This window comes from Pseudomonas sp. ICMP 8385 (assembly GCF_002699915.1).
Lineage (GTDB): Bacteria > Pseudomonadota > Gammaproteobacteria > Pseudomonadales > Pseudomonadaceae > Aquipseudomonas > Aquipseudomonas gessardii.
The window spans coordinates 1-56,974 of record NZ_LKBY01000045.1; the positions used below are offsets into that span (position 1 = coordinate 1).

The following is a 56,974-nucleotide window of genomic DNA, read 5'->3' on the forward strand; positions in this document are numbered from 1 at the left end:
ACCAAGCTCAATCCAATCTCCTTTGAACGCTTTGCACAATTGATTGATCCTGCATGGATTGAACAGGCTCTCGTGTCGACCGGTACGGTCTCTATTCGCCGCAGACGCTTGCCGGCCGAGCGTATCGTATGGTTGGTGGTCGGTTTGGCCTTGTTCAAAAATGAACCGATTTGGCTCATCGTGCAGCAGTTGGGACTGGCGCTGGGCGAAGCCAAGGTGCCCGTGATCGTATGGTTGGTGGTCGGTTTGGCCTTGTTCAAAAATGAACCGATTTGGCTCATCGTGCAGCAGTTGGGACTGGCGCTGGGCGAAGCCAAGGTGCCCGTGCCCAGTGCCGCCGTTCAAGCCCGACAGCGCCTTGGAGAGGCACCATTGGCGGCGCTGTTTGAGCAATTGGCCCAAGCATGGGGTGGTGTCGAGCAGCCGCCTTCAGCCGGTTTCTTGGGGTTGCGTAGCTTCGCCGTCGACGGCGTAGTTTGGAGCTGTTTGAGCAATTGGCCCAAGCATGGGGTGGTGTCGAGCAGCCGCCTTCAGCCGGTTTCTTGGGGTTGCGTAGCTTCGCCGTCGACGGCGTAGTTTGGTCCACCCCTGACACCCCGGAAAACCGTCAGGCCTTTGGTGGAGGGCGAACCCATTCTGGAGATGGCGCCTGGCCACAAGTTCGCGGTGTCTGCCTGATGGACACCTATAGTCACTTGATTCGTGCTGCCTGTTTTGGTGAGTTTGCGGTCGGCGAACTACGTCATGCCAAAGGTCTGGAGAACGCCGTCAGTGACTACTCGGTAACCATTTTTGATCGTGCTTACTATTCAGCGGCCCTGTTGCTCGACTGGCAGCAAAGTGGAACTGAACGACACTGGCTCATGCGAGCGCGCAAACCGCTCAAATACGAGGTGATCGAAGAGTTGGGCGTGGGTGACTGGCTTGTACGGTTGACCGTTTCCCGGGATGCACTCAAGCAGCGTCCGGATCTTCCCAGCCATTGGCATGCTCGATTGATCGAGTATTCGATAGACGACAAACCCCGTCGCTACCTGACCTCGTTGGTTGACGCCGAACGTTACCCTGCCCATCAGGTGGCAGGGCATTACAACGATTGATCGAGTATTCGATAGACGACAAACCCCGTCGCTACCTGACCTCGTTGGTTGACGCCGAACGTTACCCTGCCCATCAGGTGGCAGGGCATTACAACGAACGTTGGGAAATCGAATTGGGTTACCGCGAGATCAAGCAAAACCTGCTTAAAGGCGAACAACTACGCAGTAAACAACCTGATCTGGTGCGTCAGGAACTGTGGGGAACCCTGCTTGCTTACAATCTGATTCGACAGGAAATGCGCTTGATGGCTGGCGAAATGAAAGTTGCACCGCAACGTTTAAGCTTCCTCTGGTTGGCTCAAGCGGTGACCAACGCACTCCGTTTCTGTCCGCTGGAAACGCCAGGTACGATTCCTAAGCGGCTGGCAGAGCTGCGCACTCAGGCTCAACACTTCATGTTACCTGCCAGGCGTCAACGAAGTTACCCCAGGGTGGTCAAGCCTAGGCCGGTCAAATACCCCAAAAAGAAAGCGGGAGGGCTTAACTGACTGGCATTAGGGCAAGCCCGCTCCCACATTGGGTTTTGTGGTGTCTGGTCGTTCCCAGGGGTCAGAGTTGGGGGGGCTCTTGCGGCGGCTTGGTCTTGTCCACACCCGGGACATGCAGGTTGCCTTCCACCACCTGGTTGCCTTCCAACTGCGGCTGGGTTACCCAGGTCAGGATGTCGTAGTAACGGCGGATGTTGGCCACGAAGTGCACCGGCTCGCCGCCCCGGGCGTAACCGTAGCGGGTCTTGCTGTACCACTGCTTCTGCGACAGGCGCGGCAGCATTTTCTTCACATCCAGCCATTTGTTCGGGTTCAGGCCTTCCTTTTGCGCCAGCTTGCGTGCGTCATCCAGGTGGCCCCCGCCGACGTTGTAGGCCGCCAGGGCAAACCAGGTGCGATCAGGTTCGAGAATCTTGTCGTCCAATTCGCTCTTGATCATCGCCAGGTACTTGGCGCCCCCCTTGATGCTCTGCCGCGCGTCCAGGCGATTGGACACGCCCATGGCCTGGGCGGTGTTCTGGGTCAGCATCATCAGGCCGCGCACGCCGGTCTTGGAGGTGACCGCCGGTTGCCACAGCGATTCCTGGTAACCAATGGCTGCCAAGAGCCGCCAATCGACCTTTTCTTCCTTGGCCGAGGCCTTGAAGAACTTCTCGTACTTGGGCAGGCGCTGCTGCAAGTGCTGGGCGAAGGTGTAGGCGCCGACATAGCCCAGTACATCGACATGCCCGTAATAACGATCCTTGAGGCGTTGCAGGGTGCCGTTTTTCTCGACCTTGTCGAGGTAGCTGTTGACCTCGTTGAGCAGGCTGTTGTCTTCGCCCGCGGCCACGGCCCAGCTCTGGTTGCTGGCGTCGCCCAGGTCGAAGGCCACCCGCACGTTGGGGAAGTACACCTGGTTCATCGCCACTTCATTGGAGTCGACCAGGGTCAGGTCGATCTGCCCTTCGTCGACCATGCGCAGCAGGTCGACCACTTCAACGGCGTCGGACTCTTCGTATTCAATCGCAGGATTCTGCTTTTTCAGCGCGGCCAATTGCTCGGCATGGGTGCTGCCCTTGAGCACCATGATCTTCTTGCCCACCAGATCGGCCGCGTTGGTGGGGCGGGACTGGCCGTTGCGGTAGATGATCTGCGGGGTGACTTCCAGGTACGGATGGGAAAACCGCACCTGCTGTTTGCGCTGTTCGCTGCTGACCAGGCCGGCGGCCGCCAGTACCGGGCCGTTGGGTTTGCCCAACTGGCCGAACAGGTCGTCGAGGTTGTCGGCGGTCTCGATTTCAAGCTTGACCCCCAGGTCGTCGGCAAAGCGCTTGACCAGTTCGTATTCAAAACCGGTTTCGCCGTTGCGGTCCTGGAAATAGGTGGCCGGGCTGTTTCGGGTAATCACCCGCAATACGCCATCCTCCTTGATTCGCTCGAGCGTGCTGGGCTTATCAACACAGGCGCTGAGCAGCAGGAAGAGTCCGGTGGCGATGAGCCATTTGGCGCATCGCGGGCGCAAAGCAGTTGGGGAGAACATCTGCGCAGTATACGCAAACGGCCCACGGCGCCATATCTCGACAGCATGGGCGTTGTCTGCTAGCGCTGGCGAAACTGTGCTGTAGCCCGCAGAAACGTGGCCTGGGGCGCGATTGTGCGGGCTAAAATAACTGCGCCGGATCGTCCCGCTACCGAGCAATCTGTGCCAACTGACGTTCGGCAGCGGCCAGTGGCACCGTTTCGGGTGCCGTTGGCGCAGGTTTACGCTAGAATGCACGGCCTCAAAGCACACCCCCTTCCCGAGGCTGTCCCGAAGATGTTGATCCTGCGCGGCGCTCCTGCCCTTTCTGCCTTTCGCCACAGCAAACTCCTTGAGCAACTGAGCCAGAAGGTTCCAGCTGTCACTGGCCTGTATGCTGAATTTGCTCACTTCGCCGACGTTAACGGCGTTTTGACCGCCGACGAACAGCAAGTGCTGGCACGCCTTCTGAAGTACGGCCCCAGCGTTCCCGTTCAAGAGCCGAGCGGCCGCTTGTTCCTGGTCCTGCCACGGTTCGGCACCATTTCGCCCTGGTCGAGCAAGGCCAGCGATATCGCCCGTAACTGTGGCCTGGAAAAAATCCAGCGCCTGGAACGCGGGATCGCCTTCTACGTGGCTGGCCAGTTCAGCGACGCCGAGGCCGAGCTGATCGCCAGCAGCCTGCACGACCGCATGACCCAGATCATCGTCGGCCAGCTGGAACAGGCCGCCGGTCTGTTCAGCCACGCCGAACCCAAGCCGTTGACCGCGATTGACGTGCTTGGCGGTGGCCGCGCCGCCCTCGAGAAGGCCAACACCGAACTGGGCCTGGCCCTGGCCGAAGACGAGATTGACTACCTGGTCAACGCCTTCAACGGCTTGCAGCGCAACCCCCACGACATCGAACTGATGATGTTCGCCCAGGCCAACTCCGAGCACTGCCGCCACAAGATCTTCAACGCCAGTTGGGATATCGACGGCCAGAGCCAGGAAAAAAGCCTGTTCGGCATGATCAAGAACACCTACGTGATGCACAGCGAAGGCGTTCTGTCGGCTTATAAGGACAACGCCTCGGTCATCGTCGGCAGCGTCGCTGGCCGTTTCTTCCCGGACCCGGAAACCCGCCAGTACGGCGCGGTGCAGGAGCCGGTGCATATCCTGATGAAGGTCGAGACCCACAACCACCCGACCGCGATTGCCCCGTTCCCGGGCGCCGCCACCGGCTCGGGCGGCGAGATCCGCGACGAAGGTGCAACCGGCCGTGGCGCCAAGCCCAAGGCGGGCCTGACCGGCTTCACCGTGTCCAACCTGCAGATCCCGGGCTTTGAACAGCCGTGGGAAGTGCCATACGGCAAGCCTGAGCGCATCGTGACTGCGCTGGACATCATGATCGAAGGCCCGCTGGGCGGCGCCGCGTTCAACAACGAATTCGGGCGTCCGGCGCTGACCGGCTACTTCCGTACGTTCGAGCAGTCCATCACCACCCCCCATGGCGATGAAGTGCGCGGTTACCACAAGCCGATCATGTTGGCCGGCGGCATGGGCAACATCCGTGAAGAGCATGTGCAAAAGGGCGAGATCCTGGTCGGCTCCAAGCTGATCGTGCTCGGCGGCCCGGCGATGTTGATCGGCCTGGGCGGCGGCGCAGCTTCCTCCATGGCCACCGGCACCAGCTCGGCCGACCTGGACTTTGCTTCGGTACAGCGTGAAAACCCGGAAATGGAACGCCGTTGCCAGGAAGTCATCGACCGTTGCTGGCAGTTGGGAGATAAGAACCCCATCAGCTTTATCCACGACGTCGGCGCCGGCGGCCTGTCCAACGCCTTCCCGGAACTGGTCAACGACGGCGACCGTGGTGGCCGTTTTGAACTGCGCAACATTCCAAACGACGAGCCGGGCATGGCCCCGCACGAAATCTGGAGCAACGAATCCCAGGAACGTTACGTACTGGCGGTCGGCCCTGAAGACTTCGCGCGCTTCCAGGCCATCTGCGAACGCGAGCGTTGCCCGTTTGCCGTGGTCGGCGAAGCCACGGCCGAGCCGCAACTGACCGTGACCGACAGCCACTTCGGCAACAGCCCGGTGGACATGCCCCTCGAAGTGCTGCTGGGCAAGGCCCCGCGCATGCACCGTTCGGCGGTACGTGAAGCCGAATTGGGCGATGATTTCGACCCAAGCACTCTGGATCTGGCCGACAGCATCGAGCGCGTGCTGCACCACCCGGCCGTGGCGAGCAAAAGCTTTTTGATCACCATCGGCGACCGCACCATCACTGGCCTGGTGGCCCGTGACCAGATGGTCGGCCCATGGCAGGTGCCGGTAGCTGACGTTGCCGTGACCGCCACCAGCTTTGACGTGTACACCGGTGAAGCCATGGCCATGGGCGAGCGCACCCCGCTGGCCCTGCTGGACGCCCCGGCGTCGGGCCGCATGGCCATTGGCGAAACCATCACCAACATCGCCGCGTCGCGCATTGGCAAGCTGTCGGATATCAAGCTGTCGGCCAACTGGATGTCTGCTGCCGGCCACCCCGGTGAAGATGCGCGCCTGTACGACACCGTCAAGGCGGTCGGCATGGAGCTGTGCCCGGAACTGGGGATCACCATTCCGGTGGGCAAGGACTCCATGTCCATGGCCACCCGTTGGAACGATGCAGGCACCGACAAGAGCGTCACCTCGCCGCTGTCGCTGATCGTCACCGGCTTTGCGCCGGTCACCGACATCCGCCACACCCTGACCCCGCAACTGCGCATGGACAAGGGCACCACCGACCTGATCCTGGTCGACCTGGGCCGTGGCCAGAACCGCATGGGCGCCTCGATCCTCGCCCAGACCCACGGCAAGCTCGGCAAGCAGGCCCCGGACGTCGACGACGCCGAAGACCTGAAAGCCTTCTTCGCCGTGATCCAGGGCCTGAATGCCGACGGCCACCTGCTGGCCTACCACGACCGTTCCGACGGTGGTTTGCTGACCAGCGTCGTGGAAATGGCCTTTGCCGGTCACTGCGGCCTGAGCCTGAACCTCGACGGCCTGGCGGAAACGTCTGCCGATATCGCTGCCATCCTGTTCAACGAAGAGTTGGGCGCGGTGATCCAGGTACGCCAGGACGCCACCCCGGACGTGCTTGCACAGTTCAGCGCCGCTGGCCTGGGCGACTGCGTGGCCGTGGTCGGCCAGCCGATCAACAACGGCGTGATCAACATCGTGTTCAACGGCGACACGGTGTTTGAAGGCCAGCGCCGCCTGCTGCAACGCCAGTGGGCCGAGACCAGCTACCAGATCCAGCGCCTGCGCGATAACGTCGACTGTGCCGAGCAGGAATTCGACGTGATCCTGGAAGAAGACAACCCGGGCCTGAGCACCAAGCTCAGCTTCGACGTCAACCAGGACATCGCCGCGCCGTACATCAAGAAAGGCATCCGCCCACAGGTTGCCGTGCTGCGTGAGCAGGGCGTCAACGGCCAGGTGGAAATGGCGGCGGCGTTCGACCGTGCCGGCTTCAATGCGATCGACGTGCATATGAGCGATATCCTCGCCGGCCGCGTCGACCTCAACGAGTTCAAAGGCCTGGTGGCCTGCGGTGGTTTCTCCTACGGCGACGTGCTGGGGGCCGGTGAAGGCTGGGCCAAGTCGGCCCTGTTCAACAGCCGTGCCCGCGATGCGTTCCAGGGCTTCTTCGAGCGCAACGACAGCTTCACCCTGGGTGTGTGCAACGGTTGCCAGATGATGTCCAACCTCAGCGAACTGATCCCGGGCAGCGAGTTCTGGCCGCACTTTGTGCGTAACCGTTCCGAGCAGTTTGAAGCCCGTGTGGCCATGGTGCAGGTGCAGGAGTCGAACTCGATCTTCCTGCAAGGCATGGCCGGTTCGCGCATGCCAATCGCCATCGCCCACGGTGAAGGCCATGCCGAGTTCGAGAGCGAGGAAGCCCTGCTGGAAGCCGATCTGTCCGGCACCGTGGCCCTGCGTTTTGTCGACAACCACGGCAAGGTCACCGAAAGCTACCCGGCCAACCCGAACGGCTCGCCGCGCGGGATCACCGGGCTGACCAGCCGCGACGGTCGCGTGACCATCATGATGCCGCACCCGGAGCGTGTATTCCGTGCCGTGCAGAACTCGTGGCGCCCCGAAGAGTGGAACGAAGACGGCGCGTGGATGCGCATGTTCCGTAACGCCCGCGTGTGGGTGAACTAAGGCCGTGTACAAGCTTGCCTTCTTTGTGCCCGACAGCCATGTGGAGGCGGTGAAAACCGCCGTCCTCAACGCTGGCGGCGGGCGCATCGGCAACTACGACCGCTGCGCCTGGCAAGTGCTGGGCCAGGGTCAGTTCCGCGCGCTGGACGGCAGCCAGCCGTTTATCGGGCAGGTGGGCCAGGTTGAAGTGGTCGAGGAATGGAAGGTTGAGCTGGTGGTGGCCGATGAGTTGATTGTGGCCGTTGTGGCCGCGTTGAAGCGCAGCCACCCGTATGAAACACCGGCTTATGAAGTGTGGCAGTTGGCGGATTTCTGATCCGCAGGCGGTCAAGACAAGAAACCCGCTGGGCCAGTTTGGCCAGCGGGTTTTTTGTTGGCGCTTATGGCTTCGATATCAAAGCCTCAATGGTTCAAGGGGCGGGCATCAACCCCACTTCAGCCTTCAACGCATTGATCAACATATTTTCGTAGCTGAACCGCTTGCCCTGCATCGGCTCCCAGCGCTCGACATAAAACAGGCCGTTGTTGTCGACCTTGATCGGTGTCGACACGATCTCCCCGCTGCGCGAGCGATGCAGCAAGTGGTTCTGCGAGGGCGACGGGCGTTCGATCAGGAACAGGCCGGGCCGGTTCAGGCGTGCCCTGTCCACCGCGACGAAGGGCGCCGGGGCTTGGATCCCGGCAACGCCGGCGTCCAGGATGAAGTCGCTGCGCAAGGCCCTGGTGTAAGGGCTGATCCCTTCGGAAACCGTCTCCCAGGCACCCGCTCGAATATTCTGCGCCAGCGCCGGGGCGGTGTCCCGGACATGCAGGCTGACCGCCCCCTGCAGTTGCGCGAGGCCAGGCACGCTCAGGTGGGTGTTGGTGTGCGCGCTGCCCACGAAGGCAACCCACTTGTGCGGCCCGTGTGCGGCCTGGTCGGCCTCGATTACCTTGGAGGCGAAGTAACTGAACAGCTGGTTGCGTGAGACGTCCGCGTCCCCCAACCCTTTGATGTGGTAACTGGCGGTGCAGTCCAGGGCGCGGATGCGCATGCCGTGCCGTGCCGCGATCTGGATCACTTCGGTGTAGGTATCACTGCCTTTGTAGCCCGGCATATGGCCTCGATCCAGTTGCGCGAGGTGACGTTTGAGGTTATCCGGCAGCCGTTGTGTCTGCACAAATAGATCCAGCTCTTGCTGGTGCATATCGGTCAGCAAGTGCTCCACATACAGCGTCTTGAACTCCAGCTCCTTGAGTGTCCCCATGTAGTCGCGCAGCAAGCGTTTGCTCGATTGCGCACTGTGCCCTTCACCGATCACCAGTCCTGAAAACTCACTGTGACGGATTTTCTCCAGCAGCGCCTCCGGGGTTTTTGGCAGGCCGAGGACGGCTGGCTCGGGCCTGGCCGGTGGCACGTGGCTGTCCAGGTAAGTGCTGGCATCCGCACTCAGGCGGGCCCGGGTGCTCAGAAACGCTCTGAAGGCTTCCTGATGCTCCGGGTTCTGCGGGAAGTAGCGCGTGTCCAGGCCATGCCGTGCTCCGGTCTGACGAGCGATGCTGTCCCTGAGAGGAGGGGCGATGTCGTATTCGTCGTAATGTGTCACCACCGCAGCTGCTGCGCTGGACGATGCTGGCGGCTCGGGCGCTTTGTATGGGGTCTGCATTGCCCACTGGTAATCGCCCCTGGGCAGCGCATCCCCCGCCAGGGCGCTGGGGGTGTCGACCCACACGCCCACGGGTTGGTCCGCGCCCACATCCACCACGCGCAACGCGACTGCGTCCTCTAGGTCCGCCAGGCCAGGTGTCTGCTCGAAAGTACGCAGCCGGGAATGATCCACCAGGGCAACCCAGCGTTCATCCTGCTCGCCGAGGGCATCGGCCTGAATGGCCTTGTGGGAGTAATAGTTTCTGAGGCTGTTGCCGCGTGGTGTCGTCGGTGGGGTGTCGCCCATTTGCAGGGCGTCGTCCAGCCAATAGGAGGTTGATGCATCCAGGGCCTTGATCTTAAAGCCCTTTTCCTGAGCCTTGCGTACCAGGGCGACGTAGGAGTACTCGGCGTCCTCGGCCAAGCCAAAGGCTTTGTCGACGGTCTTCAGGTGCCGCTCGATGTGCTGCCAGGATTTTCCGCTGTTGAGCTTCTCCAGTTTTGGACGAAATACATCACCGGGCAGGTACTCGATATAAAGGTGCTTGAAACCTTTGCTGATCAACGCGTCCATTTGTGTGACCAGCAGCTGTTTGCTGGCGATGGAGCCGGGTACCGCGCCAATGACCAGGTTCTTGTTACCGCTGAAGGCATCGCTGGCGAGCAGTTGTGCAAACGGCGTGCTGACGTCCAGGGCCGCAAGCTCGGCGCGGGCCGGCAACGGGTCAAGAGCCTTGAAAAAGTCCTGGGCGTCGCTGGCCAGGCGTTCGACCTGTTGCAGGTAGGCGGTGCGCAGGGATTTGAGTTCAATGGCGGCGCTTCCCAGGATCACGTCTTGCGAGCCGAAATCCCACTCCGAGCGCCGCAGTAGCCCGGTGCGCACATCCGGGTCGAGTACCAGTTCCAGTTTGTTGGCGTACTTTGCCGGCATCTCATAAGGCTTGAGCGGCTCCGGTGTGTCGGGCAATTTTTCATACTTGGGCGCGCCACCGGTGACGCCGGTGCGGCGCCACACCCCTTGCGCATCAGGTGCCGCCACGCGAGTGGTGGAGATCAGTTTGCCGGTAGGCGGATCGAGTCGGTACAGCAAATACCGTCCGATCGGGTCCGGGGAGTTTTTCGCCCAAAGCAACTCGCCATCGAACAGCACTGCCTGCATGTCTGCCGGCGCAAGTGTCTGGGGTTGCAGGGGATGCACCAGCTTCAGGATCTCGCTCGTCGCAGCGGCGCTCTTGGCGACCTCGCGCAGGGCTGGTCTTGCAAGCTGTCTAAGGGAAACCAATGCCGGACGCAGGTCGGTGAACGCCGCGCCGGCGCTGTTCAGCACATAACCGATCAGGTGTTCCACGGCGGCACTCGTATCGCCTTGTTGATAGGCGTTCAGGGCCAGCATGCCGTCCTTGAACGCCAGCAGCATGCCCAGGCTCAGGCTGAGGATGGGAAACGGCGCAGTAGCAATGGCGGTGACCCACTCCACGCAGTTCCACAGGATCCCGGTAATCATCTGAGTGCGATTGAGCGTGGTGCCTTCAACGTCATCGATCTTGCGCTGCAGCTTCATGTCATACAGTGCCCGACGCAGATCCAGCAGGGGCGGCTGTGCACGGGTTGTGTCATAGCGGGCCGGGCTGGCGTCGGTTTTGTTCAGGTCCTCGGGCAGTTGTGCCTTGGCCTCCTCAAGGAAGGCACGGACCCGGACCTGGGACGGCGCGCCGACCCGCAAGGTGAAGTAGGCCACCATGCCGGGGATTTTTTTCAGCAGGTAATTGAACAACCGGGCTTCACGGAAGTTGATGCCGTCCGGGGCGTTGGGGGTATAGAGCAAGGTGGGGAACCCGGCATGACTGAAAAGGAAATTGCCCATCACCCACTCGCCGTCCACCAGCAGGCGATGGATGGCGTAGGTGGCGCGTGTTTCTGTGGCGGTACTGTCCATGCTGGCGATACTGCGCTGCAGCCATTCCCAGTCGGGCGTGGCGATATCCCCTTGCAGCCGGCACTCCAGCGCGGCGTTCTGCATCTGGCGTTGGGTGATGCTCAGGGTCGCATTGCGTCGCAGGTCATAGTCCGCGCTGCCGGTGTTCAGCAACCGGGTCCTGACCTCGTTGATGTAGTGCTGGCCGACCCAGGTGCCGGTGACCGAGCGGGCGACCTTTTCGGCGGTGAGTGGGCTCAGATCAACGCCTGGCGGGCCTTTGAAACGGGCGGCGCGTGAGAACTTCTCGTCGATAAAACCCACGCCGTCGGCGTAGCCGTCGCGGTACAGCTGGGTGTAGGTCAGGGGCTGTGCCGCCTGGCCGATCAGTGCCGGCGGCGAGAAGGCCCACACGGTGTCGGGGTCGATATCGTTCTGGCTGCGCCCCAGCAGCTGATTCAGGCGTTTTTTGGCCTGTTCATGCAGGTAGTGGGTGAAGCTGGGGAATTGTGCATCAGACAATGGGAAGTCGTTATAGGTGTACAAGGCCCCTTCGCTGTCTTCGGTCAGTTTCATCAGGTTCTGACGGTTGTCGGCGCTGGTGGAGCGATACCAACTGGGCGTGCTGAACTCATAGTCGTCGAGACGGGTCGCCAGCACATGGGCTGACATGGCCTTGAGGCAGTCGGCGTGGCTGCCGATATTGCCAAAGCGGATTTCTTTGTATTCCTCGTCGTGAAACTTGAAGCTCAGGCCGCTCAGGACCCGCTTCATGGCCTCGCGAAACCGCAAGGCGACCCGCTTGATCAGGTAGTCGGTGAGGGTGCCCGGAGGCTGTCGGGTGCCGTTGTCCAGGCTCCAGCCAAGGATGTGGCGTTGGCAGGCGATTTCACTGTCGAACACCTGGAATTGCTGCTCCCGTGGTGCCTCGGGTGTACACAGCAGCAAGCGGATGACCGCGCCGTGGGCATTGCTTTGGCGCAGTACCCACAGGTCTTGCAACTGGGCTTCATGCAGCGACAGGGTCGCGGCGCTCAGGCGGCTGTCGGTGCCCTGGCGCAGATGCTGCACCAATTGAAAGTCATCCTCACTGAGGTGCCCTTGCAGCAGTGCGGTGTAGGCCAGCGCGTTGATCCGCTGGTCGAGCATCCGTTCAATCGCGAGGCTGACGGCGGGCTTGGCGTGCATCTGTTGTTGCGCATCGGCAAAGTCGATACGCGGTTGCAGGGTGCCGATCAACTGTGCGAGCCAGGCAGGAGTCAGCTCCTCGTAGGCCTTGGGCAGCGGCGCGCCTTGATAGGTGAGCGTGGTTTTGTTCAGGAAGTCCGAGCCCGTCAGGGCATCGCCGGCTTGCAGTTCGCGCAGGGCCAGGTCGACCAGGGTGCGGACATGCTCGTACTCGCCGATGGGATCTACGTAGCGCCGGGTGTTGACCTCCAGATGCTCCGGTGCCAGGTCGTGGATATCCAGTTCATCGCTCAAGCGTTCGAGCAGTTGATAGCGGGCCAGGGTTTGCGGGGTGGTGACCGGGCCCAGCAGGTCCAGCAGGGCTTGGCGGGCGTCGTTATAGCCCGCCAGGTGTTCGGCCAGCAGGGCGCGGCGGGTTTCGCTGGCGCTGCGGTACCAGTCCGGCGCACTGTGGCGCAGGTGGCGTTCCAGCAAGCGCTGGGCGCGCCATTGCAGGCGCGCGCTGATGTCGGGCAAGGCCGCCGCAATGGCATGGTCCAGGGCGTCGATCAACTGAGCGGCGTCCTGCCCGGGGTTGTCCACCAGGCTCAAGGCCCGCTCGATGTCCTGGGTACGTTTGTCGATCAGGGCATTGTAGGTGTGTTCAAACAGCGGTTTGTCGTGGATCGGTGCCAGTGCCAGCGGCCAGATTGCCCCAGGCGTTATGTCGCGATAACGCACAGGCAGCAGCTGCATGAAGGCACGCCGCTGTGCGACCGCGTCCATGGCTTGCAGCAAATGCGTGTTCAGTTGTGCCAGGGAGCCGAAGGATTCGATCCCCCGCGCAGGGGTGAACAACATGACTTCACCCACCGGTGGGGCTGAGGTCAGGTCGCTAGCCCGTGGGCTGGCGTGTTCGGTCAGGACAAAGGCGCCGGCCAGTTCGACAGTCCGTTCCTGATAAACGAAGCTCAGGGCGTACAGGCCGGGGCGCAGCGTGCTGCCTAGGGGGACACGCTCAAGCATGGCCTGTTGTTGCGGGTGCAGCAGGCGGTCGCGGGCGCTGAGGGCGGTTTCATTGGCTAGGGCGGTGAAACCGGCTTCAAAGATCATGAAGGATTTGCGCGGCTTGCCGTCGATCTGCTCGTTGCGATCAAGCGCCAGCAGATAAGGATTGAGGGTGCTCTTGAGGGTCGCCACCCGGGCGGGCAGATCGCCCTGGGTTATCCCTTGATAAAGGGCCCGGCTCTTGCTCAGAAACTGGTGCCGGTAACGGGTCAGGATGCCGTTGAGTTTTTCCAGGTAGGCCAGTTCGGCAGCGGGTTTGTGTGCGGGCAATAGCGCTGCTTCGACCTGGAGCAGGTGATGCCCGATTTGGTTGAGATGGCCCTTGATACCTTCAAAGGCCTGGGGTGTGGTGCTCACAGGCACGCTCTCCATGCTGGGGATTAGAACCCACAGCATGGGCAGGCGTGTCTTTGGCCGGGCGGTAGATAAGTAGCGGTACGCCGATCGTTCCCACGCTCTGCGTGGGAATGCCGCTTTGGACGTTCTGCGCCCGCTCCTGACGCGGAGCGTCAGAGGATGCGTCCCCACGCAGAGCGTGGGGACGATCAGGCGTCGATCGGGCGGCTAACCAAGCGCTCCAGTGCTTGACCCATCCCCGCCGCCTTGTCGCCCATCAACAGGTGCCAGACACCGTTATCCAGCCGGCTCATGCCTTGGCAACCGAGCGCGGTCAGCTGGGCTTCAGACACCGCCGAGTCATCCCCCAGTTGCACACGCAACCGTGTTATCGCCACCGCTTCCAGCCGGTGGACATTCCCTCGGCCGCCCAAGGCACTCAGCCATTGCTCGGCTTCTTGCACATTCACCGTCACGGGCTTATCCACCGGCGCAACCGCCGCAGGCGCAGTGGCCACAAACGACGGCATGGCCAGGCGAATCTCATCGGCAATGCTGTCGGCCATCGGCCCCACCACCACCTGCAAGCTGCCGCCATTGCCGGGGCGGACCACGGCCATCGCCCCCAGGGCCTTGAGCTCGGCGTCCACGGCCTTGTTGCGGTCCACCATGTCCAGGCGCAGGCGCGTGGTGCAGGCGCCGATGCTGAGCAGGTTGTCGGCACCGCCCAGGGCCCGGATATAGGCGGCGGCGCGCTGGTTGTCGGTCAGGGCCTCGCTCTGCACCACCTGGATATCTTCACGCCCGGGGGTCTTGAGGTTGAAGCGCCGGATGCAGTAGTTGAACACGCTGTAGTAGATCACTGCGTAAGCCAGGCCCACCGGGAACACCAGCCAGCCATTGGTGGACTTGCCCCAGCCCAGCACCATGTCGATGAATCCCCCGGAGAAGGTAAAGCCCAAGTGGATATTCAGCAGGTTGGTGACCGCCATCGACAGGCCGGTGAGCAGCGCATGCAGCAGGTACAGGAATGGCGCGAGGAACATGAAGGCGAATTCGATCGGCTCGGTGACCCCGGTCAGGAACGAGGTCAGGGCCATCGACAGGAAGATCCCGCCCATGATCTTGCGCCGTTCCGGCAGGGCGTTGCGGTACATCGCCAGGCACGCGGCAGGCAGGCCGAACAGCATCACCGGGAACATGCCGGTCATGAACTGGCCGCCTTTGGGGTCGCCGGCAAAGTAGCGGGTCAGATCGCCGGTGACCACCGCGCCGGTGGCCGGGTCGGTGAAGCTGCCGAACACAAACCAGGCCATGTTGTTGAGGATATGGTGCAGGCCGGTGACGATCAGCAAGCGGTTGAACACGCCGAACACAAAGGCGCCCAGGCTGCCGCTTTCCATCAGCAGCACGCCGAAGCTATTGATGCCGTGCTGTACCGGCGGCCAGATCAGCCCGAAGATCACCCCCAGGCCCACCGCCGAAAACCCGGTGACAATCGGCACAAAGCGTCGCCCGCCAAAGAACGCCAGGTACTCCGGCAACTTGATGTCCTTGAAGCGGTTATACAGCGCCCCGGCCATCAGCCCGCTGACGATCCCGGCGAGCATGCCCATGTTGATGGTGCTGTCCATCACCTTGAGCGTAGAGACCATCACCAGGTAGCCAATGGCCCCGGCCAGCCCGGCCGTGCCGTTGTTGTCGCGGGCAAAACCCACGGCGATGCCGATGGCGAAGATCAGCGCCAGGTTGGCGAAGATCGCTTGCCCGGCGTCGTGCATGACGGCGATGTTCAGCAGGTCGGTGTCACCCAGGCGCAGCAGCAGGCCGGCAATCGGCAGGATGGCGATGGGCAGCATCAGCGCACGGCCCAGGCGTTGCAGGCCTTCGATAAACAGTTGGTACATGGCGAGTCTCCTTTTTCTTGTTGTTGTCAGCTCAACGGCCAGTGCTGTTGACAGGCTTGGCGCACGGCCCTGGCGCTGCTCAGGTTGAGCAGGCCCTGGCTCAGTTGTCGGCATTGCGCGGCGTCCAGGTGGCGCACGCGGTCTTTGATTTCGGCAATTTGCGGCGGGCTGACGGACAGCTCCAGCACCCCCAGGCCGACCAGTACGGGAGTAGCCAGCGGGTCAGAGGCCAGGGCGCCACACACGCCGACCCAGCGCCCGTGTTTGGCCGCCCCGGCGCAGGTCTGGGCGATCAGGCGCAGCAGCGCCGGGTGCAGGGCATCGACCCGCGCGGCCAGGCCGGCGTGGTCGCGGTCCATGGCCAGGGTGTACTGGGACAGGTCATTGGTGCCGATCGACAAAAAGTCCGCATGCTCGGCCAGTTGCTCGGCCAGCAGCGCAGCGGCCGGCACTTCGATCATCACTCCCAGTTCCGGGCGCTGGGTCAGTTCCAGTTCGGCGCACAGCTCATCGAGGCGCTGGCGGATATGCAGCAACTCGTCGACTTCACTGACCATCGGCAACAGGATCCGGCAGCGTTGCAACGGGCTGACCTGCAACAGGGCGCGCAGCTGCTGGTCGAGCAGTTCCGGGCGCACCTGGGCCAGGCGAATGCCGCGCAGGCCCAGCACCGGGTTGGCCTCGGCGGGCAGGGGCAGGTAGTCGAGCTGCTTGTCGCCGCCCACATCAATGGTGCGGATGATCACGGACTTATCACCCATGGCATCCAGGACGGCTTGATAGGCCTGGCGCTGTTCCTGCTCATCGGGTGCGGTGCGGCGGTCGACAAACAGAAATTCGGTGCGCAACAGGCCCACGCCATCGGCGCCGTTTGCAAAGGCAAGCTGCGCCTCGCTGCTGGAGGCGACATTCGCCGCCACTTCAATGCTCACGCCATCGAGGGTATTGGCGGCGGCCAGGGCCAGGGCCTGTTGCTGCTGGCGGCGCAGCCGTTGCGCGTCACGGAACTGATGGACCTGGGCGTGCCGTGCCTCATCCGGCATGAGTTCCAGGCGCCCATTGCTGGCGTCCAGCACCACCCGTTGGCCTTGGGGCACATCCAGGACTTCACTGCCCAGGGCGACCACACAGGGCAAGCCTTTGCCCCGCGCCAGGATTGCCACATGGGAGGTGGCGCCGCCTTCGGCCATGCAGATGCCGGCCGCGTCTTGCGCGCTCAATTGCAGCAGGTCCGAGGGGGTCAGTTCATGGGCGACGACAATCGCGCCCGCAGGCAATTCAAGCTGCCAGGCCTCACCCAGCAGGGCGCGCAACACCCGTTGCTGTAAATCCCGCAGGTCGTTGGCGCGTTCGGCAAACAACGGCTTGCCCAAGCCCAGCAACACCGCGCATTGGGCCTGGATCGCATCGCGCCAGGCGTGGGTGGCGGCGCTGCCTTGCTCGATGGCGCCGGTGGCGGCTTCCAGCAGGGTCGGGTCTTCCAGCAGTGCCAGGTGGGCGGCGAAGATCTCTTCTTCCTCCACGGCCTTGCGCTGGCGGGCGTGGTCCAGGGTGTTGCGGATTTCGCCGCGTACCTGTTCCAACGCACTGTCCAGGCGCTGCAATTGCTCATCGCGCCCATGGTTGCCCGGGTCTTGCGGCAATTCGATGGTATTGAGGCGCAACAGCGGCCCGCAGACCAGCCCGGGAGCGGCACACACGCCCTGCAAGACGCCCGCTTCGCTATGGAGCGGGCGCGCAGCGACGATCACCGGGGCCTGCACGTGTTCGCCGGGGGTGACCGACAGGGCCGCGACCAGTGCCTGCAACGCCGCGTCGCAATCCTTGCCCTGGCAGGTGACCTGTACCTCGTCCTGCTCACCAATGCCCAGCCCCATCAGGCCGATCAGGCTGGCGCACGACGCCGATTTGCCGGCGAAATGCAGCTGCGACTGGCTGCTGAAACCCTGGGCGGTCTTGCGGATCAGGGCTGCGGGGCGCGCATGCAGGCCGCCGCGATGGGTGATACGCACGCTGGCGCTGGCATGGGCCTGGGAGTGGTCGGACACAGGCTGCACGGCGGCAGGCTGACGCGCGACGATGCGCAACAGGGCTTCACCGACCTTGACCGTATTGACGGCCATCGGGCGCAACTCGAACTGCTCGCCATTGGTGAGGATGATCAGGCTGACCAGGCTTTTGCACTGGCGGGCGATGCGGTCCAGGTCAAAGCGCACCAGGGGCTGCCCATTGCTGACCCGCGCACCTTGCTTGACCAGCAAGGCAAAGCCTTCGCCTTGCAGTTGCACAGTGTCGATGCCCACGTGCAGCAGCACCTCGGCGCCATTGTCGGCACGGATCGTCAGGGCGTGGCCGGTACGGGCGACATGGATCACCACACCGGCGCACGGCGCATGCAGGCAGTCGTTGAGGGGGTCGATGGCAATCCCGTCGCCCATGGCGCCACTGGCGAACACCTCGTCAGGCACGTTGCCCAGGGTCAGCACCGGTCCGCTGAGGGGGGCGCTGAGGGTGAGGTCATTATTATTGTCGGGCATGGGCACGGTACTCATCAGGAAACGACAGAAATCAACTCAGTGGGTGCGGGTGACTTTGCTCAGGTGGCGGGGCTGGTCCGGGTCCATGCCCCGGGCCTGGGCCAGGCCTGCAGCCATCACGTAGAAGCTCTGGATCGCCAGGATCGGGTCCAGGGCCGGGTGTTCGGCGCGGCTGAGGGTCAGGTCGCGTTCGGCAATATCGTCGGGCGCGGCCAGCAGCACCCGGGCCCCGCGTTGGCGCATCTCCGTGGCCAGGCTCAGCAGGCCCGGCTGTTCGGCGCCACGCGGGGCGAATACCAGCAACGGGTAGTTGTCATCGATCAGCGCCATCGGCCCGTGGCGCACTTCGGCGCTGCTGAAGGCTTCGGCCTGGATCGCCGAGGTCTCCTTGAGCTTGAGCGCGGCTTCCTGGGCGATGGCAAACCCGGCGCCACGGCCGATGACCATCAGGCGCTGGCAATCGCGCAGGGCGTCGATGGCCAGGCTCCAGTCCTGGGTCGCCGCTTCGCGCAGGCCGGCGGGCAGGGCGTGGCAGGCTTCGAGCAGGCCGTCTTCCTGGTTCCAGTGCCCGACCAACTGGGCGCTGGCGCTCAAGGTGGCGATAAAGCTCTTGGTCGCGGCCACGCTGCGTTCGGGGCCGGCGCACAGCGGCACATGGAATTCGCAGGCGGCTTCCAGGGGCGAATCTTCGGCATTGACCATCGACACACTCAAGGCCCCGCGCTTGCGCAGCAGGCGCAGGCTGTTGACCAGGTCCGGGCTTTGCCCCGACTGGGAGAAGCCGAAGGCCACCTGGCCGCTGACTTTCAGCGGCGCCTGCGCCAGGGTCACCACCGACATCGGCAGCGACGCCACGGGCACGCCCACGTGCTGCATGGTCAGGTAGGCGAAATAGCTGGCGGCGTGGTCCGAACTGCCACGGGCCACGGTCATCGCCACTTGCGGCGGCTGGCGGCGCAGGCGCCCGGCGACCTCGGCCAGCAGCGGGCCAAGGCATTGCAATTGGGCCGCGACGGCCTCACAGGAGGACAGGGCCTCTTCAAGCATTTTTGAAGTCAATGGTTTCTCCTTCGACCATTACGTCGGTGAGGTGCAGGGAGCGGTCCAGGCGCACGCAGTCGGCAAAGCTGCCGGGGTGCAGGCGGCCGCGTTGTTCCAGGCCCAGGTAATCCGCAGGAAATTGCGACAGGCGCTGTGAGGCTTCGCTGATGGGCAGGCCGATTTTCACCAGGTTGCGCAGCGCCTGATCCATGGTCAGGGTGCTGCCGGCCAGGGTGCCGTCGGCCAGGCGTACGCCGCCCAGGCATTTGGTCACGGTGTGGCTACCCAGCTTGTATTCGCCGTCGGGCATGCCGGCGGCGGCGGTGGAGTCGGTGACGCAGTACAGGCAGGGAATCGAACGCAAGGCCACGCGCATGGCACCGGGGTGCACGTGCAGCAGGTCCGGGATCAGTTCCGCGTAGGTCGCGTGGGCCAGCGCGGCACCGACGATGCCCGGTTCGCGGTGATGCAGCGGGCTCATGGCGTTGTACAAGTGGGTGAAGCTGGTGGCGCCGGCCGCCAGGGCGGCGACGCCTTCCTCATAGCTGCCCAGGGTGTGGCCGATCTGCATGCGCACACCGCGCTGGCTGAGGGCGCGGATCAGGCCGTCATGCCCGGCGATTTCCGGGGCAATGGTGATCACCCGGATCGGCGCCAGGCCCAGGTATTGCTCGACCTCGGCCATCAAGGCGGTGTGGGCGAAGTTGGGCTGTGCGCCGAGTTTTCCCGGATTGATATAGGGTCCTTCCAGATGCACCCCCAGTACCCGGGCGCTGCCGGCCGGGCGCTGTTCGCAGAACTGGCCGAGTTCGCCGAGTACGCGGGAGATTTCCTCGACCGGCGCAGTCATGGTGGTGGCCAGCAGCGAGGTGGTGCCGAAGCGCACATGGGTGCGGGTGATGGTCTCGAAGGCGCTGCTGCCTTCCATGATGTCCTTGCCGCCGCCGCCGTGCACATGCAGGTCGATAAAACCCGGCAGCAGGTAGGGCAGGTCATTGTCGGCCGGGTCGCAAGGCACGCCTTCGACGGCTGTCACCTTGCCTTCGTGGTGCACCAGGCGGCCGCGGATCCAGCCGTGGGGCGTGAGGATATTGTCTTCGGACATGGCAGTTCTCTAGGGCCGCAGCTCGGCGGCAAAGTCATAGCGACGCAGCTCTGCGACAAAGTCGTAGTAGTCGTTGCGGCAGTAGGTGTCGGTGATCTCGATCGGCGTGTTGTCGGCGGTGTAGCCGACCCGGGTCATCAGCAGCATGGCGGTGCCAGGGGCGATGCCCACCAGGGCGGCGAATTCGTCCGAGGCGTTGATGGCCTGGATGTGTTGCAGGGCCCGCACCACCGGTTTGCCGATGCCTTCGAGGTATTCGTAGAGCGAGCTGCCGATGGCCTGGGGGTTGGGAATGATCGAGGCGGGCAGGGTGCTCATTTCAATGGCCATCACGGTGTCATCTGCCTTGCGCAGACGCTTGAGCCGCGCCACTTTGGCGGTGGGCGACAGGCACAGGCGGATCAGCTCCTCATGGGTCGGCGGGGTGATTTCCCGCTCCAGCCATTGGGAGCTGGGCACAAAGCCTTTGAGCCGCAGCATCTCGCTGAACCCCGAAAGGCGCGACAACGGCTGCTCCAGGCGCGGCGTGATAAAGGTGCCGGAGCCCTGGTTGCGACGGATCAGGCCTTGGGCAAACAACACTTCCAGCGCTTTACGGGCCGTCACCCGGGAAATGCTCAACTGCTCGCTGAGCGCGCGCTCGGAGGGCAGGGCCTGCTCGGATTTCCACTGGCCGGCATGGATCGCCGCTTCCAGGCTGCGGGCCAATTGCAGGTACAGCGGGGTGGATTGCTTGTCGTCGGGGCGCAGGGCCTGGATAGGATTCATCTGTGGGTTTCCGATGCGGTTATTGGAGTGTTGTCGCCCGGTAATGGCCGGAAATTAATACCACTTAAATACCATGTCAATGCCGCCAAAAGCGTGCGGAGCCGGGTTTTACGGGGCTTTTTCAGGGGGTGGTATCAAGTGGTATTAGAGAGGTCTTGGTCGAGCGCAGAAATGCACAGCCCCTGCCGATGAAATGGTATTCACCGGCAGGGGCTGGAGGGGGGATAGGTTTTTTTTGAATTATTTTACGAACGGTCGCGGTTACGGGCGGATCTCGATCATCGTGCCGTCCTTGACCAGGTTCCACACTTCGCGCATGTCGACATTGCGCATGCCGATGCAGCCGTCGGTCCAGTCCAGGGTATGGAGCCACTGTTCCGGGTATTCCTCACTGTCTGGCGTGCCGTGGATCATGATCATGCTGCCGGGCTTGACCCCTTCGCGACGGGCGCGGGCAGCATCGCTGATATTGGGGTAGGAGATATGCATGGACAGGTTGAAGCGATCGCTGGTCTTGCGCCAGTCGATCCAGTAGAAGCCTTCCGGGGTGCGGCGGTCGCCTTCGATCAGTTTGTGGCCCTTGGGGTTCTTGCCCAGGGAGATGCGGTAGGTCTTCAGCGGTTTGCCATCGTTGATCAGTTGCAACTGATGGGCGGACTTGAGCACCAGGATCTTCTCGACGGTTTTACCGCCCAGGGTTTGCAGGGAGGTAGCGCACGACAGCGTGGCGAACGACAGGCAGAGCAGAGCAAGCAACCAACGCATTGCAGCGATATTCCTTTCGATTGTTATTGTGCCGGGTGAGTCAAGGGTGGCACCGATTCGCTGCGCACGGGAAACACCTGTTGCCGACGGTCGGCGAAAAAGCATTCTAAGGTACGCCTGACCGTGCGAAAAGCCAGCTCGGACCAAGGGATGTCCGCTTCATCGAATAGTCTGACTTCCAGGCTCTCGGGGCCGGCGGCAAAGTCCAGGTCGATCAGTTCGGCGCGGTAGAAGATATGCACCTGGCTGATGTGCGGGACGTCGATCAGCGTGTAGATCGTCAGGTTGCGCACCCTGGCGCAGGCTTCTTCCAGGGTTTCGCGCAAGGCGCCCTGTTCCACGGTCTCGCCGTTCTCCATAAAGCCCGCCGGCAGGGTCCAGTAGCCCAGGCGCGGCTCGATGGCACGCCGGCACAGCAGCACCTGGTTGCCCCAGACGGGCAGGGTGCCAGCAACGATATTGGGATTCTGGTAGTGAATGGTCTGACAGTGGTCACACACATAACGCAGGCGCGCGTCGCCTTCGGGAATGCGCTGGGTGACCGGTTTACCGCACTGGCTGCAGAAATTCATGCTTGGGTTCCTGGGGACTGCGCCTATCTTGGCGTGCAGGGCAGTGGCCTGCAAGTTGTCGTTTAGCGACACCGCCGGGGTTTTGGGGTTGGGCACCCGTACGCTTTGGTGCATGATGCAAGGTAGCCAACAGATCGAGATGACTCATGCTGGACGAGCTACTTCGCCGGGTAAGCAATCACACGCCACGCACGCTGGAAACTGACGGCCGTTTCCCCGAGGCCGCCGTGCTGGTGCCGATTACCCGTAGTGACGAACCCGAGCTGATCCTGACCCTGCGTGCCAGCGGCCTGTCGACCCATGGCGGCGAAGTGGCGTTCCCGGGGGGGCGCCGCGACCCCGAAGACCCGGACCTGGTGTTCACCGCGCTGCGCGAGGCCGAAGAAGAAATCGGCCTGCCACCGGGCCTGGTGGAAGTGATCGGGCCCTTGAGCCCTCTGATTTCCCTGCACGGCATCCGCGTGACCCCGTATGTGGGGGTGATCCCCGATTACGTCGAATACCTGGCCAACGATGCCGAGATTGCCGCCGTATTCAGCGTGCCCCTGGAGTTTTTCCGCCAGGACCCGCGCGAGCATACCCACCGTATCGATTACCAGGGCCGCAGTTGGTATGTGCCCAGCTATCGCTTTGGTGAATACAAGATCTGGGGCCTGACGGCGATCATGATCGTCGAGTTGATCAACCTGCTCTATGACGATGCCGACATCAGCCTGCACCGTCCGCCGAAAAGCTTTATCAATACTTAAAGCCATCGTTTGAATGGCAAGCCGTGAGGGAAGACCATGAAATACCGCCTGGGCGATGCCCGCGTCGAGACCCATCCCCACAGCTGGGTGGCCCCCAATGCCACGCTGGTGGGCAAGGTCAAGCTGGAGGAGGGCGCCAACGTCTGGTTCAACGCGGTGTTGCGTGGCGACAACGAACTGATCCTGATCGGCAAGAACAGCAACGTGCAGGACGGTAGCGTGATGCACACCGACATGGGCTACCCGCTGACCCTGGGCACGGGGGTGACGGTGGGGCATAACGCCATGCTGCATGGCTGCACCGTCGGCGACTACAGCCTGGTTGGCATTAATGCGGTGATTCTCAACGGTGCAAAAATCGGCCGGCACTGCATCATTGGCGCCAACTCGTTGATCGGCGAGGGCAAGGAAATCCCTGATGGCTCGCTGGTGATGGGCTCGCCGGGCAAGGTGGTGCGGGAATTGACCGAGCAACAGAAAAGAATGCTGGAGGCCAGTGCTGCGCACTATGTGCATAACTCGCAGCGCTATGCCCGTGACCTGGCCGAGCAGTCGGAATGAACCCGGTTGAACGCCCCGTCGCCTCGCCCTGTGTGAGCATTTGTGCGCTGGATGACGACGATATCTGCACCGGTTGCCAGCGTAATGTCGATGAAATCACCCGTTGGAGCCGCATGGACAACGCCGAGCGCCGGGTGGTGCTGGGGTTGTGTCATGAGCGGGCGAAGGCCAGTGGGGTGTTGTGGATGATTCCTGGAAAATCCGGCGCCTGAAAGGGCGCTATCGCAGGCAAGCCAGCTCCCACCTTGGAATGCATTTCAACAGGTGGGAGCTGGCTTGCCTGCGATGAGGCCCCTCCAGACGACATCCCTTTAATTGTGTACCCTGTGCGCATTACCCACAGGTCCCTCGCCCCATGCTCTTCCTGATTGCCTATATCAGCAGTGTCGTGCTGATCAACTTCGCCTTTTCCACCGCCCCGCACCTGGATGTCATCTGGTCCGCCTGGGGTGGTCTGGTGTTTATCCTGCGGGACATGGTGCAAACGCGCTTCGGCCACGGGGCGATTATCGCCATGCTCGCGGCGCTGGTGCTGTCCTATCTCACCTCCGACCCGTCCATCGCCCTGGCCAGCGCCACGGCGTTCGCGGTCTCCGAGTGCATCGACTGGTTGGTCTTCAGCATCACCAAGCGCCCGTTGCACGACCGGCTGTGGATCAGCTCGGCACTGAGCATTCCCCTGGATACCTTTATCTTTTTTGGCCTGATCGGTGCGTTGACGCCGGCTGTGGTCGGCACCGCCCTGGCCTCGAAATTTGCCGGGGTTACGGTGGTGTGGCTGGTCATGGCCTGGCGTTTGCGGCGCCAGCGTGTCGCCAACTGAGGCCAATGCGTGCCGTTCATGTAAAATGCCGGCCTTTCTCCCCCTGATCCGCTCCCCTGAGGACCTGAGATGACCCGAATCGGAACTCCATTGTCGCCAACCGCGACCCGCGTATTGATGTGTGGCTGCGGTGAGCTGGGCAAGGAAGTGGTAATCGAACTGCAACGCCTGGGCGTTGAAGTGATTGCCGTGGATCGCTACGCCAACGCGCCGGCCATGCAGGTGGCGCATCGCAGCCACGTGATCAACATGCTCGACGGCGCGGCCCTGCGTGCGGTGATCGAGGCGGAAAAACCGCACTTCATCGTCCCGGAAATCGAAGCCATCGCCACCGGCACCCTGGTGGAGCTGGAAGCTGAAGGCTTTACCGTGATCCCCACTGCCCGCGCGGCGCTGTTGACCATGAACCGTGAAGGCATCCGCCGCCTGGCCGCGGAAGAGCTGGACCTGCCGACTTCGCCGTACCACTTCGCCGACACCGTGGAAGACTATCGCAAGGCCGTCGAAGACCTGGGCTTCCCCTGCGTGGTCAAGCCGGTGATGAGTTCGTCGGGCAAGGGCCAAAGCCTGTTGCGTAGCGTCGATGACGTGCAGAAAGCCTGGGACTACGCTCAGGAAGGCGGGCGTGCCGGCAAGGGCCGGGTGATCATTGAAGGGTTTATCGACTTTGATTACGAAATCACCCTGCTGACCGTGCGTCACGTGGGTGGCACCACCTTCTGCGCGCCTGTGGGCCATCGTCAGGAGAAGGGCGACTACCAGGAATCCTGGCAGCCCCAGGCTATGAGCCCGGCGGCCCTGGCCGAATCCGAGCGCGTGGCCAAGGCTGTGACCGAGGCCCTGGGTGGCCGAGGCCTGTTTGGGGTCGAGCTGTTTATCAAGGGCGACCAGGTGTGGTTCAGCGAAGTCTCGCCGCGCCCCCACGACACCGGGCTGGTGACCTTGATTTCCCAGGACTTGTCGCAGTTTGCCCTGCACGCACGGGCGATCCTGGGCTTGCCGATCCCATTGATCCGCCAGTTCGGGCCTTCGGCTTCGGCGGTGATCCTGGTGGAAGGGCAGTCGACCCAGACCGCATTCGCCAACCTCGGCGCGGCCCTGAGCGAGCCGGACACGGCATTGCGTCTGTTCGGCAAGCCAGAAGTGAATGGCCAGCGCCGCATGGGCGTGGCGCTGGCGCGGGATGAGTCGATCGAGGCTGCCCGGGCCAAGGCGACCCGTGCTTCCCAGGCGGTGGTTGTAGAGCTGTAAAAGCATCGCGGGCAAGCCCGCTCCCACATTTGGAATGCGTTCCAATGTGGGAGCTGGCTTGCCTGCGATAGCGATCTATCAGGCGACACGATTCAAATCGTTATCCCGCGTCTCTTTCAGGCACAGCACCGCAATCAAGCTGAGCAACGCTGCCGCCGACACATACCCGCCGACATAACTGAGCCCACCCATCGCCACCAGTTTGGTCGCGAAAAACGGTGCGGCCGAAGCGCCAACGATCCCGCCCAGGTTATACGCCGCCGAAGCCCCGGTATAACGCACGCGTGTGGGGAACAATTCCGGTAACAACGCCCCCATCGGCGCAAAGGTCACGCCCATCAGGAACAGTTCCAGGCACAGGAACAGCGCCACCGCCCAGGTCGAGCCGTGGGTCAGCAACGGTTCCATGGTGAAGCCTGAAAGAATCGCCAGCACCGCACCGACGATCAGCACCGGCTTGCGCCCATAACGGTCACTGGCCAGGGCTGCCAGCGGCGTGGCCGCGCCCATGAACAGCACGGCAAAGCACAGCAGGGCGAGGAAGGTTTCGCGGCTGTAGCCCAGGGTGCTCACGCCGTAACTCAGGGAAAACGCCGTGGTGATATAGAACAGCGCATAGCACACCACCATCGCCGCCGCGCCCAGCAGCACCTGCAACCAATGCTGGCTGAACAGCTCCACCAGCGGCACTTTCACCGGTTTTTCCTTGGCCACGGCGTTGGCGAACACCGGGGGTTCATGCAGTTTGAGGCGCGCATACAGGCCCACCATCACCAGCGCGGCGCTGAGCAGGAACGGAATGCGCCAGCCCCAGCTGCGGAATTGCTCATCGTCCAGGTTCATCGCCAGGATTGATCGTTCCCACGCTCTGCGTGGGAACGCCTCTTGTGACGCTCTGCGTCATGCTTCGGACGCAAAGCGTCCTGGGCTGCATTCCCACGCGGAGCGTGGGAACGAGTGTGGTCAGGCGACTTTGTTCAAATCGTTATCCCGCGTCTCTTTCAGGCACAGCACTGCAATCAAGCTGAGCAACGCTGCCGCCGACACATATCCGCCGACATAACTGAGCCCACCCATCGCCACCAGTTTGGTCGCGAAAAACGGTGCGGCCGAAGCCCCGACAATCCTGCCCAGGTTATACGCCGCCGAAGCCCCGGTATAACGCACGCGTGTGGGGAACAATTCCGGTAACAACGCCCCCATCGGCGCAAAGGTCACGCCCATCAGGAACAGTTCCAGGCACAGGAACAGCGCCACCGCCCAGGTCGAGCCGTGGGTCAGCAACGGTTCCATGGTGAAGCCCGAAAGAATCGCCAGCACCGCACCGACGATCAGCACCGGTTTGCGCCCATACCGGTCACTGGCCAGGGCTGCCAGCGGGGTGGCCGCGCCCATGAACAGCACGGCGAAGCACAGCAGGGCGAGGAAGGTTTCGCGGCTGTAGCCCAGGGTGCTCACGCCGTAGCTCAGGGAAAACGCCGTGGTGATATAGAACAGTGCATAACACACCACCATCGCTGCCGCGCCGAGCAGTACCTGCAACCAATGCTGGCTGAACAGCTCCACCAGCGGCACTTTCACCGGTTTTTCCTTGGCCACGGCGTTGGCGAACACCGGGGTTTCATGCAGTTTGAGGCGCGCATACAGGCCCACCATCACCAGCGCGGCGCTGAGCAGGAACGGAATGCGCCAGCCCCAGCTGCGAAATTGCTCATCGTCCAGGTTCATCGCCAGGATCAGGAACAGCCCGTTGGCCGCCAAAAAGCCAATGGAAGGCCCCAACTGCGGGAACATGCCGAACCAGGCGCGCTTGCCCTTGGGCGCGTTCTCGGTGGCCAGCAGTGCGGCGCCGCCCCATTCCCCGCCCAGGCCCAGGCCCTGGCCGAAACGCAATACACACAACAGGATCGGGGCCCACGCGCCGATGCTGTCGTAACCCGGCAACAGGCCGATCAGGGTGGTGCACACGCCCATCAGCAGCAATGAAGCCACCAGTGTCGACTTGCGCCCGATGCGGTCACCAAAATGGCCGAACAGCGCCGAGCCCAAGGGCCGGGCGATAAACGCGATACCGAAGGTCAGGAACGCCGCCAGCATTTGCGCGGTGCCGGAACTCTGGGGGAAGAACACCGGGCCGATCACCAGCGCGGCGGCCGTGGCGTAGATATAGAAGTCGTAGAACTCGATGGCGGTGCCGATGATGCTCGCGGTGGCGACGCGGCTGGTCGAGTTGGTCGGGGCGGCGGGAGCGGCCTCGTTATAGGTGGTGCTCATTGAGGTATCCCTGATGGTCATTGCGCCTTTGGCGCGGATTATTATTGGTCTTGCACCCATGGATCAGGGCAGTGCGCGGCGTCGGCTCGGGATGGGAGCGTACCGGTCAGACACGGTGTTGCAGTGCCTGGACACGCTCAGTGCGGATAGCACGCGGTCGGGCGGGGGGCTTGGGTAAGCTTGATCGATTATAGGAAGGCGCACGCGCTGCAAACAAGGGCTGAAGCGCGGTCTTTGGGGCTGCAAAGATCAAATGTGGGAGCGGGCTTGCTCGCGATGACGGTGTGTCAGTCAGAGTTGCATTAACTGACCCACCGCTATCCCCACACAAGTGGGCTCTTACATTTAGGTAGCAATCGGCGCTGAGCCGACATGCCAGATCAATACCTTGCTCACCCGGTTGTCCTCAGTCTCGAGGATTTCCAGGCGATAACGGCCGATCTTCAGGCACACCGCGCAATCGGGAATGCTCTCCAGGGCTTCGGTCACCAGGCCGTTGAGGGTCTTGGGGCCGTCGCTGGGCAGGTGCCAGCCCAGGTACTTGTTCAGTTCGCGGATCGACACGGCACCGTCAATCACATAGCGCCCGTCTGGCTGGGGCTGGATCAGCGGGTTGTCCAGGCTCTGTTCGCTCTCGAATTCGCCGACGATCTCTTCCAGGATATCTTCCAGGGTGACGATACCCAGCACTTCGCCGTATTCGTCCACCACCATGCCCAGGCGGCGCTGCTGCTTGTGGAAATTCAGCAATTGCAGTTGCAGCGGCGTGCTTTCCGGGACGAAGTACGGCTCGTGGCAGGCCGCGAGCAGGGCGTCTTTGGTCAGGCTGGCGTCGGGCAGCAGGTGCTGGATCTGCCGGGTGTTGAGCACCGCCTCGACCTGGTTGATATCGCTGTGGAACACCGGCAGCCGCGTGCGCTGGGAGCTGCGCAGGTGTTCGATGATCTCCTCGATAGGGTCGTCGAGGTTGATGCCATCGACTTCGCTGCGCGGCACCAGGATGTCATTGACGGTGATGTTGTCCAGGGCGTGGATGCCCGGCATGCCCGGCATAGGGTCGTCACGCTCGTCCGTTGCCTGCTGGTCGGGGTGGTCGGGCTGTGGCTCGTCGCTTTTCTTCACGACCCCGGACTTGCGCGCGAACGGGCGCAGCAACAGCAGGCTGAGGCCGTTGAGCAACCAGGCCAGGGGATAGAGGATCTTCAGCGGCACCCCCAGCAGCGTATTGCCAAACCCCAGCACCGCTTGCGGATAGCGGGTGGCGAGGGTGCGCGGCAGGTAGTCGGCCAGTACCAGCAACAGCCCGCTGGAGACCAGCCAGCCTAGCCAGGGGCCGTTTTCGGCCCAGGCATAGATCGCCAGCAGGGTGCACAGAATCACCACCACCGCGCGGCACAGGGTGTTGCACAGGATCAGGCTGTTGCGCGGGAAGTTGAGGCGGGCGGCGGCCTTGTCGCCCTGACGTGTACCGGGGCGCAGGGCCAGCAAATGGTGCTGGGCCGCTTCGATGGCGGTAAACAGCGCCGACCACAAGACCAGCAGCGCGACGACCGCGAGCATCGGCTCAAGGGGCAAGTTGTCCATAATGGCTGCCCGTCAGATATGCAGGATGAATTCGCGAACCAGCTTGCTGCCGAAATACGCCAGCATCAGCAGGCAGAAACCGGCCAGGGTCCAGCGGATTGCCTTGTGCCCACGCCAGCCCAGGCGATTGCGGCCCCACAGCAGTACGCTGAACACCACCCAGGCCAGGCATGCCAGCAGGGTCTTGTGTACCAGGTGCTGGGCGAACAGGTTCTCGACAAACAGCCAGCCGGAGATCAGCGACAGCGACAGCAGCGTCCAGCCGGCCCAGAGAAAGCCGAACAGCAGGCTTTCCATGGTCTGCAACGGCGGGAAGTTCTTGATCAGCCCGGAAGGGTGCTTGTGCTTGAGTTGGTGGTCCTGCAACAGCAGCAGCAAAGCCTGGAACACGGCGATGGTAAACATGCCGTAGGCCAGGATCGACAACAGGATATGGGCGAGGATGCCCGGCTCCTCGTCGATCACCTGCACCGTGCCGGTGGGGGCAAATTGCGCCAGCAGCACCGTGAGCATCCCCAGGGGGAAGAGCAGCAACAGCAGGTTCTCCACCGGGATCCGTGCGCAGGCGAGCAGCGTCAAGGCGATGACCGCGGCGGCAATCAGGCTGGCGGCGCTGAAAAAGTCCAGGCCCAGGCCCACCGGCGTCATCAGATGGGTGAACAGGCTGGCGGCGTGGGCCAGCAAGGCGAGCACGCCAAGCCCAGCCAGCAGGCGTTTGTCCGCCCTGGCGCGCTGGGCCAGGCGGGTGCCCTGATAGAGGGTCGCAGCGGCATACAAGAGTGCGGCGGCGAGACTGGGTAGCAAACTGGGTGACAAAGGGAGCATAAATCCTGTTAGGCAAGCCCGAAAGCCGATGAGTTTGGCACACACCTGCGTTCCACGAAAGACCACCGGGCCAGACAGCGGGTGTGCACGGCGGCAGTCTTCGCTATAATCCGCGACCTGCCCACGCCGCAGGCTCGCCGAGCGCTGTTTTTAATAGCGATTTATCACAGCCTGGGCCGCCATTACCTCGGTCTACCGATGCACTTCGATGAATAGGGCCTGAAAGGATCGCGCATGTTTGAAAACTTGACTGACCGTCTCTCGCAGACGCTGCGCCATGTCACCGGCAAGGCCAAGCTGACCGAGGACAATATTAAAGACACCCTGCGCGAAGTGCGCATGGCGTTGCTCGAAGCCGACGTTGCCTTGCCTGTGGTCAAGGATTTCGTCAACTCGGTCAAAGAGCGTGCGGTCGGCACGGAAGTGTCCCGCAGCCTGACGCCGGGCCAGGCCTTTGTGAAGGTCGTGCAGGCCGAACTCGAAAGCCTGATGGGCGCGGCCAACGAAGACCTGAACCTCAGTGCCGTACCACCGGCCGTGGTGCTGATGGCCGGTCTGCAAGGTGCGGGCAAGACCACCACCGCTGCCAAGCTGGCGCGCTTCCTTAAAGAGCGCAAGAAAAAATCCGTGATGGTGGTGTCGGCCGACGTGTACCGTCCGGCCGCGATCAAGCAGCTGGAAATGCTCGCCGGTGAAGTGGGCGTGACCTTCTTTCCGTCCGACCTGAGCCAGAAGCCGGTCGACATCGCCAACGCAGCCATTAAAGAAGCCAAGCTCAAGTTTATCGACGTGGTGATCGTCGATACCGCCGGTCGCCTGCACATCGATGAAGAGATGATGGGCGAGATCAAGGCGTTGCATGCCGCGATCAACCCGGTAGAAACCCTGTTCGTGGTCGACGCCATGACCGGCCAGGATGCGGCGAACACCGCCAAGGCCTTTGGTGATGCCCTGCCGTTGACCGGCGTGATCCTGACCAAGGTCGACGGTGATGCCCGTGGCGGTGCCGCATTGTCGGTGCGTGCCATTACCGGCAAGCCGATCAAGTTCATCGGTATGGGCGAGAAGACCGAAGCGCTCGAGCCGTTCCATCCTGAGCGGATTGCCTCGCGGATCCTCGGCATGGGCGACGTGCTCAGCCTGATCGAGCAGGCCGAGCAGACCCTCGACAAGGACAAGGCCGACAAACTGGCCAAGAAGCTGAAGAAGGGCAAGGGCTTCGACCTCGAAGACTTCCGTGACCAGCTGCAACAGATGAAGAATATGGGCGGCCTCGGCGGCCTGATGGACAAGTTGCCGAACATCGGCGGTGTGAACCTGGCGCAAATGGGCAATGCCCAGGGCGCGGCAGAGAAGCAGTTCAAGCAGATGGAAGCCATCATCAACTCCATGACCCCGGCCGAGCGCCGCGACCCTGAACTGATCAGCGGTTCGCGCAAACGTCGGATCGCCATGGGTTCCGGCACCCAGGTGCAGGACATCGGGCGCTTGATCAAGCAGCACAAGCAGATGCAAAAGATGATGAAGAAATTCTCGGCCAAAGGCGGCATGGCCAAAATGATGCGCGGCATGGGTGGCATGATGCCCGGTCGTGGCATGCCGAAGATGTAAAGAATTCGCGCAGGGGCTTGCTCTTGCGCAGACCCACAGGGATGTGGGATCTCCAGCAAACCCGCCGTTGGCGGGAGCTGACTCGCCGTTTTAACCGACGGCTCTCTAGCAGATCTGAATGGCACGCGGTCAGGCGCCGGAAAAAGACATTTGCAAAAGTCGGGATATTCCTTAGAATATGCGGCCTTTCGGGCACCCATGCCCGCTGTGCATTTAGATTTGCAGCACCGACTACAGGAACGATGTTCACATGCTAACAATCCGTCTTGCCCTTGGCGGCTCCAAAAAGCGCCCGTTTTACCACTTGACCGTAACCGACAGCCGCAACCCGCGTGACGGTTCGCACAAGGAACAGGTTGGTTTCTTCAACCCTGTTGCTCGTGGTCAAGAAGTTCGTCTGTCCGTGAACCAAGAGCGCGTAGCCTACTGGCTGAGCGTGGGTGCACAGCCATCCGAGCGTGTTGCCAAGTTGTTGAAGGACTCGGCTAAGGCCGCAGCCTGAGCAATATGAACGCGACGCCAACTGTTGCTGATGATTTGATCGTTATCGGCAAGATTTACTCTGTTCATGGCGTTCGCGGCGAAGTGAAGGTGTATTCCTTTACTGATCCGACTGAAAACCTGTTGCAGTACAAGACCTGGACGCTCAAGCGCGAAGGGAGTGTGAAACAGGTCGAGCTGGTCAGTGGACGCGGGAACGACAAGTTCCTGGTCGCAAAGCTCAAGGGTCTCGATGATCGTGAAGAAGCGCGTCTTCTGGCCGGTTATGAGATCTGCGTGCCGCGCAACCTGTTCCCTGAATTGACCGACGGCGAGTACTACTGGTACCAGCTGGAAGGTCTGAAGGTCATTGATCAACTCGGGCAATTGCTCGGGAAAATCGATCATCTTCTGGAAACCGGCGCCAATGATGTAATGGTGGTCAAGCCTTGCGCTGGCAGCCTGGATGATCGCGAACGCCTGTTGCCCTATACCGAGCAATGCGTGTTGGCCGTCGACCTGGCCGCGGGCGAGATGAAGGTGGAATGGGATGCGGACTTCTAAGCGTGGCTAATTTGCGCGTTGAAGTGATCAGTTTGTTTCCCGAGATGTTTTCCGCCATCAGCGAGTACGGCATCACCAGTCGGGCGGTGAAACAGGGGCTCTTGCAGCTCACTTGTTGGAACCCGCGAGACTACACGACGGATCGACATCACACTGTGGACGATCGCCCATTTGGCGGTGGCCCGGGCATGGTGATGAAGATCAAGCCCCTGGAAGACGCCCTGGTTCAGGCCAAGGCAGCAGCCGGGGAGAAGGCGAAGGTCATTTACCTGTCCCCTCAAGGCCGCCAGCTTAATCAGTCGGCGGTACGCGGGTTGGCGAGTCAGGAAGCATTAATCCTGATTGCCGGTCGCTATGAAGGCATTGACGAGCGTTTTATTGAAGCTCATGTCGATGAAGAGTGGTCGATTGGGGACTATGTCCTGTCTGGCGGTGAACTGCCGGCGATGGTCCTGATAGATGCGGTTACACGACTGCTGCCTGGAGCTTTAGGGCATGCGGACTCCGCGGAGGAAGATTCCTTCACGGATGGTTTGCTGGATTGCCCGCACTACACCCGACCGGAGGTGTATGCGGATCAGCGTGTTCCCGACGTATTGCTAAGTGGCAATCACGCACACATCCGGCGTTGGCGTTTACAGCAGTCCCTTGGTCGGACCTATGAACGACGCGCCGATCTTCTGGAAAGCCGCTCGCTTTCTGGAGAAGAGAAGAAGCTGCTCGAGGAATACATCCTCGCGCGGGACGATAGTTAACAACGTATCGATGGTAGATCCGACGATTTACCTTAGGAGCACAGCATGACTAACAAAATCATCCTTGCACTCGAAGCAGAGCAGATGACCAAAGAGATCCCTACCTTTGCCCCGGGCGACACCATTGTCGTTCAGGTGAAAGTGAAGGAAGGCGACCGTTCGCGTCTGCAAGCGTTCGAGGGCGTCGTAATCGCCAAGCGTAACCGTGGTGTGAACAGTGCTTTCACTGTTCGTAAAATCTCCAACGGTGTTGGCGTAGAGCGTACTTTCCAGACCTACAGCCCGCAAATCGACAGCATGGCCGTTAAGCGTCGCGGTGACGTACGTAAAGCCAAGCTGTACTACCTGCGTGACCTGTCCGGTAAAGCAGCTCGCATCAAGGAAAAACTGGCTTAAGTCCAGCTTCCCGATGCAGAAAAAAGCAGCCTACGGGCTGCTTTTTTGTGCCTGAAATTTGCCCCTTGCCCGGAACCTGTTCATGACCACCCGCCTCCCACAGTAGGCATGCATTTCCCTGTGGCAGCCGGCTTGCCTGCGATAGGATCTACCCGATACTACAGCCATCAGCCTGAGCCCCCATGCCCGCCATTGACCACCCCCTGATCGACCGCTTCCTCGACGCACTCTGGCTGGAAAAGGGCCTGTCGGACAACACTCGCCAGTCCTACCGTAGCGACCTGGCCCTGTTCAATGGCTGGCTGCTGGAGAAAAACCTCGAACTGAGCCACGCCGGGCGCGAGTTGATCCTCGATCACCTGGCCTGGCGCCTTGAACAGAACTACAAGCCGCGCTCCACTGCGCGATTCCTCTCGGGGGTGCGTGGGTTTTATCGCTATTTGTTGCGGGAAAAGCTGATTGCTGTCGATCCGACCCTGCAAGTCGATATGCCACAACTCGGTAGGCCCTTGCCCAAATCCCTGTCAGAAGCCGACGTCGAAGCCCTGCTGGCCGCGCCCGACCTGAGCGAAGCCATCGGCCAGCGCGACCGGGCCATGCTGGAGGTGTTGTATGCCTGCGGCCTGCGCGTAACCGAGCTGATCAGCCTGACCCTGGAACAGGTCAACCTGCGCCAGGGCGTGTTGCGGGTGATGGGCAAGGGCAGCAAGGAGCGCCTGGTGCCCATGGGCGAAGAGGCGATTGTGTGGGTCGAGCGCTATATGCGCGATGCCCGCGGCGAGCTGCTCGGCGGGCGTCCCAGTGACGTGCTGTTCCCCAGCCTGCGCGGTGAGCAGATGACCCGCCAGACTTTCTGGCATCGCATCAAGCACCACGCCAGGGTGGCCGGGATCGGCAAGTCGCTGTCCCCCCACACCTTGCGCCATGCATTTGCCACCCACTTGCTCAACCATGGTGCGGATTTACGCGTGGTGCAGATGTTGCTGGGCCACAGCGACCTGTCCACCACGCAGATTTATACCCATGTGGCGCGCGCCAGGTTGCAGGACCTGCATGCCAAACATCACCCAAGGGGCTGACAGGCCCCAATTTGGCTGCCAGCGTCTGCCCTGGCGCCCAATTGTGGTAGGCTTTGCCGGTTTGCAAAGGGGACGATCCCACGCCGTGTTTCCAGACCGGCGCCCTGGCCTTCGTCCCTGCATCTGCCTTCAGGAGTTCCCATGCGCTTGACCCAGATTTTTGCCGCCGCAGCCATTGCGTTGGTCTCAACCTTTGCCGTCGCCGATGACGCCGCCGAGAAGACAATCCGTAAGAGCCTGGAAAGCCTCCAGCTCGAAACCCCGGTCGAAAGCATCAGCGCCAGCCCCATGGCCGGCCTGTATGAAGTCAAGCTCAAGGGCAGCCGCGTGCTGTACGCCAGCGCCGACGGCCAGTACATCGTCCAGGGCTACCTGTTCCAATTGAAAGACGGCAAGCCGGTCAACCTCACCGAGAAGGCCGAACGCCTGGGTGTGTCCAAGCTGATCAATGCCATTCCGGTTGCCGAAACCGTGGTGTACCCGGCCATTGGCGAGACCAAGACCCACATCACCGTGTTCACCGACACCACCTGCCCGTACTGCCACAAGCTGCACGCCGAAGTGCCCGAGCTGAACAAGATGGGCGTCGAAGTGCGCTACGTTGCGTTCCCGCGCCAGGGCCTGGGTTCGGCGGGCGACAAGCAGTTGCAAGCGGTGTGGTGCTCGGCTGACAAAAAGGGCGCCATGGACAAGATGGTCGACGGCAAGGACATCAAGGCTGCGGCCTGTGCCAACCCGGTATCCAAGCAGTTTGCCCTGGGCCAGTCGATTGGCGTGAACGGTACGCCGGCCATCGTTTTGGCTGACGGCCAGGTCATTCCGGGCTACCAGCCGGCTCCACAAATCGCCAAACTGGCGCTGGGTGCCAAATAAACAGTACCGTCGAGCCTTTGACGGTCAGACCCGCCGACCCGTCGGCGGGTCATTCATCGCGAGCCGCAGTTGTGCGGCTGTTTTTCACGGCCGACCTTGAGTCGGCCGTTTCATGGGGAGTTCTTCAGTGAAACCGGTCAAAGTAGGCATCTGTGGGTTAGGGACCGTCGGTGGCGGCACCTTGAACGTACTTCAGCGTAACGCTGAGGAAATTTCCCGCCGTGCAGGGCGTGGGATTGAAGTGGCACAAATTGCCATGCGTACGCCAAAGCCTCAGTACCAAACGACCGGTATTGCGATTACCAACGATGTCTTCGATGTGGCCACCAACCCTGAAATCGATATCGTCATCGAACTGGTCGGCGGCTACACCGTCGCCCGTGAGTTGGTGCTCAAGGCCATCGAAAACGGCAAGCACGTGGTCACCGCCAACAAGGCGCTGATTGCCGTGCACGGCAACGAGATCTTCGCCAAGGCCCGCGAGAAGGGCGTGATCGTGGCGTTCGAGGCGGCGGTGGCCGGCGGTATCCCGGTGATCAAGGCGATCCGCGAAGGCCTGTCGGCCAACCGCATCAATTGGGTGGCGGGCATCATCAACGGCACCGGTAACTTCATCCTCACCGAAATGCGCGAGAAGGGCCGTACCTTTGAAGACGTGCTGGCCGAAGCCCAGGCCCTGGGTTACGCCGAAGCCGACCCGACCTTTGACGTGGAAGGCATCGACGCGGCGCACAAGCTGACCATCCTGGCGTCCATCGCCTTTGGTATCCCGCTGCAGTTCGACAAGGCCTACACCGAAGGCATCACCCAGCTGACCACCGCCGACGTGAACTACGCCGAAGCCCTGGGCTACCGCATCAAGCACCTGGGCGTGGCGCGCAGCACCGCTGCCGGTATCGAATTGCGCGTACACCCGACCCTGATTCCGGCCGACCGCCTGATCGCCAACGTCAATGGCGTGATGAACGCGGTGATGGTCAATGGTGATGCGGCCGGTTCGACTCTGTTCTACGGCGCCGGTGCCGGCATGGAACCGACCGCTTCGTCGGTGATCGCCGACCTGGTGGACGTGGTCCGTGCCATGACCAGCGACCCGGAAAACCGCGTGCCGCACCTGGCCTTCCAGCCGGATTCGCTGTCGGCGCACCCGATCCTGCCGATCGAAGCCTGCGAAAGCTCCTACTACCTGCGGATCCAGGCCAAGGATCACCCGGGCGTGTTGGCCCAGGTGGCCAGCATCCTCTCGGAGCGCGGCATCAACATTGAGTCGATCATGCAGAAGGAAGTCGAAGAACACGACGGCCTGGTGCCCATGATCCTGCTGACCCACCGTGTGCTGGAACAGCATATGAACGATGCCATTGCCGCGCTGGAAGCCTTGCAGGGCGTGGTTGGGCCGGTGGTGCGGATTCGCGTCGAACACCTGAACTAACGATAGGTTGCAGAGGCCGCCGAGGTTCGGCGGCCGCTGTTCAAGAATGTTGTAGAGGAGCCAGTCATGCGCTACATCAGCACCCGCGGCCAGGCACCGGCCCTGAATTTTGAAGACGTCCTGCTGGCAGGCCTCGCCACTGACGGCGGCCTGTACGTGCCGGAAAACCTGCCACGCTTTACCCAGGAAGAAATCGCCTCGTGGGCCGGCCTGCCGTACCACGAGCTGGCGTTCCGGGTCATGCGCCCGTTCGTCACCGGCAGCATCCCCGATGCCGATTTCAAGAAGATCCTCGAAGAAACCTACGGCGTGTTTTCCCACAACGCCATTGCCCCGCTGCGTCAGCTCAATGGCAATGAATGGGTGTTGGAGCTGTTCCACGGCCCGACCCTGGCATTCAAGGATTTCGCCCTGCAACTGCTCGGCCGCCTGTTGGACTACGTGTTGGCCAAGCGTGGCGAGCGCGTGGTGATCATCGGCGCCACCTCCGGTGATACCGGCTCGGCGGCCATCGAAGGCTGCAAGCACTGCGAAAACGTCGACATCTTCATCCTGCACCCGCACAACCGTGTATCGGACGTGCAGCGCCGGCAGATGACCACCCTCTTTGGCGAGAACATCCACAACATCGCCGTCGAAGGCAACTTCGATGACTGCCAGGAGATGGTCAAGGCCAGCTTTGCCGACCAGAGTTTCCTCAAGGGCACGCGCCTGGTCGCGGTGAACTCGATCAACTGGGCGCGGATCATGGCCCAGATCGTCTACTACTTCCACGCTTCGCTGCAGTTGGGCGGGCCGGCGCGTTCGGTGTCGTTCTCGGTGCCGACCGGCAACTTCGGCGATATCTTCGCCGGCTACCTGGCCCGCAACATGGGGCTGCCGATCAACCAGTTGATCGTCGCCACCAACCGCAACGACATCCTGCACCGCTTTATGAGCGGCAACCAGTACGTCAAGGAAACCCTGCACGCCACTCTGTCGCCGTCGATGGACATCATGGTGTCGTCGAACTTCGAGCGTTTGCTGTTCGATATGCACGGTCGCAACGGTGCAGCCCTGGCCGGCCTGATGGACAGCTTCAAGCAGGGTGGTGGTTTCAGCGTCGATCAGGAGCGCTGGACCGAGACCCGCAAGCTGTTCGACTCCCTGGCCGTGGACGATGCCCAGACGTGCGAGACCATCGCCGAAGTCTATGCCCAGACCGGCGAACTGCTGGACCCGCACACCGCCATTGGCGTCAAGGCCGCGCGCGAATGCCGCCGCAGCCTGGATATCCCGATGGTCATCCTCGGCACGGCGCACCCGGTGAAATTCCCCGAAGCGGTGCAGAAGGCCGGTGTCGGCGAGGCCCTGGCGTTGCCGCCGCACCTGGCTGACCTGTTCGAGCGGGAAGAGCGTTGCACGGTGCTGCCTAATGACCTGAAGGCTATCCAGGCGTTTGTCAGCCAGCATGGCAATCGTGGGAAACCGCTCTGAGTCTTGGCTGACTCAAGGCTGTTCGCTTGAAAAAACGGCGTTTACCCAGGAATGGGAAACGTCGTTTTTATTTGGGGTACAGCGCTCACCGCATCACCAATGTGGGAGCGGGCTTGCTCGCGATAGCCGTGTGCCAGGCGCAGTATGTGCTGGCTGACCCACCGCAATCGCGAGCAAGCCCGCTCCCACAGGGGGGTGTCGCTTGGCGTAAGGCTATGCTGTGTGCGCAATAACCAACAAGGAAACCCACACGGTGCGGTTCACGATTCGATGGCTCCAGTGCCTACTGAGCCTGCTACTGCTCGGCCACCTGCCTGCAAGCCTGGCCGCTGTCAGCCTGCCGTTCAATCTGGTGCCGGCGTTTATCAGCCTGGCGCCCATGCCCCTGGCACCCGCCGAGCAGCAATGGCTGGGGCAGCACCGCACCTTGAAAGTGGGGATCTCCATCGATGATTACCAACCCATCGACATCACCCGCGACCGCAATCGCTACCAGGGCATCAGCGCCGACTACCTGAGCCTGGTGGGCGCGCGGCTCGGCGTGCCGATGCAAGTGATGGGCTTCGCCGAGCGGGCCCAGGCCGTGGAAGCGTTGCGCGCCGGCAGCATCGATATCCTCACCAGCGCCAATGGCTATGAACGTGACGTGCCCGGCCTGGCCTTTACCGCCGACTATATGCCCGACCGTTCGGTCGTGGTGGTGCGCGGTGACGACGCCACGCAAAACGACGCGCTCGCGGACAAGAAGCTGGTGTTGCTCGATGGTTATGCCAACGTCAAGAACGTGCATGCGGCCTACCCGCATAGCCACATCATGTTGGCCCCCAACCTCTACAGCGGCCTGGAAGCCCTGGAGCATGGCGATGTGGATGCCTTTATCGGCAATGAAGTGATCGTGCGCGCCTACCAGTCCCTGCGCCCTTACCTGAATATGCAGATCAAGGAGCAAAGCCGCCTGGCACCGATTGGCTTTGCCTTTGCCACACGCCAGGCCGACCCCTTGCTGGGCAAGATGCTGGACCGCGCGCTGCTGAGCATCGATGACTCGGTGCGCCGGGAGATCCTGGCCCGCTGGACCACGGGCCTGGGGGTGGACGTGGTCGGTGAACGTATCCCGTTGTCGGCCGCCGAGCAGGCCTGGGTACTGCAACATCCCCATGTGGTGGTGGTGGCCCAGCAGTACTCGCCTTATGTGTTCAAGGACAAGGATGGGCGCTGGGTCGGGTTGAATGTGGACCTGCTCAACCGCCTCTCGCGCATGACCGGTTTGCAGTTCGTCATGGAGGAAGTGTTTTCTACCGCCCAGACCCTGGCCGCCCTGGAAAAGGGCAGCGCGGATATGAGCAGCACCCTGGTGGAAAATACCGAGCGCCGGCGGTTCCTGGACTTCAGTCACGGCTTTGGTGGCGCCGGCTGGGTATTTGTCGAACGTCTTGATCGCCCGCCGCTGACCCGTCTCGGCCAGCTCTCGGGCGAGGTGTTGGCGCTGCCGGCGCGGCATGTGCTGGAAGGTTACATCCGTCGCGAATACCCGGCGATCCGCCTGCGCTCGGTCGCCAACTACAGCGAGGCCCGCGCCCTGGTGGCCCGGGGGGACGCGGCCGCGACCATCCAGAGTGAAGTGGAGGTGCAGAGTTACCCGGCCGATGAGTTGCGGGCCGGTCGCAGCGTCGATGGCAAGTGGTCCAGTGACAGCCTGGCGGTGCGCAAGGATCATCCCGAGTTGCTGAGTATTTTGAACAAGGCCCTGGAAGCGTTGCCGGTGGCCGAGTTGAGCGCCCTGCGCCTGCGCTGGATGGGGACGGTGGCGGTGCCGGTGCCCGCCTGGCAGCGCGTGCCGCCGTGGGCCTATTGGACAGTCGCCACGGCCCTGCTGTTTGTGCTGGTGTCACTGCTGTGGAACAGCCGGCTCAAGCGCCAGATCCGCCAGCGCGTCGAGGCGCAGCGGCGGCTCAATGACCAGTTGGCCTTCAAGCGCGCCCTGTTCGACGGCATGCCCAACCCGGTGTTTGCGCGCGACCTCGAAGGCCGCCTGCTCACCTGCAACAAAAGCTATGAGCAACAGTTGGCCACCCGGCTTGAGCAGATCCAGGGCCTGACCCTGCCAGAAAGTGGAATATTGCCTGGCGCTACCGCCTGGCGCCTGCACAGGGGGCATATGGAGCAACTGGCCACGCAGCAGTCGCTGTTTATCGACCGGCAATTGGAGTTCAACGGCGGCATCGCCCATGTCTACCAATGGACTGTGCCGTTTTACGATGCCGGGGGCCAGTTGCAGGGGCTGCTGGGCGGTTGGGTCGATATCAACGAGCGCAAGGTTTTGGAAACCCAGCTGATGGATGCACGTTGCGCCGCCGATGAGGCGAACTATGCCAAGAGCGCCTTTGTGTCGAACCTCAGCCATGAAATCCGCACACCGATGACGGCGATTATCGGCCTGCTGGAACTGGAGCAAGAACGCGCCCTGGCCGCAGGCATGCCGGTCTCCGAGGGGCTGCGGGTGGCCCATCGTTCGGCCCGCGAGCTGATCGACTTGATGGGCGATAGCCTGGACCTGGCAAAGATCGAAGCCGGCCATCTGCAACTGGCGCCCCAGACCACTGACCTGAAAGGCTTCTTCGAGGGGATCCAGCAGCTGTTTGAAGCCACCGCGCAGAAAAAGGGTTTGCACCTGACCCTGGCCTTCGCCCCCCAGGCGCAAGGCTTTTACTGGTTCGACCCACTGCGCCTGCGCCAGGTCATGCACAACCTGCTGGGCAATGCGCTCAAGTTCACGCAGCAGGGCGAAGTGCGCGTGCGGGTAGCGTGCCAGGTGGATGGGGAGGGGCACGAATACCTGCACCTGTGCGTCGAAGACACCGGCCCCGGTATCAGCTCCGAACAGCAGGCGCGGGTGTTCCGGCCGTTTATCCAGGGCAGTCCGCTGACGGCCGCCGAACATGGCGGCACCGGGTTGGGCTTGAGCATCTGCCAGCAACTGGTGGACTTGATGGGCGGGCAAATCACCCTGCACAGTGCCTTGGGCGAAGGCACCACGGTGTGCATCGACCTGCGCCTGGACCGGGTCGGCAGTGACGATCTGCCCGCGCCGGCGGCCACCGTGCCTTTGCTGCCAGCAGGCCGGGCCTTGTCGGTGCTGATTGTCGACGACCTGCCGGCCAACCGCCTGGTGCTGGCTCAGCAGTTGCAATTCCTCGGCCATCAGGTGGTGGGCCTCGATAGCGCCGAGGCCGCGTTGCAGCGCTGGCGTAGCGAGACGTTCGACGTGCTGGTGACCGATTGTCATATGCCGGGCATGTCCGGTTATGCCCTGGCCGAGGCCATTCGCCAGATAGAGGCCCAGGAACAGCGCCCGCGCTGCGCGTTGCTTGGCTGCACCGCTGATGCCCAGGACGACGAAGACCCGCGTGGCCAGCGGGCGGGGATGGATGCGCTGCTGGTCAAGCCGGTGACCCTGGAACAGTGGCGCCAGGTGCTGGCCCGGGTCACGGCCGTGCCGGCCTTCGACCTGCAGGCCCTGCGCAAGATGACCCAGGCCGACGGGCCGATCCTGCAAAGCATGCTGCAGGAACTGGCGAACAACCTTGAGCACGAGCACCGCCTGCTGGGCAACGCCATGGCCGAGCACGACCTGGCGCAGTTGCGGGCCAGCCTGCATCGCCTCAAGGGTATTTGTTGCCTGGTGGATGCGCTGCCATTGGCCAAGGCCTGCGTTGCCCTGGACACCTGTGCGCGGGAGCACCGTGCCGATGAACTGGCGCAGCATTGGCCAATCTTGTCTGCGACCTTGCTGACGCTGCGACAGGAAATCGAGCCGTATCTGAAGCAAGAATAGGACTCGTCCTATGGGGGCTTGCCCAGGTTTTGGCTAATGTGGGCGATCTTGCACGTAGCCCCAGAGTTTTCCATGCGCTCACTTAAAGTCCTGATTCTCGAAGATCACCCGTTCCAACTGATGGCCCTGCACCAGATGCTCAATGCCAACGGCGTGTTCAACGTACTCACGGCCGAAAGCGTCGAGGTCGCCCGCCAGTCGCTGGCGAGCAAGGGCCCGGTGGATATCGCCATCTGCGATCTGTACCTGGAGCACGGCGACTCATTGGGGCTGATCCGCGAAATGGCCGAGCAGGGCCTGGCCCAGGTCCTGGTGCTGTTGAGCGACGCTGATCGCGATGTACTGGACGGCGTGGCAAGCATGGCGCGCCAGGCGGGGCTCAATGTGCTGGGGTGCATGCCCAAGCCGGCTTCCGCCACCGCCATCGGGCAAATGCTCGATGCGTGCCAGCAACGCTTGCGGCCAACCCCACAGGCCTTGTCCTGGGAGCGCGCGTGCCAGATGCTGGGGGTGAGCGAATTGGCGACGCAGCCACTGTGCACCGAGGTCGGCGAAGCCGCCATTGAGCGTTATGCCAGCCTCTGCTACCAGCCCATTGTCAATCAGGACGGTGATCTGCAAGGCGTGGAGGCGCTGGCGCGCTGGCAAGACCCGGAGCATGGCCAGTTGATGCCCAGCGAGTTTCTGCCGCTGCTGGAACTGGCGGGGCTGGAGCCGGCCTTTACCTGGTTCGTGCTGCAACAGGTGTTGCGCCTTTGCGCCCAGGTGGCCCGGGACACGGGCCGGGAACTGCCGGTGTCGGTCAATATTCCCGGGCGGCTGTTGGAGCAGGAGCACTTTGCGCTCACCCTGCAAGGGCTGTTGCAGCGCTTCGCTGTGCCCGCCCGCAACCTGACCCTGGAACTGGTGGAAACTTCGCGCCTGAAGACCGACAGCGCCCATGTCACCGGTTTGCTGCGCCTGCGGATGATCGGTTGCAAGCTGTCCATTGGCGATTTCGGCATCGGCGGGACCAGCCTGCAACGCTTGTTGGAGTTGCCGTTCACCGAACTGAAGATTCCCCCGGCGTTTGCCAGCGGGATGGCGGGGGACGAGCGCAAGTGTGCGGTGGTCGCTGGGGCCATGAGCATGGCCGGGCACCTGGGCGTCAGCGTGGTAGTGACCGGGATTGAAACCCCCGCCGACCGTGACGCGGTGCGCGCCCTGGGGCCGGCGTGGCTGCAGGGTTGCCTGATCGCCCACCCGATGAGTGCTCAGGTGCTGCAACACTGGCTGGCGCAATCTGCCGCAATTGCCTTGTAGGCAAACCTAGGCCAGCCCGTGTTCCTGCACATAGATGAACAACGCGGCATCGCTGATCAGCCCCAGCTTGCGCATGGCACTGACTTTCTGTGCGCTGACGGTCTGCTTGCTGCGGTTGAGGTGCGTGGCAATCTCGCCCACCGTCTTGCCACCCGCCAGCAGGCGGATCACTTCCAGTTCCCGGGGTGACAACTGGTGCTGCGAGTGCAGGCGGTCAGCCCCCACTGCGCCGGCCAGGGCCAGCGCCTGTTGAATGGTCCGGGCGACATAGGGCCGCTGCTGGCGCACCTGGTCGATGGCCTCGGGCAATTCGTCGGCCAGGCTGGCCTTGCTCAACAGGCCCATGACCCCCAGTTCCAGGATCGAGTGAAACAGGCCGGCGTTATTGAGCATGGTCACCACCACGATGGGCAGGTCCGGGTAATGTCGGCGCAGGTGTTCGATCAGGCGCAGGCCGTCGGCCTGGGGTTCGGCAGGCATCATGAAATCGGTGACCAGCACATCGCAGGGGCAGTGTTGCAGCAGGGCGGCCAGGGCCTGGGGCGAGTTGGCCTCACCGACGATGCGCACCTGCTCGTCGCGCTCCAGCACTGCCCGCAGACCGATAAGGAAAATCGGATGATCGTCGGCAATGACAATGCGCAAGGGCTGTTCAGACGCGTCTCTCACGGTGGACTCCGGCAATAATCAGGAGATTCTAGCCTGTTGGCGGCTGTTTTCTCTCTGTCATCTTTGCCATGCATGCTCGATAGGTTCGGCACAAAGGCGAACTTTGTGCTTTGCGCGATGCTCCTACAGATGGCGGGTTTTTTGTTTTCCCATATTGAGTGGTGATCGAGATGGAAAGTATCAGCCTATTGCTCGGCGAAGCGCTGAGCCCTTATCAGGTCACGCTGACTGCCTCGGGTGTACACGGCGAGTGCCTGGTGACGGTAAAGAGCCCGACGGGCGCTATCGTGGTCGAACGCGAAGTGGATCGTGCACAGTTGAGCGACAAGCGCGCCCTGGTGGACGTGGTGGACTGCCTGCACCGCGACCTGAAAATCGCCGAAGGGCGCCTGGAACCCTCGGTGATCGCGGCCTTGCGCAACGCTGCCCAGACGCGCGCCACCGCCCAGGCATGAAGAAGTTTTTATCTTTGGAACCTTCCTACAGGAGGGTGAGTCAGACCCTGTAACAGCAAGATCAAGCATTGTGCTCCGGTGCTTGTAGCTTGTTGTACTGGTCTTTGTAGGCCACGTTTAACCCCGAGTTGTCTCCCCACTGCTCGGGGTTTCTTTTTGCCTGGGATTTATCACGGCAGCGGTGTTTCGCTGAAAAAACTCGGGTTGTCCTTGAGGTATTGCGCGCGCTTGAGCGGGTCCAGCCCGTTGGCGTAGGACTCAAGCAGCGCCTCCTGTGGAATATTCTGCAACTCGCGGTTGATATAGCTGATGGCCTGGCGCCCCAGCGCGGTGTTCGAGCAACCGATATGGATGCGCTGATAGCGCGGCATGCCCTTGATCGGATAGAACAGCAGGTCCTGGGGATCCATGCCTTGTTGCGCGGCCTGGTAGCGGATTTCCGTCCAGTACCCCAGCACCGCCTCCAACCTTCCCAGGCGCTGCATCTGCAACAGGCTGCCCAGGGCATCGTTGCCGTAATGCGGCGCCAGCCAGCGCGGGTCGGCGTGGCTCAACTGTTCATCGACACCGGGGCCGTAGCTGCGTTCGGCAACGACCCCAAGACGCAACTGCTGCGCCTGGAGCAACTTCGCCAGATCGAACGTGCCATCGGCCACATAGGGCGCCAGGGCGTCCTGCTGATTGCGGCGGATCGCAATGCCATTGCTTAACATCGCAAACGCCGGCCCTGAAAAGACGATGGTTTTTGCCCGCGCCGGCGTCCACACCAACGACGGGTCGCAGGTGAAGGAGGGCGCCAGCAGCATTTGCATGCCGCGGGCGCGGTTGACGTGCAGGATCTGATGGCGGTACTGCGGCAGGTGCTCAATCAACAACGGCAGCAGCTTATCCACACTGCCCTGGCCCTTTTGCGGCCCCTCCAAAATAGTCATCGGCGGCAGGTCGCGCACCAGCCAGGTCAAGGTCTCTTGCGCCTGGGTCGATAGCGGCAGCGCCCCAAGCAGCGGGGTAATAAGCCATAAGCGCCGCAGCGCCCTGATGCAACGGCCGGCCATTATCTTGAGCATGCTCCACACGGCATCAGATCGCGCCATCCTTGCGCAAACGGGCCACGGCGCTGCTGTCGTAGCCCAGAGCTTGCAGGATCACGGCATTGTGCTCGCCCAGCTGCGGCCCGACCCACTCGCAACTGCCTGGGGTGTCGGAAAGCTTTGGCACGATGCCGGGCATTTTGAAATCCTTGCCGTCGGGCAACTGGGCCTTGAGGAACATTTCCCGGGCCAGGTATTGCGGGTCGCCGAGCATATCTTCGGCGCTGTAGATCCGGCTGGCAGGCACCTGGGCCAGGTTCAACTGCTCCACCACCTGGGCCAGTGGCAAGCTGTTGACCCAGCGGTCGATCACGCCGTACAACTCGTCGCGCCGGCTATCGCGGCCATCGTTGCTGGCCAGTTGCGGGTCATTGGCCAGGTCCTCACGGCCAATGGCCAGCATGAAGCGCTGGAAGATCGCATCGCCATTGGCGCCAATCTGCACATGCTTGCCGTCGCAGGTGGTATGGATCGATGACGGGGTAATGCCCGGCATGATGTTGCCGGTGCGCTCGCGGATAAACCCGAACACATCGAACTCGGGGATCATGCTTTCCATCATCGCGAAGATCGCTTCGTACAGCGCCACATCCACCACCTGGCCGAGGCCACCGTTGACCTCGCGATGGCGCAAGGCCATGAGCGCGCCAATCACCGCCCACAGCGCGGCGATGGAGTCGCCGATGGAAATCCCGGTGCGCACCGGCGGGCGGTCCTCGAACCCGGTGATATAGCGCAGGCCGCCCATGGACTCACCGACCGCGCCGAAGCCCGGTTGATCCTTCATCGGCCCGGTCTGGCCAAAGCCTGAGAGCCGCACCATCACCAGCTTGGGGTTGAGGGCGTGCAGGGTGTCCCAGTCCAGGCCGAGTTTTTCCAGGACGCCGGGGCGGAAATTCTCGATCAGGATATCGGCGTCTGCCAGCAGTTGCTTGAGGATCGCCAGGCCGTCCGGGTGCTTGAGGTTCAGGGTCAGGGACTGTTTATTGCGTGCCTGGACAAACCACCACAGCGAGGTGCCTTCATACAGCTTGCGCCATTTGCGCAGCGGGTCGCCGCCGTCGGGGGATTCGACCTTGATCACCTGGGCCCCGAACTCGGCGCAAATGCGCGAGGCGAACGGGCCGGCGATCAGGGTGCCCAGTTCGATGACTTTCAGGCCGGCAAGCGGTTTGGCGGTAAACGACATGAGGCTCCTTAACAAGCGCGGGAAGGTGTGTATTGCCTTTTAACATAGGCGAGCGGTGCAGGGATAAGGATGATGGCGCGCAGGATTCGTTGAATGGCCCCGCCATCGGTTAGACTGGCCGCCTTTCCCAGTCTCTAGAAGTCCGTTCATGGCCCAGCCGTCCACGACCTACAAGTTTGAACTCAACCTGACCGACCTCGATCGTTCGGTGTACGAGAGCGTCAAGCAAACCATCGCCCGTCACCCCTCGGAAACCGAAGAGCGCATGACCGTGCGTTTGCTGGCCTACGCCCTTTGGTACAACGAGCAGTTGTCGTTTGGTCGTGGACTGTCAGATGTAGACGAGCCAGCCCTGTGGGAAAAAAGCCTGGATGATCGGGTTTTGCACTGGATCGAAGTCGGCCAGCCCGATGCCGACCGCCTGACCTGGTGTTCGCGCCGTACCGAGCGCACCAGCCTGCTGGCCTACGGTAGCCTGCGGGTGTGGGAAGGCAAGGTGGTGCCGGTGGCCAACAACCTGAAAAACGTGCACATCGCCGCCGTGCCCCAGGAGGTCCTGGAGACCCTGGCCAAGGACATGCCCCGGGTGATCAAGTGGGACGTGATGATCAGCGAAGGCACGATCTTCGTCACCGACGACCGCGGCCAGCACGAAGTGCAGCTGCAATGGCTGGTCGGCGAACGCGGCTGATGATGTCAGGACGGGTTTGTGTGGGAGCGGGCTTGTGTGGGAGCGGGCTTGCCCGCGATAGCGATGTGTCAGTCGGCTTATCTTTAACTGATCCACCGCAATCGCGGGCAAGCCCGCTCCCACCCAAGCCCCCCACACACCGTTGATGTTCGTCGTTACTCGTAGTGTTTTTTAACCGTTGTATTGCACAGAAGCCCTCATCACCCCATGCGCATCGATCCCCGCCCATTGCCCGCTGTCCTGCCGTTCCTCGGTGAATTGCCACCGTTGCTGACCCGTCTCTACGCCGCCCGTGGCGTGACCTCGCAGGATGAGCTGGATAAGAGCCTGGCGCGGCTGATTCCCTATCAGCAGCTCAAAGGGATCGAGGCTGCCGTGGACTTGCTGGTGACGGCCCTGGAGCAGCGCCAGCGCATCCTGATCGTCGGTGACTTCGACGCCGATGGCGCCACCGCCAGCACCGTGGGCACCCTCGGCCTGCGCTTGCTTGGGGCGGCCCATGTGGATTACCTGGTGCCCAACCGCTTTGAATACGGCTACGGCCTGACCCCGGAAATCGTTGCCGTGGCCTTGCAGCGTGAGCCGCAGTTGCTGATCACCGTGGACAACGGCATCTCCAGTGTCGAAGGTGTGGCGGCGGCGAAGGCGGCGGGGCTCAAGGTGCTGGTCACCGACCACCACTTACCCGGCGATGAACTGCCGGCGGCCGATGCCATCGTCAACCCGAACCAGCCCGGCTGCGGTTTCCCCAGTAAGGCCCTGGCCGGTGTGGGGGTGATTTTCTACGTGCTGATGGCCTTGCGCGCGCGCCTGCGCAGCCTGGGCTGGTACGACAAGCAGCCGCAGCCCAATATCGGCGAATTGCTCGACCTAGTGGCCCTGGGCAGCGTGGCCGACGTGGTGCCGCTGGATGCCAATAACCGCATCCTGGTCCATCAAGGTCTGGAGCGGATCCGCGCCGGGCGTGCGCGGCCGGGGATCAAGGCGATCCTGGAAGTGGCCAAGCGCGACCACGCACGCATCACCTCCACCGACCTGGGCTTTATCCTCGGCCCACGACTCAACGCGGCCGGGCGCCTGGATGACATGAGCCTGGGCATCGAATGCCTGCTCACCAGCGACTTCGCCCAGGCCCGGGAAATGGCCGCGCAACTGGACGGCATGAACCAAGACCGCAAGGCCATCGAGCAGGGCATGCAGCGCGAAGCCCTGGCTCAGCTCAAGGACTTGCCGCTGGAGTCGATGCCATTTGGCCTGTGCCTGTTCGACCCGGAGTGGCACCAGGGTGTGATCGGGATCCTCGCTTCGCGGATGAAAGAGCGCTATTTTCGCCCGACCATCGCCTTTGCCGATGCCGGTGATGGCCTGCTCAAGGGCTCTGGGCGTTCGGTGCCGGGCTTTCATATCCGTGATGCCCTGGCCGTGGTGGCCAGCCAGCACCCGAACCTGATCGCCAAATACGGCGGCCACGCCATGGCGGCGGGCCTGACCTTGCCTGAAGCCAACTTCCCGTTGTTCGCCCAAGCCTTCGACGCCGAAGTGCGCCGGCAACTGCGCGAAGAAGACCTCACCGGGCGCCTGCTGTCCGATGGCACCTTGGCCGTGGAAGAATTCCACCTGGAACTGGCCCGCGCCCTGCGCAACGCCGGGCCTTGGGGCCAACACTTTCCCGAGCCGCTGTTTCACGGGGTGTTTCAACTGGTGGAGCAACGGGTGGTGGGCGAGCGTCACCTCAAGGTGGTGCTCAAGAGTGAGTGCGGTGCGGTGAAGCTCGATGGCATTGCCTTTGGCATCGACCGCGAAGTGTGGCCGAACCCGACCATTCGCTGGGTGGAGCTGGCCTACAAGCTGGACGTCAATGAATTCCGTGGCCAGGAAACCGTGCAATTGATGATTGCCCACATCGAGCCGCGCTGAACCCTGTGCAATCCCCGGTTGTCGACTAGTCTCTAAGCACTGTGTGATTGGTCTTGTGACCTTGTCTGTTTTTTAGCCCGGAGGGGACGGGCTTTTCATCTTCTCGTCACGCGCACCGGTCAGACAGCACCCTGGAGCCAATGCCCACCGGATACGAGAAGAGGTGCCCCATGAGTCTGTTGCTTGAACCCTATACCCTGCGCCAATTGACCCTGCTCAACCGCATTGCCGTGTCGCCAATGTGCCAGTACTCGGCCGTCGATGGCCTGGCCAACGACTGGCACCTGGTGCACCTGGGCAGCCGCGCCGTCGGCGGCGCCGGGCTGGTTTTCAGCGAAGCCACCGCAGTGACCGCCGATGGCCGCATCACCGCCCAGGACCTGGGCCTGTGGAACGATGCCCAGATTGAACCGCTGCAGCGCATCACCCGCTTTATCAGCGCCCAGGGCGCGGTGGCGGGCATTCAACTGGCCCACGCCGGGCGCAAGGCCAGTACCCATCGGCCGTGGATCGGCAAACACGGCAGCGTCAAGCCCGCAGACGGTGGCTGGGTGCCGGTTGGCCCTTCGCCGATCGCCTTTGACCCGCAGCACACCGCGCCCCGGCAGTTGGACGCAGGGCAAATCCAGCAGGTGATCGGCGACTTCGTGGCCGCCGCCAAGCGTGCCCTGACCGCCGGTTTCAAAGTGGTGGAAATCCATGCCGCCCATGGTTATCTATTGCATCAATTTCTCTCGCCCCTGAGCAATCAGCGCCAGGATCAATACGGCGGATCCTTTGAAAACCGCATCCGCCTGGTGTTGCAAGTCACCCAGGCGGTGCGTGACGTGTGGCCGCAAGAGTTGCCGCTGTTTGTGCGCGTCTCGGCCACCGACTGGGTGGAAGACGGCTGGAACCCCGACGAAACCGTGGAACTGGCACGCCGCCTCAAAGACCTGGGTGTGGACCTGATCGACGTGTCTTCCGGTGGCACCGCCGCCAATGCCGAAATCCCCATCGGGCCCGGTTATCAGACGCGTTTTGCCGAGCGCGTGCGCAAGGAGTCCGGCATGGCCACGGGCACGGTGGGCATGATTACCGAGCCGGCCCAGGCCGAGCATATTCTGCGTACCTGCCAGGCCGACATCATCTTCCTTGCCCGGGAACTGCTGCGTGACCCGTATTGGCCGCTGCACGCCGATGACGACCTGGGCGGGCGCAAGGCGATCTGGCCGGCGCAATATCAGCGGGCCACCCATCGCGACCAGCCGATCCATGAGTCGGATGTGCGCAACGAGTAACCCACCCAGCCGCCGCTGGCCCGGTGGGTCAGCGGGCCTCGCGTCGCCACTGTGGCCAGGCGAGCAACGTCGCGGCGCGCAACAACCACTCGAACGGCCCATATGGATGACGGCGTAGCCAGTGCGTGCTCAGCCACATTTGCAGGATAAAAATCGCGGCCGCCATCGGTAGCAACAACCACGGCTCGACCTGATTGATCCCGCCGGCACCGTAGCCGGTGAACAACAGCCCGAGCACGATCGATTGCATAAGGTAATTGCTCAAGGCCATCTTGCCCAGCGGCGCCAGGCGCGCGCACAGCCTTGCGCCGCGGGGGGTGTTGAACAGCGCCAGCATCCCTAGGCCATAGGCGGCGGTGAGCAGCGGCGCCGTCAGTTGGCCGAGGCCGAAGGCAAAGGTTTCCAGGCCGCCACCCGGTCTATAAGCGGCGGCCAGGGCGTAGACCAGCGCACCGAGCAGGCCCAGTGGGGCGGTCATTAGCAGCAGGCGCCCGGCACGGGGTTCCCAGGCCTGTGGCGAGGCCAGCCACTGCTGTCGCCCGGCCGCATAGCCAAACAGGAACATCGCCAGGGCACTGGGCCCTTGCAGTAGCCATAAGGCGGGCACGGTGTTCCACACCTCTCGGCTATGAAATTGCAGGGTCTGCAGGGCCCCAGCGGAAAATGCCGCGAGTTTTGCCTGGGCCTCGTCGTGGCCAGCGCCGACCCATTCACCTTCCAGCCCCTGCAAGATACCCAACACCATCCACAGTGAGCAGGCGACCACTACCAGGCCGATAGCCCAGCGCCGGGCGCGGGTCGCTGCCAGGTTGCGGGCCGCCAGCAGCACCAGGCCCAGCAGGGCATAAGTCGAGAGAATCTCCCCGTAATACAGTAGGGCGCCATGGGCCAGGCCCAATGCCAGCAGGGCCAGTTGCCGGCGCAGCATACGTGGGACGAACGCGGCCTCGGCCCGCTCGGCGGCGGCCATTTGCAGGGTGAAGCTGTAGCCAAACAAAAAGGAAAACAGCAGGTAGAACTTGGTCTCGAACAGCAAGGCCACCAGCAGCCGCACCCCGTGATCGAGCAGGCTGGCGTAGGCTGGATTGCTGGCGGTCGAGGCGTAATAGGGGTCGGCAAAGGCCCAGATATTGACGCTGAGAATGCCGAGCAAGGCAAACCCGCGCAGTGCGTCGACCTGGACCAAACGGGCATTGGCCGTGGCTGGCATATTCAGCGCCCTTGCAGCAGGTGAACCACCAGGCCTTGCAGGACCGGGGTCTGCTGCGCGGGGTGAAAGTCCGGGTCGGCCGCCACGCGGGCGAACATGCCATCGATCAAGGCGGCCAGCCAGTTGGCCGCCTCGGGTGCGCTCAACGAGGTGTGCAACTGCCCGGCCTTGTCCGCCGCCCGCACCAGTGCTTCCAGGCCGTCGCGCAGGGCGCGGTCATTGGCTTTTACCAGGCGTGCGACGGCTTCGTCGCGATGGCCCAGGGCCGAAATTTCCAGCGCCAGGCCGGCGTAGTGGCGGTCGCAGGCCAACTGGCAGACATGATCGAGGAAGGCCAGCAACTGCGCCAGCGGATCAGCCGCCTTGGCCAAGGGCGCCATGGCCTGTTGGATCTCTTCACCTTCGCGGGCCACCAGCGCCAGCAACACCTCATGCTTGCTGGCGAAATAGTGGAACAGATTGCCCGCACTCATACCGGCCAGGGCACAGATATCGGCGGTGCGCGTGGCAACAAAACCGGCTTCGGCAAAACACTGGGACGCCGCATCCAGCAGGGCCATGCGTTTGCTTTCACGTTGTTGGGGATCGGGGGTGCGCATGCCTGTCTCATTAATTAATTGAGTGGTCACTCAATTTATGAGGTGTAAGAATTTTCCGCAAGCTTTTTGCTTCAAGGTAATTATTTAAGTGAATACTCTAAAAAAATCTCACACGCGCCTGGATAGTTTCTACGCTTGGAGTAAGACGACTTCTGGCCCAGGAAGTCAGTCTGTTTGCTCGCTGAGGCATTGCACTTCGCGGACAGGGTTATGGGCATCAGGAGTTGTTGTTTATTACACGGAGAAACATTCCATGGCCAAGTCCATTGGTGTCGCAGGGGTTCTGATGCTTTTTTTCAGCCGCAAGCTGTCGTTGCATGGCCGCCGGTTGAGTTCGGATGAGGCACAACTGCTGGAGCAGTACCGTGCCTTGACCGAAAACGATCAGGTTGCAATGCGCTATCTGATTGGCGCGATGAAGAGTATTTCGCGCTTTTGAGCCGGCAAGGGCGTTCCCACGCCGCCATGCGCGTGGGAACGCTTGGCATCAGCTGTACTTGCGCTTGTCCGGTGCCGGCGGGAAGTACTGGTACAACCAGGTTTCACTCAGGGTGCGGTCATTGGTGCGAATGAACAGGCGCATCTCCACCGGCGCCACGCTGTCGCTGGTCGGGTACCAGTCGAAGAGGATGCGGTAGCCCTTGATGTCATCGAGCACCAGCACGCTGAAGTCTTTCACTTGGCCATGGGAGCAGGTGACCACCGGCTCGATCCCGGTGCCTGCGGGCAGGCGGTCGAGGCCGCCGCCCTTGAAGTCCACGGCAAAGCGGCGGGCCCAGACCGGCGGGTAATGCTCGCCCGGCGCCCAGCCTTCGGTGAAACCGCCCATGCCGGAACGGGTCGCATTGACTTGCGCCAGCGGCGTGCTGACCGGGGGCAGGGCGCTCCAGTAGAGCTTGTAGCCAAAGTTCAGGGAATCACCGGCGGCCACCGGTTTTTTGGGCGACCAGAAGGCGACGATGTTGTCCATGGTCTCGCCGGTGGTAGGAATTTCCAACAGGTCGATAGAGCCTTCGCCCCATGCAGTGGTCGGCTCCACCCACAGGCTCGGGCGCTTGCTGTACCAATCGACGGTGTCCTGGTAGCTGGCGAACTCATGGTCGGTCTGCACCAGGCCGAAACCTTTCGGGTCTTTATCGGCGAAGGCATTGAACTGCAGGGTGGCCGGGTTGTTCAGCGGCCGGCAGATCCACTCGCCGTTGCCGCGCCACATTGCCAGGCGGTCGGAATCGTGGATTTGCGGGTGAATGGTGTCGCACATGCGCCGCTCATGGGTGCCGCAGCTGAACATACTGGTCATCGGCGCGATGCCCATCTGCTGGATCGCGGTGCGCGCATTGATATGGGCATCGATGGCCATCACCACCTGGGTCGCCTGGCAATCGATGTCAAAGCGATAGGCACCGGTGGCGCTCGGTGAGTCGAGCAGGGCGTAGACCACGAAACGGGTGCTGTCCTTGTCTGGCGTCTCGAACCAGAACTGGGTGAAATCGGGGAACTCTTCGCGTTTGTCGGCGTAGGTGTCGATGGCCAGGCCGCGCGCCGAAAGGCCGTACTGGCCGGTGTTATCCACCGCGCGGAAATAGCTGGCGCCGAGGAAAGACACCACGTCGTGGCGGTCCAGTTCCGGGGCTTTGAACAGCTTGAAGCCGGAAAACCCCAGGTCGCCCTTGAGCTGCTGGGTATCGACCGTGGTTTTTTCATAGTTGAACAGCGACGGGCGGAAATGCACCTCCCGCGCCTGGCGGGTCTTGGGGTCGACACTGTGCATGCGCACCGGGGTCTTGAAACCCATGCCGACGTGGAAAAACTGCACGTCCAGCTGGCCTTTGAGGTCTTTCCACAGCGAATGGTTGCCGTCGTAGCCAATGGCATTGAAATTCTGCGGGGTCATGGTCGCCAGGGTCGGCGGCAGCACCTGGCGGGTGTCCTGGTACTGTTTGCCGGCCAGTTGCTTGGCCTGCCGCTTGAGCCAGTCGAAGTCGAACGCCTTGGCATCGCCATCGGCGGCACGATTCCCGGCCCAGGCCTGGGCGGCCAGCAGGCCACTAGCCGACAGCCCGGTGTAGGCCGCGATGGCCATGGATGCTTTGAGCAAATTCCTGCGGTGCATAAATACAACCTGTGGTGAGCAATCCCGTGCCGTTCCTGGCGCGTGCTGGATCAGAAATTACGGTTCGGACATGCCTTCGGCCAAACGCAACGGACATTAAACAGATGCCCGATAGCTTAAGGGGTTCGCTGGGGAAGGAAAATTGATTGATGGCGGGATGATAGCGTTGGATATGAAACAAGACGTGTCTGTGGGGGCGTCACTGATCAGGTCGGCTGTCAGCCCCTGCCAATTGAGTTACATCTGGAAGCACTCTATATCCAGGAATATTGGCACTTAGTTTTACGCTGAGAGCCTATTGATCCTATGAACCCAAGTTTCTGGAGGCTATGAATGAATACCCGTGGATTGCTTGATCAGTTGCTCAAGTCCGGCCAGGACATGTTGCAAAACAAGGCTGGCGGTCAACGTAAAGGCGATGACAAAGGCGCACTGGGAGGCCTGCTCGGCGGTGGCGGGCTCGGCAGCCTGCTCGGCGGCGCAGGTGGCGGGGCGTTGGCCGCCGGGGCCATGGGCCTGCTGCTGGGCAACAAAAAAGCCCGGAATTTTGGCGGCAAAGCCCTGACTTATGGTGGTCTTGCCGCATTGGGCGTGATTGCCTACAAGGCTTATGGCAACTGGCAGGCACAACAGGCCGGCGCCCCCAAGGGCGAGCCGCAGACCCTCGACCGCCTGCCACCGGCCCAGGTCGAGCTGCATAGCCAGGCCATCCTCAAGGCCCTGGTGGCCGCCGCCAAGGCCGATGGCCATGTGGACGAGCGCGAGCGTGCCTTGATCGAAGGCGAATTCGTCAAGCTGGACAACGACCAGGAACTGCAACACTGGCTGCATGCCGAACTGAACAAGCCCCTGGACCCCACCGATGTGGCGCGTGCCGCCAGCACCCCGGAAATGGCTGCCGAAATGTACATCGCCAGCGTGATGCTGGTGGACGAGGAAAACTTTATGGAGAAGTCCTACCTCGACGAACTGGCCCGCCAGCTCAAGCTGGAACCGGGCCTCAAGGCCGAGCTGGAAAAACAGGTACGCCAGGCCACCGCATGAGTTGCAACTGATCATTCCCACGCTCCCGCGTGGGAATGCGGCCAGGGACGCTCCGCGTCCCGCCATCCGCCGCCGGTCTTGAACTTCGCGCAGGCGACGCGGAGCGTCACGGACGGCATTCCCACGCAGAGCGTGGGAACGATCGATCTGCCAGGCCCCATGATCATTCCCACGCTCCCGCGTGGGAATGCCGCCAGGGACGCTCCGCGCCCCGCCATCCGCCACCGGTCTTGAACTTCGCGCAGGCGACGCGGAGCGTCACGGACGGCATTCCCACGCAGAGCGTGGGAACGATCGATCTGCCAGGCCCCATGATCATTCCCACGCTCCCGCGTGGGAATGCGGCCAGGGACGCTCCGCGTCCCGCCATCCGCCGCCGGTCTTGAACTTTGCGCAGGCGACGCGGAGCGTCACGGACGGCATTCCCACGCAGAGCGTGGGAACGATCGACATGCCAGGCCCCATGATCATTCCCACGCTCCCGCGTGGGAATGCGGCCAGGGACGCTCCGCGCCCCGCCATCCGCCACCGGTCTTGAACTTCGCGCAGGCGACGCGGAGCGTCACGGACGGCATTCCCACACAGAGCGTGGGAACGATCGATCTGCCAGGCCCCCATAATCATTCCCACGCTCCCGCGTGGGAATGCGGCCAGGGACGCTCCGCGTCCCGCCATCCGCCACCGGTCTTGAACTTCGCGCAGGCGACGCGGAGCGTCACGGACGGCATTCCCACGCAGAGCGTGGGAACGATCGA

Annotated in this window: 45 protein-coding genes and 1 pseudogene; 27 read left to right on the plus strand and 19 right to left on the minus strand. The window is 62.5% G+C overall.

Annotated features, from left to right (window positions below):
• The 3 genes from AO268_RS06210 to AO268_RS06220 all read left to right on the plus strand — a co-directional run.
• A partial coding sequence (locus tag AO268_RS06210; protein WP_218927877.1) for a transposase domain-containing protein occupies positions 1-576 on the plus strand: 576 nt, incomplete at its 5' end.
• Positions 495-1,100 carry a transposase gene (locus AO268_RS06215; RefSeq protein WP_176561345.1) on the plus strand — a complete coding sequence of 202 codons (606 nt, stop codon included), beginning with the start codon at positions 495-497 and terminating at the stop codon, positions 1,098-1,100. The genes AO268_RS06210 and AO268_RS06215, both read left to right, overlap by 82 nt.
• Entirely contained in the window at positions 1,097-1,588 is a 492-nt protein-coding gene (locus AO268_RS06220; protein ID WP_099168182.1) for a transposase, read from the plus strand. Before AO268_RS06215 ends, AO268_RS06220 begins: the two co-directional genes overlap by 4 nt.
• 61 nt (positions 1,589-1,649) lie before the next feature.
• Here the strand turns inward: AO268_RS06220 and mltF are convergent, their stop codons facing one another.
• A complete protein-coding gene (gene mltF / locus AO268_RS06225) occupies positions 1,650-3,110 on the minus strand; it encodes a membrane-bound lytic murein transglycosylase MltF (RefSeq protein WP_099168183.1) in 1,461 nt (486 codons plus the stop codon).
• A gap of 276 nt (positions 3,111-3,386) precedes the next feature.
• Here mltF and purL point away from each other — a divergent pair, with 276 nt between their 5' ends.
• Both purL and AO268_RS06235 read left to right on the plus strand, forming a co-directional pair.
• Entirely contained in the window at positions 3,387-7,283 is a 3,897-nt protein-coding gene (purL, locus tag AO268_RS06230) for a phosphoribosylformylglycinamidine synthase (protein WP_099168184.1), read from the plus strand.
• Between the two features lie 4 nt (positions 7,284-7,287).
• Positions 7,288-7,599: an NGG1p interacting factor NIF3 gene (locus AO268_RS06235; RefSeq protein ID WP_076962095.1), complete on the plus strand. Its 312-nt coding sequence runs from the start codon at positions 7,288-7,290 to the stop codon at positions 7,597-7,599.
• 94 nt (positions 7,600-7,693) lie between these two features.
• On the opposite strand, the gene AO268_RS06240 is transcribed toward AO268_RS06235, so the two are convergent.
• The 8 genes from AO268_RS06240 to AO268_RS06275 form a co-directional block, all read right to left on the minus strand.
• Positions 7,694-13,417: a membrane-targeted effector domain-containing toxin gene (locus AO268_RS06240; RefSeq protein WP_099168185.1), complete on the minus strand. Its 5,724-nt coding sequence runs from the start codon at positions 13,415-13,417 to the stop codon at positions 7,694-7,696.
• Positions 13,418-13,605: 188 nt separating this feature from the next.
• Positions 13,606-15,303, minus strand: a complete 1,698-nt coding sequence (gene nagE, locus AO268_RS06245; protein WP_099168186.1) for an N-acetylglucosamine-specific PTS transporter subunit IIBC — start codon at positions 15,301-15,303, stop codon at positions 13,606-13,608.
• Positions 15,304-15,329: 26 nt separating this feature from the next.
• Positions 15,330-17,840, minus strand: coding sequence for a phosphoenolpyruvate--protein phosphotransferase (gene ptsP / locus AO268_RS06250; protein ID WP_099168187.1), 2,511 nt, complete (start codon positions 17,838-17,840; stop codon positions 15,330-15,332).
• A gap of 36 nt (positions 17,841-17,876) precedes the next feature.
• A complete protein-coding gene (locus AO268_RS06255) occupies positions 17,877-18,887 on the minus strand; it encodes an SIS domain-containing protein (RefSeq protein ID WP_076962099.1) in 1,011 nt (336 codons plus the stop codon).
• Positions 18,880-19,986, minus strand: a complete 1,107-nt coding sequence (gene nagA, locus AO268_RS06260; protein WP_099168188.1) for an N-acetylglucosamine-6-phosphate deacetylase — start codon at positions 19,984-19,986, stop codon at positions 18,880-18,882. The genes AO268_RS06255 and nagA overlap by 8 nt, the downstream gene beginning before the upstream one ends.
• A gap of 9 nt (positions 19,987-19,995) precedes the next feature.
• Complete coding sequence (locus AO268_RS06265) at positions 19,996-20,754, minus strand: GntR family transcriptional regulator (RefSeq protein ID WP_076962101.1); 759 nt, start codon at positions 20,752-20,754, stop codon at positions 19,996-19,998.
• A 261-nt stretch (positions 20,755-21,015) separates the two neighbouring features.
• Entirely contained in the window at positions 21,016-21,519 is a 504-nt protein-coding gene (locus AO268_RS06270; RefSeq protein ID WP_076962102.1) for a L,D-transpeptidase family protein, read from the minus strand.
• Positions 21,520-21,542: 23 nt separating this feature from the next.
• Complete coding sequence (locus tag AO268_RS06275; protein WP_076962103.1) at positions 21,543-22,091, minus strand: NUDIX hydrolase; 549 nt, start codon at positions 22,089-22,091, stop codon at positions 21,543-21,545.
• Between the two features lie 146 nt (positions 22,092-22,237).
• Here AO268_RS06275 and AO268_RS06280 point away from each other — a divergent pair, with 146 nt between their 5' ends.
• The 5 genes from AO268_RS06280 (at position 22,238) to purT (ending at position 25,475) form a co-directional block, all read left to right on the plus strand.
• Complete coding sequence (locus AO268_RS06280; protein WP_029296164.1) at positions 22,238-22,840, plus strand: CoA pyrophosphatase; 603 nt, start codon at positions 22,238-22,240, stop codon at positions 22,838-22,840.
• Positions 22,841-22,876: 36 nt separating this feature from the next.
• Positions 22,877-23,401 carry a gamma carbonic anhydrase family protein gene (locus AO268_RS06285; protein ID WP_076962104.1) on the plus strand — a complete coding sequence of 175 codons (525 nt, stop codon included), beginning with the start codon at positions 22,877-22,879 and terminating at the stop codon, positions 23,399-23,401.
• Entirely contained in the window at positions 23,398-23,613 is a 216-nt protein-coding gene (locus AO268_RS06290) for a DUF1289 domain-containing protein (RefSeq protein ID WP_057437987.1), read from the plus strand. Before AO268_RS06285 ends, AO268_RS06290 begins: the two co-directional genes overlap by 4 nt.
• Before the next feature lie 143 nt (positions 23,614-23,756).
• Positions 23,757-24,224 (plus strand): VUT family protein, encoded by a 468-nt coding sequence (locus tag AO268_RS06295; protein ID WP_099168189.1) that lies wholly within the window; start codon positions 23,757-23,759, stop codon positions 24,222-24,224.
• A gap of 69 nt (positions 24,225-24,293) precedes the next feature.
• A complete protein-coding gene (gene purT, locus AO268_RS06300; RefSeq protein WP_076962107.1) occupies positions 24,294-25,475 on the plus strand; it encodes a formate-dependent phosphoribosylglycinamide formyltransferase in 1,182 nt (393 codons plus the stop codon).
• 78 nt (positions 25,476-25,553) lie between these two features.
• Here purT and AO268_RS06305 read toward each other — a convergent pair.
• The 4 genes and pseudogenes from AO268_RS06305 to AO268_RS06320 all read right to left on the minus strand — a co-directional run.
• Positions 25,554-26,324, minus strand: a pseudogene (locus tag AO268_RS06305) (MFS transporter); the annotation flags it as partial.
• A gap of 114 nt (positions 26,325-26,438) precedes the next feature.
• Positions 26,439-27,749, minus strand: coding sequence for an MFS transporter (locus AO268_RS06310; protein WP_099168190.1), 1,311 nt, complete (start codon positions 27,747-27,749; stop codon positions 26,439-26,441).
• A gap of 345 nt (positions 27,750-28,094) precedes the next feature.
• Complete coding sequence (locus tag AO268_RS06315; protein ID WP_099168191.1) at positions 28,095-29,333, minus strand: transporter associated domain-containing protein; 1,239 nt, start codon at positions 29,331-29,333, stop codon at positions 28,095-28,097.
• Positions 29,334-29,345: 12 nt separating this feature from the next.
• The gene (locus AO268_RS06320) at positions 29,346-30,158 is read right to left on the minus strand and encodes a cytochrome C assembly family protein (protein ID WP_029296177.1); all 813 of its coding nucleotides are present in this window, start codon (positions 30,156-30,158) and stop codon (positions 29,346-29,348) included.
• Positions 30,159-30,392: 234 nt separating this feature from the next.
• Between AO268_RS06320 and ffh the strand changes: the two genes are divergently transcribed.
• The 11 genes from ffh to AO268_RS06375 all read left to right on the plus strand — a co-directional run bounded on the left by ffh (position 30,393) and on the right by AO268_RS06375 (position 43,961).
• The gene (ffh, locus tag AO268_RS06325; RefSeq protein ID WP_076962110.1) at positions 30,393-31,769 is read left to right on the plus strand and encodes a signal recognition particle protein; all 1,377 of its coding nucleotides are present in this window, start codon (positions 30,393-30,395) and stop codon (positions 31,767-31,769) included.
• A 250-nt stretch (positions 31,770-32,019) separates the two neighbouring features.
• Positions 32,020-32,271: a 30S ribosomal protein S16 gene (rpsP, locus tag AO268_RS06330; RefSeq protein ID WP_003175899.1), complete on the plus strand. Its 252-nt coding sequence runs from the start codon at positions 32,020-32,022 to the stop codon at positions 32,269-32,271.
• 5 nt (positions 32,272-32,276) lie between these two features.
• The gene (rimM, locus tag AO268_RS06335; RefSeq protein WP_099168192.1) at positions 32,277-32,813 is read left to right on the plus strand and encodes a ribosome maturation factor RimM; all 537 of its coding nucleotides are present in this window, start codon (positions 32,277-32,279) and stop codon (positions 32,811-32,813) included.
• Positions 32,795-33,568 carry a tRNA (guanosine(37)-N1)-methyltransferase TrmD gene (gene trmD, locus AO268_RS06340; RefSeq protein WP_154220461.1) on the plus strand — a complete coding sequence of 258 codons (774 nt, stop codon included), beginning with the start codon at positions 32,795-32,797 and terminating at the stop codon, positions 33,566-33,568. The genes rimM and trmD overlap by 19 nt, the downstream gene beginning before the upstream one ends.
• Before the next feature lie 45 nt (positions 33,569-33,613).
• Positions 33,614-33,964, plus strand: coding sequence for a 50S ribosomal protein L19 (rplS, locus tag AO268_RS06345; protein WP_003175895.1), 351 nt, complete (start codon positions 33,614-33,616; stop codon positions 33,962-33,964).
• A 182-nt stretch (positions 33,965-34,146) separates the two neighbouring features.
• On the plus strand, positions 34,147-35,043 hold the full coding sequence (gene xerD, locus AO268_RS06350) for a site-specific tyrosine recombinase XerD (RefSeq protein WP_076962111.1): 897 nt from the start codon (positions 34,147-34,149) through the stop codon (positions 35,041-35,043).
• A 141-nt stretch (positions 35,044-35,184) separates the two neighbouring features.
• Entirely contained in the window at positions 35,185-35,916 is a 732-nt protein-coding gene (gene dsbC, locus AO268_RS06355) for a bifunctional protein-disulfide isomerase/oxidoreductase DsbC (RefSeq protein WP_076962112.1), read from the plus strand.
• A 127-nt stretch (positions 35,917-36,043) separates the two neighbouring features.
• A complete protein-coding gene (locus tag AO268_RS06360; RefSeq protein WP_099168193.1) occupies positions 36,044-37,348 on the plus strand; it encodes a homoserine dehydrogenase in 1,305 nt (434 codons plus the stop codon).
• 66 nt (positions 37,349-37,414) lie between these two features.
• Entirely contained in the window at positions 37,415-38,824 is a 1,410-nt protein-coding gene (thrC, locus tag AO268_RS06365; RefSeq protein WP_076962114.1) for a threonine synthase, read from the plus strand.
• A 253-nt stretch (positions 38,825-39,077) separates the two neighbouring features.
• Entirely contained in the window at positions 39,078-42,659 is a 3,582-nt protein-coding gene (locus AO268_RS06370; protein ID WP_099168194.1) for a transporter substrate-binding domain-containing protein, read from the plus strand.
• A gap of 72 nt (positions 42,660-42,731) precedes the next feature.
• A complete protein-coding gene (locus tag AO268_RS06375; protein ID WP_099168218.1) occupies positions 42,732-43,961 on the plus strand; it encodes an EAL domain-containing response regulator in 1,230 nt (409 codons plus the stop codon).
• Between the two features lie 6 nt (positions 43,962-43,967).
• Here the strand turns inward: AO268_RS06375 and AO268_RS06380 are convergent, their stop codons facing one another.
• On the minus strand, positions 43,968-44,630 hold the full coding sequence (locus AO268_RS06380) for a response regulator transcription factor (RefSeq protein WP_099168195.1): 663 nt from the start codon (positions 44,628-44,630) through the stop codon (positions 43,968-43,970).
• Between the two features lie 170 nt (positions 44,631-44,800).
• Between AO268_RS06380 and AO268_RS06385 the strand changes: the two genes are divergently transcribed.
• Positions 44,801-45,085, plus strand: coding sequence for a DUF3509 domain-containing protein (locus AO268_RS06385; protein ID WP_090412780.1), 285 nt, complete (start codon positions 44,801-44,803; stop codon positions 45,083-45,085).
• A 170-nt stretch (positions 45,086-45,255) separates the two neighbouring features.
• Here the strand turns inward: AO268_RS06385 and AO268_RS06390 are convergent, their stop codons facing one another.
• The gene (locus tag AO268_RS06390) at positions 45,256-46,152 is read right to left on the minus strand and encodes a TIGR02285 family protein (RefSeq protein ID WP_236309057.1); all 897 of its coding nucleotides are present in this window, start codon (positions 46,150-46,152) and stop codon (positions 45,256-45,258) included.
• A gap of 13 nt (positions 46,153-46,165) precedes the next feature.
• Positions 46,166-47,365 (minus strand): CaiB/BaiF CoA transferase family protein, encoded by a 1,200-nt coding sequence (locus tag AO268_RS06395; RefSeq protein WP_099168196.1) that lies wholly within the window; start codon positions 47,363-47,365, stop codon positions 46,166-46,168.
• A gap of 148 nt (positions 47,366-47,513) precedes the next feature.
• Here AO268_RS06395 and AO268_RS06400 point away from each other — a divergent pair, with 148 nt between their 5' ends.
• From AO268_RS06400 to AO268_RS06410, 3 genes are all read left to right on the plus strand, one after another.
• Entirely contained in the window at positions 47,514-48,056 is a 543-nt protein-coding gene (locus AO268_RS06400; RefSeq protein WP_032858231.1) for a YaeQ family protein, read from the plus strand.
• A gap of 207 nt (positions 48,057-48,263) precedes the next feature.
• Positions 48,264-49,973 (plus strand): single-stranded-DNA-specific exonuclease RecJ, encoded by a 1,710-nt coding sequence (gene recJ / locus AO268_RS06405; protein ID WP_076962119.1) that lies wholly within the window; start codon positions 48,264-48,266, stop codon positions 49,971-49,973.
• A 170-nt stretch (positions 49,974-50,143) separates the two neighbouring features.
• Positions 50,144-51,253, plus strand: a complete 1,110-nt coding sequence (locus tag AO268_RS06410; protein ID WP_076962120.1) for an NADH:flavin oxidoreductase/NADH oxidase — start codon at positions 50,144-50,146, stop codon at positions 51,251-51,253.
• A 28-nt stretch (positions 51,254-51,281) separates the two neighbouring features.
• Here AO268_RS06410 and AO268_RS06415 read toward each other — a convergent pair whose 3' ends face one another.
• Positions 51,282-52,463, minus strand: a complete 1,182-nt coding sequence (locus tag AO268_RS06415) for a DUF418 domain-containing protein (protein ID WP_099168197.1) — start codon at positions 52,461-52,463, stop codon at positions 51,282-51,284.
• A gap of 2 nt (positions 52,464-52,465) precedes the next feature.
• Positions 52,466-53,062 (minus strand): TetR/AcrR family transcriptional regulator, encoded by a 597-nt coding sequence (locus AO268_RS06420; RefSeq protein WP_076962122.1) that lies wholly within the window; start codon positions 53,060-53,062, stop codon positions 52,466-52,468.
• 253 nt (positions 53,063-53,315) lie between these two features.
• On the opposite strand from AO268_RS06420, the gene AO268_RS06425 reads away from it, so the two are divergent.
• The gene (locus AO268_RS06425; RefSeq protein ID WP_076962123.1) at positions 53,316-53,501 is read left to right on the plus strand and encodes a hypothetical protein; all 186 of its coding nucleotides are present in this window, start codon (positions 53,316-53,318) and stop codon (positions 53,499-53,501) included.
• A 48-nt stretch (positions 53,502-53,549) separates the two neighbouring features.
• Here AO268_RS06425 and AO268_RS06430 read toward each other — a convergent pair whose 3' ends face one another.
• The gene (locus AO268_RS06430) at positions 53,550-55,175 is read right to left on the minus strand and encodes a glucan biosynthesis protein D (RefSeq protein WP_076962124.1); all 1,626 of its coding nucleotides are present in this window, start codon (positions 55,173-55,175) and stop codon (positions 53,550-53,552) included.
• Positions 55,176-55,508: 333 nt separating this feature from the next.
• On the opposite strand from AO268_RS06430, the gene AO268_RS06435 reads away from it, so the two are divergent.
• The gene (locus AO268_RS06435) at positions 55,509-56,219 is read left to right on the plus strand and encodes a tellurite resistance TerB family protein (protein ID WP_076962125.1); all 711 of its coding nucleotides are present in this window, start codon (positions 55,509-55,511) and stop codon (positions 56,217-56,219) included.
• Positions 56,220-56,974: the final 755 nt, after the last annotated feature.

What these genes read in the sequence shown, in the direction of transcription:
- mltF (WP_099168183.1), bottom strand. Translation starts at nt 3,110, where the DNA reads ATGTTCTCCCCAACTGCTTTGCGCCCGCGATGCGCCAAATGGCTCATC.
- purL (WP_099168184.1), top strand. Translation starts at nt 3,387, where the DNA reads ATGTTGATCCTGCGCGGCGCTCCTGCCCTTTCTGCCTTTCGCCACAGC.
- nagE (WP_099168186.1), bottom strand. Translation starts at nt 15,303, where the DNA reads ATGTACCAACTGTTTATCGAAGGCCTGCAACGCCTGGGCCGTGCGCTG.
- ptsP (WP_099168187.1), bottom strand. Translation starts at nt 17,840, where the DNA reads ATGCCCGACAATAATAATGACCTCACCCTCAGCGCCCCCCTCAGCGGA.
- AO268_RS06255 (WP_076962099.1), bottom strand. Translation starts at nt 18,887, where the DNA reads ATGCTTGAAGAGGCCCTGTCCTCCTGTGAGGCCGTCGCGGCCCAATTG.
- nagA (WP_099168188.1), bottom strand. Translation starts at nt 19,986, where the DNA reads ATGTCCGAAGACAATATCCTCACGCCCCACGGCTGGATCCGCGGCCGC.
- AO268_RS06265 (WP_076962101.1), bottom strand. Translation starts at nt 20,754, where the DNA reads ATGAATCCTATCCAGGCCCTGCGCCCCGACGACAAGCAATCCACCCCG.
- AO268_RS06270 (WP_076962102.1), bottom strand. Translation starts at nt 21,519, where the DNA reads ATGCGTTGGTTGCTTGCTCTGCTCTGCCTGTCGTTCGCCACGCTGTCG.
- AO268_RS06275 (WP_076962103.1), bottom strand. Translation starts at nt 22,091, where the DNA reads ATGAATTTCTGCAGCCAGTGCGGTAAACCGGTCACCCAGCGCATTCCC.
- AO268_RS06280 (WP_029296164.1), top strand. Translation starts at nt 22,238, where the DNA reads ATGCTGGACGAGCTACTTCGCCGGGTAAGCAATCACACGCCACGCACG.
- AO268_RS06285 (WP_076962104.1), top strand. Translation starts at nt 22,877, where the DNA reads ATGAAATACCGCCTGGGCGATGCCCGCGTCGAGACCCATCCCCACAGC.
- AO268_RS06290 (WP_057437987.1), top strand. Translation starts at nt 23,398, where the DNA reads ATGAACCCGGTTGAACGCCCCGTCGCCTCGCCCTGTGTGAGCATTTGT.
- AO268_RS06295 (WP_099168189.1), top strand. Translation starts at nt 23,757, where the DNA reads ATGCTCTTCCTGATTGCCTATATCAGCAGTGTCGTGCTGATCAACTTC.
- purT (WP_076962107.1), top strand. Translation starts at nt 24,294, where the DNA reads ATGACCCGAATCGGAACTCCATTGTCGCCAACCGCGACCCGCGTATTG.
- AO268_RS06310 (WP_099168190.1), bottom strand. Translation starts at nt 27,749, where the DNA reads ATGAGCACCACCTATAACGAGGCCGCTCCCGCCGCCCCGACCAACTCG.
- AO268_RS06315 (WP_099168191.1), bottom strand. Translation starts at nt 29,333, where the DNA reads ATGGACAACTTGCCCCTTGAGCCGATGCTCGCGGTCGTCGCGCTGCTG.
- AO268_RS06320 (WP_029296177.1), bottom strand. Translation starts at nt 30,158, where the DNA reads ATGCTCCCTTTGTCACCCAGTTTGCTACCCAGTCTCGCCGCCGCACTC.
- ffh (WP_076962110.1), top strand. Translation starts at nt 30,393, where the DNA reads ATGTTTGAAAACTTGACTGACCGTCTCTCGCAGACGCTGCGCCATGTC.
- rpsP (WP_003175899.1), top strand. Translation starts at nt 32,020, where the DNA reads ATGCTAACAATCCGTCTTGCCCTTGGCGGCTCCAAAAAGCGCCCGTTT.
- rimM (WP_099168192.1), top strand. Translation starts at nt 32,277, where the DNA reads ATGAACGCGACGCCAACTGTTGCTGATGATTTGATCGTTATCGGCAAG.
- trmD (WP_154220461.1), top strand. Translation starts at nt 32,795, where the DNA reads ATGGGATGCGGACTTCTAAGCGTGGCTAATTTGCGCGTTGAAGTGATC.
- rplS (WP_003175895.1), top strand. Translation starts at nt 33,614, where the DNA reads ATGACTAACAAAATCATCCTTGCACTCGAAGCAGAGCAGATGACCAAA.
- xerD (WP_076962111.1), top strand. Translation starts at nt 34,147, where the DNA reads ATGCCCGCCATTGACCACCCCCTGATCGACCGCTTCCTCGACGCACTC.
- dsbC (WP_076962112.1), top strand. Translation starts at nt 35,185, where the DNA reads ATGCGCTTGACCCAGATTTTTGCCGCCGCAGCCATTGCGTTGGTCTCA.
- thrC (WP_076962114.1), top strand. Translation starts at nt 37,415, where the DNA reads ATGCGCTACATCAGCACCCGCGGCCAGGCACCGGCCCTGAATTTTGAA.
- AO268_RS06375 (WP_099168218.1), top strand. Translation starts at nt 42,732, where the DNA reads ATGCGCTCACTTAAAGTCCTGATTCTCGAAGATCACCCGTTCCAACTG.
- AO268_RS06385 (WP_090412780.1), top strand. Translation starts at nt 44,801, where the DNA reads ATGGAAAGTATCAGCCTATTGCTCGGCGAAGCGCTGAGCCCTTATCAG.
- AO268_RS06390 (WP_236309057.1), bottom strand. Translation starts at nt 46,152, where the DNA reads ATGCTCAAGATAATGGCCGGCCGTTGCATCAGGGCGCTGCGGCGCTTA.
- AO268_RS06395 (WP_099168196.1), bottom strand. Translation starts at nt 47,365, where the DNA reads ATGTCGTTTACCGCCAAACCGCTTGCCGGCCTGAAAGTCATCGAACTG.
- AO268_RS06400 (WP_032858231.1), top strand. Translation starts at nt 47,514, where the DNA reads ATGGCCCAGCCGTCCACGACCTACAAGTTTGAACTCAACCTGACCGAC.
- recJ (WP_076962119.1), top strand. Translation starts at nt 48,264, where the DNA reads ATGCGCATCGATCCCCGCCCATTGCCCGCTGTCCTGCCGTTCCTCGGT.
- AO268_RS06410 (WP_076962120.1), top strand. Translation starts at nt 50,144, where the DNA reads ATGAGTCTGTTGCTTGAACCCTATACCCTGCGCCAATTGACCCTGCTC.
- AO268_RS06415 (WP_099168197.1), bottom strand. Translation starts at nt 52,463, where the DNA reads ATGCCAGCCACGGCCAATGCCCGTTTGGTCCAGGTCGACGCACTGCGC.
- AO268_RS06420 (WP_076962122.1), bottom strand. Translation starts at nt 53,062, where the DNA reads ATGCGCACCCCCGATCCCCAACAACGTGAAAGCAAACGCATGGCCCTG.
- AO268_RS06425 (WP_076962123.1), top strand. Translation starts at nt 53,316, where the DNA reads ATGGCCAAGTCCATTGGTGTCGCAGGGGTTCTGATGCTTTTTTTCAGC.
- AO268_RS06430 (WP_076962124.1), bottom strand. Translation starts at nt 55,175, where the DNA reads ATGCACCGCAGGAATTTGCTCAAAGCATCCATGGCCATCGCGGCCTAC.
- AO268_RS06435 (WP_076962125.1), top strand. Translation starts at nt 55,509, where the DNA reads ATGAATACCCGTGGATTGCTTGATCAGTTGCTCAAGTCCGGCCAGGAC.